49 protein-coding genes, 1 tRNA gene and 3 pseudogenes (1 of these 53 only partly in view) are annotated in these 56932 nt (G+C 61.9%); 8 read left to right on the forward strand and 45 right to left on the reverse strand.

Annotated elements, in window-relative coordinates; translation table 11 throughout:
- The 5 genes from AC1RCO_RS23255 to AC1RCO_RS23275 all read right to left on the reverse strand — a co-directional run.
- Positions 1-151, reverse strand: a 151-nt coding sequence (locus tag AC1RCO_RS23255; RefSeq protein WP_492589556.1) for a RebB family R body protein, incomplete at its 3' end; no start/stop codon positions are given.
- 113 nt (positions 152-264) lie between these two features.
- Positions 265-822 (reverse strand): hypothetical protein, encoded by a 558-nt coding sequence (locus tag AC1RCO_RS23260; RefSeq protein ID WP_041115110.1) that lies wholly within the window; start codon positions 820-822, stop codon positions 265-267.
- Positions 823-963: 141 nt separating this feature from the next.
- A complete protein-coding gene (locus AC1RCO_RS23265; RefSeq protein WP_065364756.1) occupies positions 964-1632 on the reverse strand; it encodes a hypothetical protein in 669 nt (222 codons plus the stop codon).
- Between the two features lie 24 nt (positions 1633-1656).
- Positions 1657-1884, reverse strand: coding sequence for a RebB family R body protein (locus AC1RCO_RS23270; RefSeq protein WP_011058560.1), 228 nt, complete (start codon positions 1882-1884; stop codon positions 1657-1659).
- A 119-nt stretch (positions 1885-2003) separates the two neighbouring features.
- Complete coding sequence (locus AC1RCO_RS23275; protein WP_072443737.1) at positions 2004-2546, reverse strand: RNA polymerase sigma factor; 543 nt, start codon at positions 2544-2546, stop codon at positions 2004-2006.
- Between the two features lie 188 nt (positions 2547-2734).
- Here AC1RCO_RS23275 and AC1RCO_RS23280 point away from each other — a divergent pair.
- The 3 genes from AC1RCO_RS23280 (at position 2735) to AC1RCO_RS23290 (ending at position 4274) form a co-directional block, all read left to right on the forward strand.
- Positions 2735-2811, forward strand: a tRNA-Arg gene (locus tag AC1RCO_RS23280).
- A gap of 163 nt (positions 2812-2974) precedes the next feature.
- The gene (locus AC1RCO_RS23285) at positions 2975-3826 is read left to right on the forward strand and encodes a hypothetical protein (protein ID WP_342403999.1); all 852 of its coding nucleotides are present in this window, start codon (positions 2975-2977) and stop codon (positions 3824-3826) included.
- Entirely contained in the window at positions 3810-4274 is a 465-nt protein-coding gene (locus tag AC1RCO_RS23290) for a hypothetical protein (RefSeq protein WP_011058557.1), read from the forward strand. Before AC1RCO_RS23285 ends, AC1RCO_RS23290 begins: the two co-directional genes overlap by 17 nt.
- Before the next feature lie 18 nt (positions 4275-4292).
- On the opposite strand, the gene AC1RCO_RS23295 is transcribed toward AC1RCO_RS23290, so the two are convergent.
- From AC1RCO_RS23295 to AC1RCO_RS23325, 7 genes and pseudogenes are all read right to left on the reverse strand, one after another.
- The gene (locus tag AC1RCO_RS23295) at positions 4293-4478 is read right to left on the reverse strand and encodes a hypothetical protein (RefSeq protein ID WP_011058556.1); all 186 of its coding nucleotides are present in this window, start codon (positions 4476-4478) and stop codon (positions 4293-4295) included.
- 72 nt (positions 4479-4550) lie between these two features.
- The gene (locus AC1RCO_RS23300; RefSeq protein ID WP_492618084.1) at positions 4551-5234 is read right to left on the reverse strand and encodes a hypothetical protein; all 684 of its coding nucleotides are present in this window, start codon (positions 5232-5234) and stop codon (positions 4551-4553) included.
- A complete protein-coding gene (locus AC1RCO_RS23305; RefSeq protein ID WP_011058554.1) occupies positions 5231-5812 on the reverse strand; it encodes an RNA polymerase sigma factor in 582 nt (193 codons plus the stop codon). Before AC1RCO_RS23305 ends, AC1RCO_RS23300 begins: the two co-directional genes overlap by 4 nt.
- 37 nt (positions 5813-5849) lie before the next feature.
- Positions 5850-7598, reverse strand: coding sequence for a vWA domain-containing protein (locus AC1RCO_RS23310; RefSeq protein WP_342404001.1), 1749 nt, complete (start codon positions 7596-7598; stop codon positions 5850-5852).
- A gap of 88 nt (positions 7599-7686) precedes the next feature.
- On the reverse strand, positions 7687-8247 hold the full coding sequence (locus tag AC1RCO_RS23315) for a YbhB/YbcL family Raf kinase inhibitor-like protein (protein WP_011058553.1): 561 nt from the start codon (positions 8245-8247) through the stop codon (positions 7687-7689).
- 223 nt (positions 8248-8470) lie between these two features.
- On the reverse strand, positions 8471-8719 hold the full coding sequence (locus tag AC1RCO_RS23320) for a BrnA antitoxin family protein (RefSeq protein WP_011058552.1): 249 nt from the start codon (positions 8717-8719) through the stop codon (positions 8471-8473).
- Positions 8697-8962: pseudogene (locus tag AC1RCO_RS23325) on the reverse strand (BrnT family toxin). The gene AC1RCO_RS23320 and the pseudogene AC1RCO_RS23325 overlap by 23 nt, the downstream one beginning before the upstream one ends.
- Positions 8963-9222: 260 nt before the next feature.
- On the opposite strand from AC1RCO_RS23325, the gene AC1RCO_RS23330 reads away from it, so the two are divergent.
- Positions 9223-9492, forward strand: coding sequence for a hypothetical protein (locus tag AC1RCO_RS23330; protein WP_072452194.1), 270 nt, complete (start codon positions 9223-9225; stop codon positions 9490-9492).
- A 48-nt stretch (positions 9493-9540) separates the two neighbouring features.
- Entirely contained in the window at positions 9541-10131 is a 591-nt protein-coding gene (locus AC1RCO_RS23335; RefSeq protein ID WP_492618085.1) for a DUF4291 domain-containing protein, read from the forward strand.
- A gap of 86 nt (positions 10132-10217) precedes the next feature.
- On the opposite strand, the gene AC1RCO_RS23340 is transcribed toward AC1RCO_RS23335, so the two are convergent.
- The 24 genes and pseudogenes from AC1RCO_RS23340 to AC1RCO_RS23455 all read right to left on the reverse strand — a co-directional run bounded on the left by AC1RCO_RS23340 (position 10218) and on the right by AC1RCO_RS23455 (position 42001).
- Positions 10218-10583, reverse strand: coding sequence for a hypothetical protein (locus AC1RCO_RS23340; RefSeq protein ID WP_183000615.1), 366 nt, complete (start codon positions 10581-10583; stop codon positions 10218-10220).
- A 53-nt stretch (positions 10584-10636) separates the two neighbouring features.
- Positions 10637-11089 (reverse strand): hypothetical protein, encoded by a 453-nt coding sequence (locus AC1RCO_RS23345; RefSeq protein ID WP_492618086.1) that lies wholly within the window; start codon positions 11087-11089, stop codon positions 10637-10639.
- Between the two features lie 279 nt (positions 11090-11368).
- Positions 11369-11713, reverse strand: coding sequence for a hypothetical protein (locus tag AC1RCO_RS23350; RefSeq protein WP_183000613.1), 345 nt, complete (start codon positions 11711-11713; stop codon positions 11369-11371).
- 794 nt (positions 11714-12507) lie between these two features.
- Positions 12508-13005, reverse strand: coding sequence for an SMI1/KNR4 family protein (locus AC1RCO_RS23355; RefSeq protein ID WP_492618087.1), 498 nt, complete (start codon positions 13003-13005; stop codon positions 12508-12510).
- Positions 13006-13285: 280 nt separating this feature from the next.
- Positions 13286-13779, reverse strand: a pseudogene (locus AC1RCO_RS23360) (transposase).
- 152 nt (positions 13780-13931) lie between these two features.
- Positions 13932-14291 carry a hypothetical protein gene (locus tag AC1RCO_RS23365; RefSeq protein ID WP_183000612.1) on the reverse strand — a complete coding sequence of 120 codons (360 nt, stop codon included), beginning with the start codon at positions 14289-14291 and terminating at the stop codon, positions 13932-13934.
- Complete coding sequence (locus AC1RCO_RS23370; RefSeq protein WP_492618088.1) at positions 14291-23848, reverse strand: two-partner secretion domain-containing protein; 9558 nt, start codon at positions 23846-23848, stop codon at positions 14291-14293. Before AC1RCO_RS23370 ends, AC1RCO_RS23365 begins: the two co-directional genes overlap by 1 nt.
- 27 nt (positions 23849-23875) lie before the next feature.
- Positions 23876-24085: pseudogene (locus AC1RCO_RS23375) on the reverse strand (ShlB/FhaC/HecB family hemolysin secretion/activation protein); the annotation flags it as partial.
- Positions 24086-24679: 594 nt separating this feature from the next.
- The gene (gene pgaD, locus AC1RCO_RS23380; protein ID WP_011058546.1) at positions 24680-25204 is read right to left on the reverse strand and encodes a poly-beta-1,6-N-acetyl-D-glucosamine biosynthesis protein PgaD; all 525 of its coding nucleotides are present in this window, start codon (positions 25202-25204) and stop codon (positions 24680-24682) included.
- Entirely contained in the window at positions 25204-26553 is a 1350-nt protein-coding gene (gene pgaC, locus AC1RCO_RS23385) for a poly-beta-1,6-N-acetyl-D-glucosamine synthase (protein WP_019093523.1), read from the reverse strand. The genes pgaD and pgaC overlap by 1 nt, the downstream gene beginning before the upstream one ends.
- Positions 26554-26556: 3 nt before the next feature.
- On the reverse strand, positions 26557-28554 hold the full coding sequence (gene pgaB, locus AC1RCO_RS23390) for a poly-beta-1,6-N-acetyl-D-glucosamine N-deacetylase PgaB (protein WP_492618089.1): 1998 nt from the start codon (positions 28552-28554) through the stop codon (positions 26557-26559).
- Positions 28555-28568: 14 nt separating this feature from the next.
- Positions 28569-31055 (reverse strand): poly-beta-1,6 N-acetyl-D-glucosamine export porin PgaA, encoded by a 2487-nt coding sequence (pgaA, locus tag AC1RCO_RS23395; protein ID WP_011058543.1) that lies wholly within the window; start codon positions 31053-31055, stop codon positions 28569-28571.
- 275 nt (positions 31056-31330) lie between these two features.
- Positions 31331-32833 (reverse strand): YdgA family protein, encoded by a 1503-nt coding sequence (locus tag AC1RCO_RS23400; protein ID WP_492618090.1) that lies wholly within the window; start codon positions 32831-32833, stop codon positions 31331-31333.
- Between the two features lie 223 nt (positions 32834-33056).
- Positions 33057-33692, reverse strand: a complete 636-nt coding sequence (locus tag AC1RCO_RS23405) for a hypothetical protein (protein ID WP_015633693.1) — start codon at positions 33690-33692, stop codon at positions 33057-33059.
- Positions 33693-33785: 93 nt separating this feature from the next.
- The gene (locus tag AC1RCO_RS23410) at positions 33786-35234 is read right to left on the reverse strand and encodes an efflux transporter outer membrane subunit (protein ID WP_011058540.1); all 1449 of its coding nucleotides are present in this window, start codon (positions 35232-35234) and stop codon (positions 33786-33788) included.
- Positions 35231-36121 carry an efflux RND transporter periplasmic adaptor subunit gene (locus AC1RCO_RS23415; RefSeq protein ID WP_011058539.1) on the reverse strand — a complete coding sequence of 297 codons (891 nt, stop codon included), beginning with the start codon at positions 36119-36121 and terminating at the stop codon, positions 35231-35233. Before AC1RCO_RS23415 ends, AC1RCO_RS23410 begins: the two co-directional genes overlap by 4 nt.
- Entirely contained in the window at positions 36118-36327 is a 210-nt protein-coding gene (locus tag AC1RCO_RS23420; RefSeq protein WP_011058538.1) for a DUF1656 domain-containing protein, read from the reverse strand. The genes AC1RCO_RS23415 and AC1RCO_RS23420 overlap by 4 nt, the downstream gene beginning before the upstream one ends.
- Positions 36324-38411 carry an FUSC family protein gene (locus tag AC1RCO_RS23425; RefSeq protein ID WP_011058537.1) on the reverse strand — a complete coding sequence of 696 codons (2088 nt, stop codon included), beginning with the start codon at positions 38409-38411 and terminating at the stop codon, positions 36324-36326. The genes AC1RCO_RS23420 and AC1RCO_RS23425 overlap by 4 nt, the downstream gene beginning before the upstream one ends.
- Complete coding sequence (locus AC1RCO_RS23430; protein ID WP_011058536.1) at positions 38408-38836, reverse strand: MarR family winged helix-turn-helix transcriptional regulator; 429 nt, start codon at positions 38834-38836, stop codon at positions 38408-38410. Before AC1RCO_RS23430 ends, AC1RCO_RS23425 begins: the two co-directional genes overlap by 4 nt.
- A 142-nt stretch (positions 38837-38978) precedes the next feature.
- Positions 38979-39260, reverse strand: a complete 282-nt coding sequence (locus tag AC1RCO_RS23435; protein ID WP_011058535.1) for a type II toxin-antitoxin system RelE family toxin — start codon at positions 39258-39260, stop codon at positions 38979-38981.
- A complete protein-coding gene (locus AC1RCO_RS23440) occupies positions 39250-39495 on the reverse strand; it encodes a type II toxin-antitoxin system Phd/YefM family antitoxin (protein WP_011058534.1) in 246 nt (81 codons plus the stop codon). Before AC1RCO_RS23440 ends, AC1RCO_RS23435 begins: the two co-directional genes overlap by 11 nt.
- A gap of 64 nt (positions 39496-39559) precedes the next feature.
- The gene (locus AC1RCO_RS23445; protein ID WP_011058533.1) at positions 39560-39805 is read right to left on the reverse strand and encodes a DUF2789 domain-containing protein; all 246 of its coding nucleotides are present in this window, start codon (positions 39803-39805) and stop codon (positions 39560-39562) included.
- Between the two features lie 14 nt (positions 39806-39819).
- Positions 39820-40281: an aminoacyl-tRNA deacylase gene (locus AC1RCO_RS23450; protein ID WP_011058532.1), complete on the reverse strand. Its 462-nt coding sequence runs from the start codon at positions 40279-40281 to the stop codon at positions 39820-39822.
- A 109-nt stretch (positions 40282-40390) separates the two neighbouring features.
- A complete protein-coding gene (locus tag AC1RCO_RS23455; protein WP_492618091.1) occupies positions 40391-42001 on the reverse strand; it encodes a glycosyltransferase family 39 protein in 1611 nt (536 codons plus the stop codon).
- Positions 42002-42332: 331 nt separating this feature from the next.
- On the opposite strand from AC1RCO_RS23455, the gene AC1RCO_RS23460 reads away from it, so the two are divergent.
- The 3 genes from AC1RCO_RS23460 to AC1RCO_RS23470 all read left to right on the forward strand — a co-directional run bounded on the left by AC1RCO_RS23460 (position 42333) and on the right by AC1RCO_RS23470 (position 46202).
- Positions 42333-44525 carry a PA5441 family protein gene (locus tag AC1RCO_RS23460; RefSeq protein WP_492618092.1) on the forward strand — a complete coding sequence of 731 codons (2193 nt, stop codon included), beginning with the start codon at positions 42333-42335 and terminating at the stop codon, positions 44523-44525.
- The gene (locus AC1RCO_RS23465) at positions 44495-45250 is read left to right on the forward strand and encodes a DUF3142 domain-containing protein (protein WP_103291455.1); all 756 of its coding nucleotides are present in this window, start codon (positions 44495-44497) and stop codon (positions 45248-45250) included. Before AC1RCO_RS23460 ends, AC1RCO_RS23465 begins: the two co-directional genes overlap by 31 nt.
- 262 nt (positions 45251-45512) lie before the next feature.
- A complete protein-coding gene (locus AC1RCO_RS23470) occupies positions 45513-46202 on the forward strand; it encodes an NYN domain-containing protein (RefSeq protein ID WP_492618093.1) in 690 nt (229 codons plus the stop codon).
- Positions 46203-46219: 17 nt separating this feature from the next.
- Here AC1RCO_RS23470 and AC1RCO_RS23475 read toward each other — a convergent pair whose 3' ends face one another.
- From AC1RCO_RS23475 to AC1RCO_RS23515, 9 genes are all read right to left on the reverse strand, one after another.
- The gene (locus AC1RCO_RS23475; RefSeq protein ID WP_015633684.1) at positions 46220-48685 is read right to left on the reverse strand and encodes a TonB-dependent siderophore receptor; all 2466 of its coding nucleotides are present in this window, start codon (positions 48683-48685) and stop codon (positions 46220-46222) included.
- A gap of 98 nt (positions 48686-48783) precedes the next feature.
- Positions 48784-49737 carry a FecR domain-containing protein gene (locus AC1RCO_RS23480; RefSeq protein ID WP_220223513.1) on the reverse strand — a complete coding sequence of 318 codons (954 nt, stop codon included), beginning with the start codon at positions 49735-49737 and terminating at the stop codon, positions 48784-48786.
- Positions 49734-50243 (reverse strand): sigma-70 family RNA polymerase sigma factor, encoded by a 510-nt coding sequence (locus AC1RCO_RS23485; RefSeq protein WP_011058526.1) that lies wholly within the window; start codon positions 50241-50243, stop codon positions 49734-49736. Before AC1RCO_RS23485 ends, AC1RCO_RS23480 begins: the two co-directional genes overlap by 4 nt.
- Before the next feature lie 70 nt (positions 50244-50313).
- The gene (locus AC1RCO_RS23490) at positions 50314-51795 is read right to left on the reverse strand and encodes an efflux transporter outer membrane subunit (protein ID WP_492618094.1); all 1482 of its coding nucleotides are present in this window, start codon (positions 51793-51795) and stop codon (positions 50314-50316) included.
- On the reverse strand, positions 51792-52862 hold the full coding sequence (locus AC1RCO_RS23495; RefSeq protein WP_011058524.1) for an HlyD family secretion protein: 1071 nt from the start codon (positions 52860-52862) through the stop codon (positions 51792-51794). The genes AC1RCO_RS23490 and AC1RCO_RS23495 overlap by 4 nt, the downstream gene beginning before the upstream one ends.
- Before the next feature lie 14 nt (positions 52863-52876).
- On the reverse strand, positions 52877-54421 hold the full coding sequence (locus AC1RCO_RS23500) for an MFS transporter (RefSeq protein WP_011058523.1): 1545 nt from the start codon (positions 54419-54421) through the stop codon (positions 52877-52879).
- 176 nt (positions 54422-54597) lie between these two features.
- Positions 54598-55524: a LysR family transcriptional regulator gene (locus AC1RCO_RS23505; protein WP_011058522.1), complete on the reverse strand. Its 927-nt coding sequence runs from the start codon at positions 55522-55524 to the stop codon at positions 54598-54600.
- Positions 55525-55739: 215 nt separating this feature from the next.
- On the reverse strand, positions 55740-56606 hold the full coding sequence (locus AC1RCO_RS23510; protein ID WP_492618095.1) for an ABC transporter permease: 867 nt from the start codon (positions 56604-56606) through the stop codon (positions 55740-55742).
- A gap of 33 nt (positions 56607-56639) precedes the next feature.
- Positions 56640-56932: the final stretch of an ABC transporter ATP-binding protein gene (locus AC1RCO_RS23515; protein ID WP_041115052.1), read on the reverse strand. Its footprint extends 568 nt past the window's final position; 293 of the gene's 861 nt are visible here — the last part of the coding sequence; the start codon falls outside the window, past its right edge — the gene reads right to left on this strand; it ends in the stop codon at positions 56640-56642.

Consider the following 56932-nt stretch of genomic DNA (forward strand, 5'->3'; position numbering starts at 1 on the left):
GCTGCGCCGAGACCGAGTTCTGGAACAGGATCGCGGTGGCCTGGGCCATGGATTGGTAGATGGTGCCCATCGCCATGGCCGGCGCTTCAGCGACGACCTTGACGTTGGTCTGGGTGACGGCATCGGTGATTTGTTCGTTTACAAGTGGCATGGCTCAACTTCCTTTGTTAGGCACACGGAGCATTCCGTGTCATTGAGTGAACGTGGCAGCCCTGATGCTGTGAAGCGGGGCTTGAACGGCCTTGCGGTTATTTCAGGGGGCCCTTATTGCCCACTGCCGGCGGTCAGTTGCTTGAGGGTGTCTTCGACTTTCTGCGACAGCCCGGCCATCCGCGCCTCGACCGCGGCTTTCACCTCCTGCTGGACCAGGGCGCTGATCATTGCCTTGAGCTGCGGATCGTCCGCCGGGAAGCTGGCCGGGGACAGTGCCGGCGCCAGCGCCGCCGCGGCGGCTGCAGCGGCGGCGGTCGTCACCAGGCCGGCCCCGGGGGGCGATACCGACAGCGGCTCCTCGGACTCGGCGGCCGCCAGCAGTTGCCGCAGCACCAGCTCCCGCGCCTGGGGATCGGCCTTGCCCGCGGCGGCGGAACCGGCCAGTTGATCGATGATCTGTCGGGTGCGCAGCCCATCGGACTGCATCAGCTCCGTGGCCCGCTGCCGCGCCTGATCGACGCTCTGTTGCGCGGCCCTGGACATGTCCAGCGGCTTGTCCTGGGCAAATGCCTCCAGTACCTGGCGCTCGACCTGGGTCAACGGGCGTTTCAGATACTTCTCGGCAAAGCCGAATATCGTCGCCATCGGGGTCTGCTCTTCATTCGCCATTGCATGCTCCTTACTCAATGAATGACGTTGAAGGGCTGGGCACCGGGTCCGTCGAACTTCAACGCCAGGGGGAAAGCCTGTGTCGCGGTCATGCTCCTGGCCGTGCAGGCCCCGGGCACCTGGCGCGCCCGGGGCGCTTGCTCAGGAGGACGGTGTGCGATTGGCCAGGGTGCTGCTGTACTTGGCGATGCTCTGGTCGATCTTGTCGATGGCCACGCCGGCCGCGTCGGCCTCCATGGCCCCGGCAGCCGCCGCCACCGCTGCCGCCGCGCCCACCAGCAGATCGGTGACCAACGCGCCCAGGGCATCCTCGGCAGCCCCCTTGACGTTCTCTTTGACGATGTTCTCGGTCATCTGCTTGAGCAGCACTGCCTGGGCCGCCAGGGCCAGCTTGCTGACCCCGTCGAAATACCCCGCCGCCGACTGCGCCACCAGGCCGGCGGCCTGGCTGATCATCATGTCCGGCGCTGCTGCGATCTGCGCCGGGGCATAGCTGAAGGTCTGGGCATTGCTGAACTGCACCGCCTGGACAATCTGGCTGTTCAGGGCATCAGTGCTGTCGCTGCTGGGCGTGCCGGCCTGCTTGAGCAGGTGCGCGTTCATCGTCTGCATCATCGAGGGCTGCGCCGGGCCTGCAGGCGATGGAGCAGGTTCGGGCGCCGGCGCGCTGGCTGTCGAGGCGGCGTCACCGGCCATCGCCGAGGGTGCCTCAGGCTCGGCGGCTACTGCAGCGGCGCCAGGGTCGGCCGCCGCGCCGGCGCTTTCATCGGCCGCGGCTGCGGGTGGGGTTTTCTTCTTGAACCAGGCCATGACGATTCTCCCGGGCGATCAGCCCTACTCGCCGATCGCCATGATCAGCGCCACGGCCTTGGACACCACCGCATTGGAGATCTGGTTGAGCGCCTGCTGGCTGTTGACCGCGTTCTGCAGCGACAGGCCGGCCGAGTGGCTGGCCACCTGGTACAGCGAGGCGATGGCCTGGGCCGGAGCCTCGGCCACGACCTTGACGTTGGTCTGGGTGACGGCATCGGTGATCTGCGAGTTGACCATTGGATCGGGCATACATCTCTCCTTAGATGGAATGGCCCACCGCAGAAGGCGGCGGCACCGGCTACAGCATCGAAAACAGGCTCACTGAACAGGAACGCCCGAGCGAGCCGGCTGTGAAACCTCAGGCCGTATCAACGCAACTGCGCCCGCAACAGCTGCACATACTTGCGCGCCAAGGGCTGGTTCATGCCCAGCTCGGCGGCGATGTGGGGATAGGGCAGGTCGTCGACAAACTTTAGTTCAAACAGGCGGCGCTTCTTCGGCGGCAGTTGCGCCACCCGTCGACTGAGCAGGGCCAGGGTCTCCAGCAATTCCACCTGGTCGAGCACCGACATCTGCGGGGCCTCCAGCTGCTGCAGCGGGTCATCCTCGAGCCCGGCGAAATCCACAAACAGGCGCTGCTCCCGGGCCTGCCGGCGGCAGCTGTCGACAAACACATGATCGAGCACCAGGAACAGAAAGCCCTGGGGGTCGCGAATCCGCTCCGGCGAGCGACGAAAGAACAGCAGCGCCTTGATCGCCGTGGCCGCCAGCCACTCTTGGGCACCATCGGCGTTGCCCCGCGCCAACTGCCGGGCGCGGCGCTGCAAACCGGGCAATACCGCCCTCCAGCTGGCTTCGAACAGTTGGTCCGGCAGGCCCGCTTGCAGGCCGCCCGGCATGGAACAGTTCATCTCCTGCACCTCCCTGTGCCCCGTGATTGCACGGTTCTGGCTGCAGGTTGCGCGCAGGTACGAGGAAGCTTCAGCAGGAAAAACTGCCACTACGGCCCGGGTTTCCGGGGGTTGCGACGGACAAGCACCAGCCGATGAAAACCGGCGTGGACGCCCCGAGTCGACATAGGTATGATGTCGCCCGCACTGCACTCGTAGCTCAGCTGGATAGAGTACTGCCCTCCGAAGGCAGGGGTCGTGGGTTCGAATCCCGCCGAGTGCGCCATCTTCAGCGAAAAAGCCCCAGGTCTTACGGCCTGGGGCTTTTTTGTTGATCCGCGATGCAAAACGGCGCAATGCCCGAACGGCACCCCGCACACATGACGGCCCCGGGCTGTCCTGGCGAGGCGCAACTTGCTACATTCGCCGCCCCCGGACAGGAGGTCCCGATGCTGCGCCATCCCCTGCACAATCAACCCTTCGAGCCCCAGATACGCGACTGGGTCACCTGGTTCATGGGCTATGACATGCCCCCGGCCCTGGATGCCGAACTGAACCGCTACAACCCCAATGACCCGGACGACCGCGAATACCTGGTCCGCCACTACGGCCTGATGCGCCACGGTTCCCGGGAGAATTTCCGGCATCGACAGCGGCTGGTGGAGGTGCTGCAAGCGGCACTGGATGACCCGGACTACGACTTCGAACAGATCTGGGAGCCCATCGAGGACGACTACGAATACGATCAGTGGCCCAGCAACTGGCCAGGGGTGATCGACAACAGCCGGGACCTTTTCCAGCGCCTGCTGAACGCGGCACGGGAGCGCTGGCAGGAAGACCTGGTCCGCGCGCAATTGCCTTCGCTGGCAGAGTGCCGGGCAATCCCGCACCGTGAGCGTTTCGGCAAGGACTGGCTGTTCGGCATCGACAACCCTGAAGCCTGGCGGGCCGAGTTCGATTTGACCGCCACGCCCTATGACCTGGAGACCCAGGGCCCGCAGTTCCAGGGCGAGCAACTGAGCCTGCACCTGAGCGGTGAACTGCCGCGCTTGTCTGTGCCTGCCAGCTGGCCGGTGATCGAGGCGGCGACCCACTGCAGTTTCGTGCTCAAGGTCCAGGGCATCAGCGAACTGGCGGTCAGCGGCACGCGCTTCGACGGGCGCATGCGCACCCAGCTCACTCGCCTGGACCCCGGTTATCACCTGCGCCTGGAAATCGGCTTCGATTGCGTGATCGAATGCGTGGCGTTATCTGTGAGCATCGCCGACGTCAAGGGAACACCCGATGAAAAGCAACTTTGAAGTGGCTCTGGAGCGCGAGGAAGTGCTGCAGTTCTTTCGCGGCCAGGGCCAATACCTGACCCGGGACGGCGATTGGGACGAGCACCTGTACTGCATCAATTGGCCGGGGATCTTCGCCTACCTGCGGGACAACGCCGACGGCGCACAGCAACTGAGCGCCAGCTTCGAGCGCTACGCGTACAGCGTCGAGGAAAGCATTGAGGACTGTTTCGGCCTGCGGGAAAACCTGTTCTGCTACTACTCGACCCGAGCCCGCTGGGCGCCCGAGAGTGTCGACCTGCTGGGGCAATTGCCGGAGCCCTGCCGGCGGCGGATCGTGCAGCGCCTGAGCTGGTATCGCTGGCAAGTGGAAAACCACGCCCGGCTGCTGCCGGAACGGGCTCGGCGCATGACCGCGGACGGTGCCTGCGCCGAGTTCATCGAGTTGCCCGCCACCCCCTACGCCTGAGCGCTGGGGCTGCCAGGGTCACTCCTCCTCGACGGCGTCGGAGTGCGGGGCCGCCTGATCGTCTTCGTCGTCGGCCTGCTGATCGAGGTCCTCGCCCTCTTCAAGGCCAAAGTCCTTGCGGCTTTCCTTGATGGCCTGGCGCAGCTCCGCGCCCTTGATCGGGCAGTTCAACATTGCAGCAATACGGTCGATGCGGGGTGCCATGACCGGCCTCTCACTTTCTGGAAACTGGGCAGATAGTGCGCGTTTTCCGCTGCGACAGCCAACCCCCGCACCTTATTGACGACGCAAGGCTTGCAGGCGCGCGTCCAGATCCTCCTGTGGATAAGTTTCCTGCAGTTGGAGCAGCAGCTCGGCCGCCGCGCGGTTCTGGCCCTCGTCCCATAGACGCAGCACTGTCTGCAGTTGCTCATTCAATCGCTTGATCGCCCGGGGCGCGACCGGCGCCGACATGCGCTTGGCCAGCTTGCTCGACTCGGCCCTGGGCTTGGCCATCGCAGGTGGCGCTGCATCAGCGGACGCTTCCATCTCCGGCGCCGCGGCAAAACTGCCGACAGGGGCCGCCGGAGCGATGGGCGAAGGGGCAGCCGGCTCAGGGACGCTCAAGGCCCCGGCCAGCTCGGCGGAACGTGGCGCCGCCTGGCGTGCGATGGGCGCAGCTGGGGCTGGAGCGGGCGCAGGGACAAAGGCCTGCTCTTGTGGATAGTGCTCCGGGGAAGGCCGCAGCAAACCGATGACCAGGGCCACGCCAAACAGACTGGCAAAAGCCAGTTGATAACGCGGCCGCAGGCAGGCCTGCATCCAGCGTTGCCAGAAGCCGGGCTTGGGCGCCGGGGCTTCGCGGCGGGCAGTGGCCAGGATCAGGGCGTCGAGATGGGCCGGTGGCTCCTGGGTACTGTGTTGGCGGATATGCGCCAGCATCTGCTCTTCGGGGGTTGGGGTCTGTCGGGCGTCAGTCATGTGAGTACCTCCTCGGCCAGGAGCCGACGCAACTTTTTCAACGCATAGCGGAAACGGCTTTTCACCGTTTCCAGGGGAGCCTGGGTCAGGCTGGCGATTTCCGGCAGTTCCAGGTCGCCGTGGGCCCGCAGCAGGAACACCTCGCGCTGGTCTTCGGGCAGGTCCTGCAGGGCGGCTTCGATACGCTGCTGGTCGCGGCACAGGCTCAGTTGCTGTTCGGGGCCGGGGGCTTGGTCGGCTTCACCGTGCAGTTGTTCGTCATAGCTGTCGTGCAACGGGTTGCGCTGGCCGTGCTTGCGCCAGTGGTCGATCAAGCGGTTGCGGGCAATCTGGTACAACCAGGTCCGGAAGCTGGCCCGGCCCTGGGGCTGGCTGGTGCTGCGGATCAGGCTGAGCCAGGTTTCCTGGTAGACCTCATCCGCCAGCTCGGCCTTGCCACACAGGCTCAGCACAAAGCGATACAAGCCCTGGCGATGGCGCTGGTAAAGCACCTCGAAGGCCGCGGGGTCTCCGGCACGGTAACGCGCCAGCAGCGTTTCATCGCTGCTGGCGTCGCTGGTGGATTGGGCAGCAGACATAGGGCGGTTGAACTCCTGTTCACTGCGGGTCTGAGGTCTACTCAAGGCGGCTCTGCACTTGGCTCAAGTCCACGGGCTGCGCCGCCTGGGCTTTCGGCGCCTGAGTTTGCAGGCTTTGCGCCAGCTCCACCAGCTGTACGAACTCGCCTCGCAGGCCGTAAGGGTCGGCACCCTTGGCGCCCTGGGCCAGCTTGACCGTGTCGGCCAGGCTGAAGTTGCCGGTGTAGCGGCCGTCCTTGAGCTGCTGGGAGAACGCCGCCACGGCTGCGGCGAAGCGCAGGTCGGGGCTGGCCGCCGCCAGGCTGCCGGGCTGCTGGGCACTGATGGGCCGTTCGATCAGGCGGCTGCTGCCGCCTTCCGGCGCCTTGTAGCGCAGCCGCAGCATGGCCAGCTCGCCCTGCTTGCCACTCTGTTGCGGCGCCTTGGCCTGGGCATAACGCAGCGGCTCCAGCCAACCCTTCTCGCCAGCCGGGACAATTTCATACAACGCGGTAACCGTATGCCCTGCACCGATTTCCCCGGCGTCGACCTTGTCGTTGCTGAAGTCTTCTCGCTTGAGTGCACGGTTCTCATAACCCAGCAGGCGGTATTCACTGACCTGGGCCGGGTTGAACTCCACTTGCAGCTTCACGTCCTTGGCCACCACCGCCAGGGTCGAGCTGAGCTGGTCCACCAGCACCTTGCGCGCTTCGCGCAGATTGTCGATGTAGGCGTAGTTGCCGTCACCGGCATCGGCCAGTTGCTCCATCAGGTGCTCGTTGTAGTTGTCCACACCGAACCCCAGGGTGGTCAGGGAGACACCACTCTTGCGCTTCTCGGCGGCCATGGCCTTGAGGCTGTCGAAGTCGCTGACGCCGACGTTGAAGTCGCCGTCGGTGGCCAGCAGGATGCGGTTGATGCCCTTGTCGATAAAACCCTGCTGGGCCATCTGGTAGGCCAGCTGGATACCCGAGGCGCCCGCCGTGGAACCACCCGCGGTGAGCTGGTCGATGGCAGTGCGGATCTTCGCCTTGTCACGACCGGACGTGGGCTCCAGCACCACCCGTGATTCACCGGCGTAGACCACCAGCGACACCCGATCCTGGTCCCGCAGTTGATCCACCAGCAGCTTGAGGGTGCTTTTCACCAGGGGCAGGCCTTCACGGCGATCCATGGAGCCGGAGACATCCACCAGGAACACCAGGTTGGCCGGGGCCAGCTCCGCCACCGCGCGATCCGATGCCTTGATGCCGATGCGCAGCAGGCGGGTATGGGGATTCCACGGCGACGGCGCCAGCTCGGTGGTCACGCCAAAGGGCGAGCCGTCCGTGGGCAGGGCGTAATCGTAGGGGAAGTAGTTGACCAGTTCCTCCAGGCGCACCGCGCCCTCCGGCGGCAGGCTGCCCTGGTTGAGCAAGCGGCGGACGTTGGCATAGGCACCCGTATCGACGTCGGCGCTGAAGGTCGAGACCGGTGCTTCGGCGACGCTGTGGATCGGGTTGTCCGGCAGTTTCTGGTACTGCTCCCGGGGCTCGTCGCGGTAACCGGCCACCAGCGACTCCCGTGAGCTAATGGGCGCCGGCATCGGCGCTGACAACCTCATCGGATGCACAGCGCGCTTGGCCATGGTGGCATCGGCATGCTGCACCTCGTACTGCGCTTGAGGCGCAGCCTGCAATGCTCCCTGGGTTGACGAGCCGGCAGCGGATTCGGGCTTGGACGACACACCACAGCCGGCAACTGCCAGCAACAGGCCGGCGGCAAAACCCTGGGCGGCCGGACGAAGGAAATGCACGGGAAGGGACATGGGGCTGACCTCGGAAAGAAATGATCCATTCCCCCCTTCAGACGAAGCCCCTGGGCGATTCGGGTTAAGCCTTCGAAAAAAATTTCACTCAGCGGGAATAGCGGCGCACCACACTGCTGTTGCGCAGTACGTGACCGTTGATCTTTTCCAGCAGTTGGGCGCGGGTCAGCCCGGCGGGCAGGGCTTCCGGCGGCAGGTCCAGGGCGTAGATCTGGATGATGTAGTGGTGCGCGCTGTCACCCACCGGCGGGCACGGGCCCATATAGGAAGTACCGTTGCGGCTGTTGAGGCCGGCCAGCCCTTCCAGGTTCGGCTTGTTGCCGGCACCGGCGGGAATCTGCCGGGTGGTGGGCTTGATGCCGTAGTGCACCCAGTGATCCACGCCCTGGCCCTTGGCCCCGTCCGGGTCGTGCATGACGATGGCGTAGCTCAAGGTCCCGGTCGGGCCGGCGGTCCAGTTCAAGGCCGGGGAATTATTGTGCCCGCCACAGCCCTTGGCATCGCTGGCATTGCCCGTGGTGAACAGCCGGTCATCCGAAACCCCGGGAATGTTCAGGGTAAAACGCTCCTGGGCCTGCACGGGCAAGTGCAGGCACAGCAACGCGGCACCAACGGCCAGCCAAGTATTGCGGGAGGCAAAGCGAGACATACGAAAGCACCTTATTTGCGGATGAGATCAGGGTGAGCACAAGACTATAGCCTGCACGAAAGAGCGCACTCCTTCGCACCAGGCAAGGGAGCAGATTGAGCTTGAGGACGGGGGTAGTTGTAAATGAATATTTCAGACAGGAATCGCAATGGCAACCACCCTCCACGGCCGGCCGGAAAGAGCGGCGGGCCATCCGCCCGCCTCCTGAAATGATGCACAGGCCTCAGTCCCGGTGGGCCTGCATGTACTGGCGCAGCAATTGGTTGATCCGCGTCTGGTAACCCGCGCCCTGGCCCTTGAACCACTCCAGCACATCGGCATCCAGGCGAATGGTCACGGCCTTCTTGCCCGGCAGGTGCACCTCGGCGCGGCGAAAGAAATCGTCATCCAGCTCGGGAATATCAGAAGTATCGATGCCCTGGTCATCGGTTTTCGCCAGGCGATCCCAATCAGTTTTCGATCCGTTGGACATAATATTTAGCCTCCCGCTTAGTGGCTTTTCGCGCCGAGATAATGCGCATCGCTTGGCCTCGCCGCTCGGTATGGACCACCACGCCCACCAGGGTCCTGATCCAACCGAGGCTGATCCAGCGCTCCTCGCCGTAGTCCAGGCGCTCATCGCGCAAGGACAGCACCGGGCCACCGCATCGTTGAAATCGATGCCGTGCTTGAGCATGTTGGCGTGGTTCTTGGCCTCGTCCCATGCAACGTACATAAGCAATTCCGTATTTACAAATGTACATACAGGCTAGCCGACCGTTCGCCAAAAGCGCCCTGGCTAAACACCTGGAAATACAGTCGCAAGCGGGATGGATGTGTACGGAAAAAGCCCTACAACGCTCTCGGAAAAGACGCCACCGAACTTGCCTTGCACCCTCGCAAGCCCGCGGCTTATAGTCCGGCCGTCGCCCATATGGCGACCTGGTTTGGCGACCGGAGTAACGAGTACATCGATCCATTAAGCGAGGTGTACTAATGAACCGTTATATATCCCTAACCGGCCACGACTGCCTGATTCCTTCCCTGCTGATCGACACCCAGGCGCCCATCGATGTATTGCACGACGCCGCAGCCTTTCGCATCCGCGCCGCGACCCAACTGCTGGAGAACTTCGCCGCCGAGACCCTGCGCAGCGAACCGGTGCTACTGCAGGAACTGACCCTGGTGTGCAGCATCCTGCTGCGCGATGGCTGTGATCTGCTGGATGTGACATCACGGCGCCTGCAACCGCAGGCCAAACTCTAAACACCCCAGGGCGGCTTCCCGGCCGCCCATTCTTCATAAGGAAATGCCATGCATAAACCCGCAACAGAAATCCCCGAGCGCCAGATCCGCGCGCTCTACGACGCCGACACCATCCGCGTCTACCAGGCCTACTCCGACAGCATCGCCGACGCCGCCCTGGCCCACGGCACCTTCGTCTCCCCACCCTTCAAGATGGAGCGCATGACCTGGATAAAGCCGTCCTTCCTCTGGATGATGTACCGCGCCGGCTGGGGTTTTAAGGACGCCGGACAGACCCGCATCCAGGCCATCGACATCAGCCGCGAAGGCTTTGAATGGGCCCTGGCCAACGGCTGCTTGAGCCATGCCGACGAGTCCATGAGCAAGGAAGAATGGTTGAAGTTGAAAGACCAGTCGCCGGTGCGGATTCAGTGGGACCCGGAACGGGATCTGTACTTGCGGCCACAGGAACATCGGGCCATTCAGATTGGCCTGAGCAAGGAGGCTGTGCAGTTGTATGTGAACCAGTGGATCAAGCGCATTACCGATGTCACGCCGTTGGCGCACGAGATTCATCGACTCATTCAGGAAGGGGACTTGGAGGGGGCCAGCAGACTGCTTCCGCAGGAGCGGGAGTATTCAAGGGAGGTTGATGTATAGCCTGTACTTTCGGAAGTTGCAGCTAAGTTACTGAAAGAACTAACTTATTCACCTTAGAGGCTTAGCAAACAACAATCGCCACCTGATCAACCCCACTTAAAATCAGGTGTGATGGTACATAAAACCCCTGCATGACCAAGCATTTTCCTGACCCGAGAAACCTCAACAGCCTGCCCGGAGAACAGAAGAAATTGGCCTTTCTGCAGTGCTTTTCTGGACATCAAAAAATTGTAACCTGCCACCTCGGATACAACTCGCACATGTGCTTCGCTTTTATAATTACCGCTACAAAAAATTTTATATTCTCGCTCATCGATTTTAATGTCTGAAATATGTGTAGTAACCAAGGACCAGCCACAACCGGAACACCTTAATCCTTGGGTAGAACCCTCGTTAAACACATCGAGCTGTTCTTCACACGATGTACATATTAGAGGAGATACTTCTTTCATCATGGCTTACCAGATTAAAACACTTTGAAAACCGTGGATTACTAGAAAATCATCTACTGCTCAACGGTCACCAGTTCCTTCAAAGAAACACAAAAGTCATCTACCGCTAAAAAATCAATACCAGCCTCGAATCCAAAATATACATTCGAAGATTCTTCGCAACTACTTCCAAGGTTAAATAAAAAACCTATGGAAAAGTATCCATCTTCCATGCTTTCAGCCTCCCCGGCCATGAACCTTATTTGAAAGTCGCTTTCCAAAGGCATATAAACCAGTGACTCATTAACCTGATTAGTAAGCACTGACAATTTATGCCTATAGAAATAATCAACAAGCCTATTTATATCATCGAAATTCAAACTACAAAAGAAATCAGCCGGTAAACAGCCAGAATATTTATCATACCAAACACTGACAATATCGAAGTCAAAAAAACTATCCTTAGCCTTCATATTTTTGACAATAAACTCTAACACTCCCGCCTCTGTCTTAAGTTTAATGCTCATGCTACATCTCACTTAAAAATGCAAAATACATGCATACATATCTCTGTACCACGCGCGATTACACCATAATATATTTTCTTCTTCACTCTAAAAACTCATCACTTACGTGACTCTTACTTAATATATAGCCCACTATGATCCGAAGGCTGACAAACTAGAAAAAACAAACTTGATGCAGGTCACAGCAGAGCTTCTTTTTCAAACCTTCTTTCAATCTTGAAAAAATCAAAGACTCAGGAATTAGTGAAAAATCATCTGATTCATCATGCAGCCCATGAGCTATCCTTCACCTACAATGACTTTTCGCAACCCAACTAAAGCAGTTCTTATCAACTTAACTTCATAGTCCGCATTCAAAGTTATCTTTACGCCTGCCAGCATCGAGTTCAATTTCTCTTTCGGATAAACATCCGCTATTGAATACAACTCTTGGATCACCCTATCAATCAAGCCTACAACTACATCAGCATACTCTTGGCTTTTCAGAAATTTATCTAGCTGCAGATCAATACAACCAGGGCCGCCATACGAAATCGAATCGACCCAAGAATCAAACATATCATCCAAAGCTTCCGAGCTTACATATTTTCCGGACTCTATTACTAGAAAGCAGGCAATACTCAAGTCCAGATCATGAATCCGCGTAAACTGCCCAGAAAACTCTAAATTCGAATAAGCCAAATCAAACTCTCACTCATTGTAAGTATGAAACAGAGCCCTGCCATCTTGGGATTCTTTATTCCGCTCTAATAAACCCAAGCCACCCTACACCAACAACCAGGTAGCTAGTCAGAAAAATTTCAACATCAGCCTCTTCGGAAAACTAGAAATCTCCGATACATAAAGGAAGTTTTACAAACTCTTGTCGATGCAACTTAAATATTAGACGATGCATATTTTTTGCTTCCCCAACGTTTCTATGCAGAATCTCCTGCAGACTTGATCCATATTCAGCATATAACACAGCGCCTTCACATACCCTCACTTCCCTCACAAGCTTCCGCGCACCATACTTCAAAAGAACCGAATAGACTCCTTTACTTTTCGCTTCGAAACCAACAACTATTAGTTTCACAAACTACTGCTCAAAAATTAAATGTGAATTCCCTGTTCCTTGAGGCCCTTTCATTTCCATTTTTTGCTAGTCCCTTTACACAGCCCATAATTCATCACACATCCGCAGCTATTCAAACCATCGACTAAAATTCAGCATCCAATTTCATTACCTCCTTCCCAAAGCTGAACAACCACGAGCCTGTTGAGCTCAGCGCATACCCCCATACTTTCCGTTTCAACATAAGAGCAAGTCCTCTTACAAGAGCCAGACAATCTAACTTCTAAAAAACAAAACAACTTATTTTGACCTCCGCCTCATAACGCCAAGACTTTATAATGCCCTCTTTTGAGATAAGTATTGATCAGATCTCTAACAAATCACCAACAACCCCAGCTTTAATATCGCCGCCGTTTGCACACATCAACATTTTCAACAAACCAAGCAAGTCCCACTCGGTTTTTACAACACATTCCACATTTGAATCGTAATGATAAACTGCATCATCGCCCATTAAAGTCTGAATAAAATAGTACTGAGTCTCAGAAACCCAGGCTAAGACAAATGGCTTATTCAGAAATTCATAATGCCCGGCTTCTTGCATCTGACTCAAGAAACCAACCTGAAAAAGCAAATGAGTACGTACTCGCCAAGACGGGCGATACAATTGGATAAATGAGTCCCCAATCAACCCTCCATCACTTCGCCCCATTTCAAGTAAAAATGACTGTAGTTGACCACTGATACGGATATCGTAAAGTCTCTTGATTTTCTCCAGCTCATCTAGGCTATAGCCACAAAAACCAATATCCCCCTTAAGAAGATCTTCACTTATAACAGATCTAACAAATTCACCAATCATGGCTTAATTCCCGAAGCCCCTGAAAAGTCCTCAAATCAAAAGTATGGTTGTTTTCCAAAAATTTCACCTACCACAAAACTTCCACTGCACATACCGGGCTTGACTACGGAGGTTTTCTATACGTAATCGGCTAGGGATGGTCTGAAGTAGTCCGATATTTTTGGCCGACTTCCGCACCTACCGTTTTTGAAAGCAGGGAGTCGATCTAAAATGACCAAATCACCCGCTCACTTCTGTGTTTTTAGCCGCCGCGAGCACCTCGCGACCGCTACTACCTGCATCACAGGCACACCTCTCCCGTATTCGTCAGTAAGTGCCGGCGCGCCATCCACAGATTTGAAAGAGCGAATAGCGTGACCAACTGCGCGGTATTCAGCCCACGGAAGCGCACCTTGGTGTAGCCGAACTGGCGCTTGATCACACGAAACGGATGCTCGACCTTGGCGCGTGTCTGCGCCTTGGCTCTCCCGATCTTGCGCTTCATTCGGTACAACAAGCTGCGTTTTCCGTGCTTCTTGTAGGTGCTGCGAACTGGCGCAGGATGGTGGTCTCGTACAATGCCTCTTCCATCGCCGGATCGCTGTAGCCAAACCAGTTCTGCATCAGATGGACGCGCAGCATCGCCATCAACGGATAGGCCGGGCGGCCGGGCTCGATGAGGGCAATCAAACCTTTCCACGGCACCACCTGATCCATCTCGATCAGGAACAGCTCCTTGCGGGCTTGCTTACGCTTGCCGGCGTACTCGGCATCGGCGAAAGTCATCTGCTTCATCGGGATACTCGGGCAACGGGATCGGCGTATTTCACCAGATTCGGGAAGTCTTCTTCAGGATTTCCCTAACAGCCTGAGATCGGAACTGAACTCCATTCCTTCGTCTTAAAGCTTCCTTGTTTGCATTAACACCATCTATAAAAACAAGAAACCTATCTATGCTCATCAAGCAAATAACCATTTTCAATCTTCAGTGTCCGCGAATCATCTAAGCCTTCAAAATCAACATAAAAAACCCCGTCAAAATCAGCATTTAGATTAGCGATATTACTCAAAACAAATTTAAAAAAGTCATATGCTTGCGAATTTACTACAGCGCCATAAAACACATAGCTTCTCCAATTTATAGGCGCATTTGGGAATGACCACCCCTTCCAATACAAATCTGCAGCTTTTCTACCCAAGCCATATTTATCACACACCCCCCATGACTCAATCGCAGAATTCTTTACAGTCGATACCTCATCAAAATCGCACTCAACCCAGCCTCTTATCGAAATATAACTAGACATTATTCCCCCAGTCCGACTTTAACAATACCGCCTTTCCCTTCAATGTAATTCCTTACTTTAGAAGAAACACCATATTTAAACCAAAACTCAGCTCGCTTACCCTGCTCCACTGCAGTTTCAATAGTAAACTTAATTTGGTTTCGCGTCGCTTTATTAAGAAAATTATTTGGCTTTTCAATAGCCGAATATGTCCTTTTAACTTGAATCAACGCAACATCTGTAACAACATCAATCTCTCTACCATTAATAACTTGAGATTCCCCTCCAACTTTACGCCTAACCAAGTCCTCATAATGAACATCTAGAGCTTCACGATATTTTCCTTTTGAGTATAACTCCCTGACGTTATCAGACATTTTAATAGGAGGTTCTTCAAGGAAAGCACCTCCTTTTCCGGCAAGTAACTTAGCCTCCTGCCGTTTGACCAACGCTGCCTCAATCGCCTTGAGAGTGAGTTTACCACCCGGCATCCCAACCGTGAGAATCACTTCATCGATTATGCCTACTGGCGCTGTATTCTTCACCGCCAAAGACATTAATCGATCAGCGGCGTCTTTGGTACTCAGATACGAGCTGGAGATATCTAAAATCTCCTTAGCATGCTCCGTCGTTTGCTGCTTACCATATTGATTCCATTTCTCAGCAAGAGACAACTCGCCATAGTAACCTTTACCTAGAACATTAAATAAGCTCGAGTCCTTAAACTGTGCGCCGGTCGAAGAAAATGCATAGACAGGAGCACCGTGTGCAACAATTGGACGTCCATCCGCCCAAGTTAAAGGGATTTTTTGATCAGCTAGCTTCCTAACTTCTTCTTTTGCAATATCCAGATCTAATCTGAACCAGTCGGCTGTAGGGTCGTTCCCCCATTTCTTATCCAGAGCATCTAAACGTGCCTTTTCTACTTCATCTAGTTTTGCACCACTTGCCAAAATCAGAAGATCTTCCCACAACGCATCTGACTTTGGTTTACCAAGTGTTTTCTCCAAGTCCTCTGCTTTCTTCTTCAACAGAGGAATTTCTTGTTCACGATGTATCTGACGATTATAAACCTCAACTCCGGACGCATTTTCTCCTGCAACAACAGCGCCAGAAACCCCTCCAATAGCTCCCAGGCTTCCACCCAAGCTAGTTGCAATTAGCGCTGCAATAGCATCCTGGTTATATTCCTCAATACCACTGCTCTTCAACGCCTCAGCAATAGCCGGCATGAGCGCTGCAGATGTCCCTGCCCCTAACGCACCACTTCCAGCGTTCCCGCTAGACAAGCCTATCGTTGCACCAGCCAATGCATGCAACAGAACCCTCGCCGCACCACCCTCAGCCCAAGCCGCCTTGGTAGCACTGTCCGCCTTGGGATTTTTGTGCTGGGCATCTGCGTAATCACCGATTTTCTTGAACACGTCAGCCGATGACGTGTAAGCAACAACACCAACAGCAGTCGAACCTCCTGCCCCTCCCAACCCGGCGGCAACCAAGCCAGAGGCGATATCGGCCATGATTCGCTTGTCGCCACCCACATTCCAACTAGCCGCATCCTGAGCAGCGGCATTGGCTGCCGCTATCTGCTCTGGGTTCTGCGACTTCTCTGCTTCTCGCTTCGCCTTATTGGCCGCATCCGCTTTAGCCTTCGCGACAGTATTGATAACGCTGCTCGCCAGTTGCGCTGAACTCTGGATAAGGTCAATACGCTCCTGCATGGCCTTCTCGTCAGGGCGGTCCAGGCGCTGATTGGCGTTGGCCGTATCCCGATTCAAGCCCACCAGATCATTGGCACCAGCCGGATCACGAACGGTGATGGTTCCCTCACTGATCGCACTGCGGGTGCTACTGTGATCCGACTCCTTGAGCGCGATCGGCAGAGTGCCCCCGGTCTCCGAATGTGCCCACTTCCTTTGATCATCAGGGGTCACTGGACCGCGCGGATTGTCCCATTTGGTACTGGTATAGGAGGCGCTCAAGCTCGCGGCTTGGCTTTTGATTTCACTCTTGTTCTTGATATCACTAACAAGCAGGCGTCCCGTATCCAAACGGTTCTGCTCAGCATTGGCATTGCTGGCGATGACCGCCCCCTGCAACTGGGTGGTCTCACCTACATGAATGTCATATCCGCCTTTACCCGCATACAGCCCGGTCTGGTCCGTTACCGCCTTGTAATCGCTGTTCATCTTGCTGCCAGCAATATTTCCCGAGGCGGTGACCATGGATCCGTAGCAAAAAGGTGGGATACAGAGACTGACTCCCGCACCAGCGCTCTTTTGCTGGTTCTTCTGGCTGGCCTCATCTTGCCGGGAGGCGATATTCAAGTTGCCGCCAATATCAGCCTTGATCGTGTCTGCTCTGACTTGCGCCCCAGCCAAGGTAGTGTCTTGGCCACTGGTCAGAAGTAGTAAGCCAGTGTCAATAGTGCTATTGACCTGAGTGACTGAATGCCCAGTCCCCATGCCTTTCGCAATCTGTGCTCCAAGATCCAGAGTGAAACCATTTTGATCGCCAATATTAAAACTGGCGCCAACACTTGTTTTACTGTTGGTGTTCTGGTTGTCCCATTGCGCACGATCTTGAGCGCTTTGCAGCACGATATCGCTCTTGGCTATCAAGACCGTGTTTTCAGCCTTTAGGCTGCTACCAATGACGTGGATATCACCCTTGGCCCCTGCCCCATCGCCGCCAGCACTAATAACCAACCCCGCACCACTGGTCAGGGTTGATTGTTTGGCGGTTTCACTGTCGTATTCGCTGGAACTTTTACTGCGTGTATTGGCAAGTTCGGTACCGATCTTGATCAACGAGCCACTGCTGTTGGCAGGCTTGCCCTCAGACTCTTGCGCGGAACCTGAGTCCTGATTACCCACAGCGTTGTAAGCAGAAAGCAGTGCCTGAGCCCCCTTGACTGCCTTGAGCCGGCTATCGTCAGCCTCCTTGGCGGCACGAATATCGTTGCGAATACTCTTGGCGGTATCAATCACCACCCCACCGACCACTCGCCCAACAGCCAGGCTCCTCGAGCTGTCAGAGCTGGTTTGCCTGGCGGTTTCAGTACCTGCCGCAATGGTGACATCCGCCCCGCTCAGGGACATGTCCTTAGTACTGACCAGATCACTGGCGACAATCTTGAGCTCTCGCCCCGCAGTCAACGTTACGTTGCCTGCACTGGAACCAATGGTGCTACCCGTAAGGGTCGTTTCCTGCGCATTGCTATCGTGCTTCTGACTGCTGATGGAAAGATGCTGGTTACCAGTAATGTCATCCAAGCCAAGGTTATTGGCAGTCAACACCCCCGTCAGATCACGATTTTTTTGCTTATGTATTTCTGTGCGCGAAAAAGTGTTCGTTGCAGCATCAATCGTGAGATCTCGAACAGCCTGTACGCTCAAGTCTCCCGTACTGACCAACGAAGACCCGGTAACAGTCGCATCCCTGCCGGCAGTCACACTGACGGTGTCACCCGACACCATGCTGCCAATAGCCGTGGTACGAGTTTCGCTGACTTTATCTTCAACTTTGCTCGACTTCAGTCCGCCCCAACTGCTCTTGCTCTGCTTACGCTCATGCCGATCACTCTCGGAGTCGGTAACAGCAAGGATCTGGACATTCTTGCCCGCTACCAGTTGTGCGTTGCCTTTTTCAGCGATCACCGCACTACCTTGCAATTGCAGGTTTTCTCCAGCTACCAGGACACTGTTAGTACCGGCACTGACCAAGCTACCCACATTGGAAATGCTTTCGGTCTCATCAAGGCGGAACTTCTTACCCGAAGAAGACTTCTTGGTTTTGCTGTAGAAGCTGTAGTCCTGATCTTCGGCAGCTTTGAGGGCGAGGTTTTTACCAGCGACCAAATAAGCCTCATCACCCGCCGTTACACGACTAGCGATCAGGGCCAATTCCTGTCCCGCACTCAAGGTCACATCACCACCACCTTTTAGGCTAGTGCCCACCTGCTGAACATGATCCTCCTGGCTGGTGACCTTCTTGGTCTTGCTATACGCATGCTGCTCATTGGCCGCTGAAACCAGGCTCAGGTTTTCCGTGGCGGTCATCGCCACATCGCGCTTGGCTTCGATCTGGCTGGCGATGGCGGTGATGTCGCGCCCGGCGCTGATGGCCAGGTCGCGACCGGCCTGCAGGCTGGAGCCGTTCTGGGTCACGCTGAGGTCGTTGTAGCGCACGCCGCGGTCGTTGCTGACCACCTGTTCCACAGCGCTCAGGTTGACGTCGCGACCGACCTTGAGGCTGGTGTCGGCTCCGCTCTTGAGTACGCCGCCGTTGTTGTTGATGTCGCGCCCGGCACTGATCACCAGGCTGTTCGCCGCTTCTACCCGGGCGGCGTTGTCGACGAAGTCGCGCTGCTGGGCGTAGCTGCCGTTGCTGCTCTGGTGCGAGGTCAGGGTGCGCTCGTTGATGACGTCGCCCCGGGTTGCGGCGAGGCTCACGTCACGCCCGGCGACAATGCCGCCGGCCTTGTTCACCAGGTCGTTGCCGGCCAGCAGGTCAAGGCGATTACCGGCTTCCACCAGGCCGCTGTTGATCAGGTTCTGCCCGGCCAGGGCCGACAGGTTGTTGGTCGCGCGCAGGGTGCCGACGTTGTTCAGGTCCTGGCCGGCGATCAGGTTGACGTCGTTACCCGCGATCAGGGCGCCGTTCGGGGCCAGTCGGTTCTTGGCCTGGGCCAGGTAGAGCACGGGCACCAGCACTTGTTCGCCGTTCACTTCATGGCTTTCCAGCCAGACGATGTCGTGGGTCAGGGCCGCCACCTGCTCGGAGGTCAGGGCCACGCCCACCGACAGGTTGAGCTGTTGCCGGCTTTGAATGGCGTTGTCCATCAGGTACTTGAACAGCTGTTCGTCGCTGTTCTGGCCGTCGATAAAACGCTGGCCGGTACGGGCTTGTACCGCTTGTTGAATCAGCTTCTGCTCGTAGAAGCCATCCCCCAGGCGTTTGGCGCTGTCGTCCGGGTTGTAACCGAGGCTGGACAGCAGGTAGTCCGAGCTCATGAACTGCTTGAGGTCGGTGAGTACCGGGTTGGTTTCTATCAGGTACTTGTGCGGCCGGGTAAGGTTCGCGGCATCCGGCAGGCCGGCGATCTGCGCCGGAGCTTGTGCGGCGCTGCTGCTCTGACCACTGAGGCGGAACAGACCGTTCTGCCCAGCGGGCAGACTAAAGCCAGGCAGGGCCAGGGGGTTGACCTGTTGCTGGGTCAGGTCTGGGGGCAGTTGCGGGCTGAGGCTGATGCGAGTGGCGAAGGCGGTACCCGGTACTTGGGTATCGGTACGCGCACCGCTGCCAACATAGGTGTAACCCGGACGGACCACGCTGCTGTCGAAGCCATTGCCGGCCTTGATGCTCACCGCTCCCCCGGCCTGGATCACTGCGGCATAGCTTTGATCACCACCGGCGAGTTTTTTCGTCGTCCCCAGGCCGACCCACTCACGTTCGGTCATGCCGATAAAACCGGCCAGCGCGCCTTCCAGACCACCCAGGTCATCAGGCGTATAACCCGCACTCTGGAACCAGTATCGGTTGGTGACAGCGTTAGCGACGTTGTACCAGGCACTGGCATTTTTGGTCCGCGCCGACATGAACACCCGGGTGGTTTCGGTCTCGCCGGTTTCCACGCCGCTGTGGGTCAGGTTGTTGACCGTGGCCACCAGGTTGCCGGCAGCGCTGATACTGCTGCTCTGGTTCAGCAGGTCGCCGGCGTTGATATTCAGGTTGACGCCCGCGGCAATGCTCGACGCCGCACTCGCTTCGGTGACTTCGAATTTGTCGCGCTGAACGATCTCCCACACGTGATTGCGTTTGCCGCCACAGTCACCGGCGTTGTAGCCCTCGATGCAGGCGACTTCACCAATTCTGGCGGTGTAGATGCCGCCGTTGTTGGTGGCCAGCACATCGCGCATGTTCTCAAGGGTGCTGGCTGCAAGCGTCATGGAACCATCGCTTTGCAGGGTGCCGGAACGGTTGGCGATGCGGCTGGCCAGAGCCCCCTGACCATCGCGATCGATCGTCAGATGACCGAGGCTGTAAACGTTGCCGTAGCTGTTGGTCAGGGTGTCGACCCGCAGCCCCATGTCGTCGCCACTGAACACCAGCCCGTGATCGTTGAGCAGGCCGCCGGTGGTCAAGGTCAGGTTCTGGGCAGCCCCAAGGGTGCCCTGATTGTTGATGCCACTCGCGTTGAGCGTGAGCCCGGCCGCAGCGCTCAGGCGCCCTGCGTTGTTCAACTGGCCGAACACCGAGACTGTGGTGTTGCCGCCGCCAGCAATACTGGCACTGTCTGCCAGGTCCACTTGGGCAGCTTTTAGGTCCAGTTGCCCAAAGCTGCTGAGTCGGCCCTTGCTGCTGTAATGACCACTGAGGTCGATATTGACGCCTGCATCACTGCCGATCAGGCCGTCATTGATCCAGTTCACGCCGCTGCCTATCAGGCCATTGCCGGCTAGGAGCTGGCCCGTACGGGCCTGGGTCAGGTGGTTGACGTTGACTGTCAGTTTCCCGGCCTGGATCGAGCTGCTGTTGGTCCAGCGTTCGCCTTCCAGGATCAGCTGGCCGGCGGTTTTCAGGCGCCCGCCCACATCCTCGAGGTTGGCCATGGACAGGCCGAACAGGCCGTTGCCGCTGTGCAGCACGCTGCCGCCACGGTTGTTGAAGCTGCCAGCGTCGAAGGCCAGGTTTTGGTTGGCGGTTTCCAGAGAGCCATCGCGGTTGTCGAACAATCCGCCGAGCTCCAGCCGTGTATCGCCACCGTCTCCCAGGGCGCGCAATTGGCCGGTCTGATTGTCGAGGCTGGCGGCCTTGATCGTCAGGCTGCTGTCGCTTTCGATGATGCCCTTGTGGTTATTCAGAGCTCCGCTGAGGTCGAAATTAATCTGCTGGCCGGCGATTTGCCCGTTGTTGCCGCTGTTGTCGAAATGGCCGCCGCTAACTTTGACAAGGCCCTTGGCGTAGAGGCCACCGTTGCGGTTATCGAAATCGCCGGTGGTGATCAGCGCATCGCCGCTTTGCGCGGAAATCCGCCCGCCGTCGTTGTCTATGCCAGCCAGGGCCTTGAGGGTCAGGCGCTGGGCCTGGGTCACGCCGCCCTGGCGGTTGTTGCTCGGGTCGTAGCCGTTTTTCAGCGCGCCGCGAAGATCGGCGATCATCGAGCCTTGCACGCTAGAAAGCACGCCCCCACGGTTATCCAAGTGGCCGGCGCCGATGTTCAGGTTACCGTTCCTGGCCAGGATGCGACCACTCTGGTTGTCGATGTCGCCGGTGCTCAGGTTCAGAGCGCCTTGGCTCTGCAGGGTGCCCTTGCCATTGGTGAGGCTCCCGGCCTGAACGTGCAGGCCGCCGGTCTGGCTGTAGATCAAGCCATCACCGCTGTTCTGCAGTGCGCCGTCCAGGGTCAGGGTCAGTGGGTCGTTGGCCATCAAGGTCCCACGGTTACGATTGTCCAGGCTGGCAGCGAACAGGCTCAGCAGGCCCTGGCTGGCCATCTGGCCACCCCGATTGTCGATCTGCCCAGCGCGTTCGATGCGCAGCGGGCCGCCGCTGGCCAGCTTGCCGTGGGTATTGTTCAACGCGCCCAACAGATTAAGGGTGACGGCGGTTTTGCCGGTGAAAGTGCCGGTGCCATTGTCCAGGTCGTTGCCGGTAAAGGTCAGGTCACCCGCGGCGTCAAGGGTGCCGCCGTTGTTGCCCAGGGTCATGGCCAGCAGGGTCAGGGTGGCGGCGCTGTCGATGGAGCCGCCCTGGCTGTTGTCCAGCAGGTCGCGCAGCTTGAGGCTTTGCTCGCCGGCGCTGGAGATCACCCCCTGGTGGCTGTTGTCGAGGCTCGCGGCCTTGACGTCCAAGGCCTGCTGGCTGACCAGGCCACCGCCCTGGCTGTTGTTCAAGGCGTCGCTGAGGGTGACCTCGACACCGCCCTTGAGGCTGGAGACGGTGCCCTTGTTGCTGTTGTTCAAGCCCGTGCCGTTGAGGGTCAGGCCCTGCCAGCCCGACAGCAGCCCGCCCTGGTTGTCCAGCTCAGCGCTGCCGGTGATGGTCAGGGTCTGCTGCGCCAGTACCACGCCGGTGAAGTTGTCCATCCCGGCCACCACCAGGTTGCTGCTGCCCTGGCTGGACAGCTCGCCGCCGCTGTTGCCCAGGTGGCCCAGGTTGGCATCGAGTGACTGCTGGCTCTTGATCAGGCCGCCCTGGCCGTTACGCACTTGCTCGGCATCGAGTTGCAGGCGCTCGGCGCTCAGCAGCTTGCCCTGATGGCTATTATCCAGAGCCCCGGCACTGACCTTCACCTGGCGCTGCCCGCTCAGGGTGCCGCCCCGGTTGTCCAGGGTCTGGGCCGTGTTCAGGGTCAGGTCGCGGCTGGCGACAATGCTCTTGCCGCGGTTGTCGAGATCCCGGGCGTTGAGGCTGATATCGCCGTTGGCGTTGCGAGAGTTATCGGCATTGACCCCGGCTTCGATGATGCCCTGGTTGCTCAGTTGGCCACCGCTGTCCAGCTGGATGCTGTCGCGGGCGGCGAGGGTTTTCTGGCTGCTCAGGTCGCCCCGGGTCTGTACCTTGAGTTCGCTACCGGCGTAGACCGCGCCCTGGGCCTCCAGGCTGCCGGCCTTGATCGCCACCGCGCCCTTCTCGGCAGTGGCGTCCGCCATGCGCAACTGGCCATCGGCGTCCAGTTGGATATCACCGCCACTGGCGATCAACTTGCCGTCGAGCTTCACCCCCACCCCGGCCTCGGTGCCCACCAGTTTGATGGCCCCGGCGTACATGCCGCCCAGGGCTGATGAGTCGATGGCCAGTTGCGGTGCATCCGCCGGGTTGGCGGTGCGGGCCGTGGCGTTCAAGGTCTTGGCGTCGACGTCGTTGGCCCCGGCGATCACCGCCAGGTGCCGGGCCTGGATCTCGGCGTTGATCTTGGCGCTGCGGGTGATGATTTCGAACTGGTCGATATTGCTCGCGTTGAGGCCCGCGCCTTCGATGGCGACGCTGCCCTGGTCCACCTGGTAACGCTGGACCTGGCCGTTCTCGATCACCGGCTTGCCGGTGGTCAGGGTGGCTTTCGGGGTGTTGATAAAGCCGCAGCCGTTGCAGCTCACGCCATAGGGGTTGGCGACGATGACATGGGCCGACTGCCCGGCCACTTCGGTGTAGCCCTTGAGCTGGCTGGGGCTGCCGCCGTTGACCTCGTTGAGGATCACATTGGCCGCGCGGCCGCCCAGGTTGGGGTTGCCGAGGATGATCCCGCCCAGTTGGGTTTCCTGGGTGCGGCCGGTGGCGTTGTTGAGGATCACCCCCTGCTGGCCGACGTTGTAGTCGCTGAACTTGTTATGCGACAGGCCGCCGCCATTGGGCGTGGCAATGTTGACGATGGGCACGCCATTGCCGGCCTGCCCCAGTGTTGTACCGCTGCCGTTGACCACGATGCCGTCGGCCATCGCCACCACGGGCTGCCAGAACATCACGTTGGCCAGGATGAACGCCAGACCGCGTTTGGACAGCCCCCAGAACGTATCCCGCGCTTGCAGGGTGGCGGAAGGCTGGCGGGCCAGAAAGGCGAGTTGGCGAACGTCCATGTCAAAAGCCTCAATGAATCAGTGCAATCAGAGATAGAAATCCAGGCGGAAATGGATCGGGGTTTCCCGTTCACTCAAGGCTTCGGGACGTTCGAGGGAATGGGCAAAGCTCACGCCGGTGACAAGGTGGTTGCCCATCGGGCGAGTCCAGCGCAGATCGTTGCGCCAGCAGTAGCCGCTGTCGCCGTTCAGGCTCGGGTCTTTGTAGCCGCGGATGAAGGACTGGGCGCCGAGGTTGAAGGTGGTACCAGGCATCGGCGCGACAGCGGCGCTATGCAGCGCGCTGAACAGCAGCAGGCAGGACAAGGCACAGCACAACCTCATCCCGAGCGTGGAGAGAGACATATCCGATCCTTCGAAAGCGTGACGACAAGAGCTACGAAGGGCGTGACGCTAATAAGCTATTACTGCATCGTCAAATGACTGCCGCAGAATCGCCAATAACAATCAAATCAAACTTTCAAACAACTTTACGAGATAAAAAACATGCAGCTCCATCATGGAGCCGCCCATTTTAAATTTTGAAATATTTAAAGGAAAAATCATCTGAAAGCCTTTTAAATCAAGGCTATAGAGTTTTAAAAAGTTTTAGCAAAAATTTGAGATTGCACACTTAGAAGAGCCAACGCCCGTACGCAAGAACCCTGGTTCTCACTCTCTCGCTACGATAAAGAACAACTCACCCACAACCACATCCGTAGCGACAAACCCATGCAGAAACCCCAAATAAATCAATAACGCATTGATTTATTTACTGAAAATAGAATCAGACAATTCCCTCTGCAAATTCAGAAGAGCCGTACCCCCCCAGGGCTCATCCCCCCTGGGCAATCAATCTTCTCCTGTCTTCTTGCCTTCATCCCCTTCCGAACGCAGATGGATCACCCGCGGTGGCGGTTCCACCCTCAGCGGCGGGTGCTGCTGGTCTTCGGGAAGAATGCGATAGAACTGCGTGGTGACGTGGCTGATACCGCCTTCCTCGTCGTTGTGCACGATCATGGTGCCGGGCTGGCGCATCTGGGCGAAGGTCGCGTCGTTGAGCTTGAAGGTTTCGCTCAGGCGCTTGTCGTCCACCACGGGTGCCGGCAGCCGGGGCGGGTAGCTCTTGTTGCGACGCTGACGGTAGCGGGCCCAGGAAATCAGCAGCACCGCATTGAGTACCGCCACCCAGGCATAGAACTGCAGGGTGGTCAGGGCATCGAGCATGCCCGCTTCGATCCGCGGCCCTTCATGGCTGTCCAGCAGCGGAATGAGCCCACGAACCAGCAAGTACAGCAGGCCTACCCAGGCCAGTACGGTGAGGACAACGTCGACGATCACCATGAACGGACGCTGGCGGGTTCGGATGATTTTCATCAGCGCACCTCCTCTTCGTCATCGATGGGTTTGATGCCGCGGTCCGGGCTGACCCAGCGCGCGCGTTTCTGGTGTTCGCCAAACAGCACCCGGGGAAAGCTCACCAGGGTGGTGAACAGGCTGATGAACCAGAACACCAGCGGGTACCAGACCACCCAGAACATGGTTTTCCACAGGTCTTTTTCATAACGGCGGTCGATCAGGATACTCACCGCGAACTGGGTCAGGCAGACCATCGCCAGCACCAGCCCGGTGAAGGCCGGCGGGACGATGGTGTGCACCGCGATGGCCTCGGGCATGACGATGAACTTGCCCAGGGCCCAGAAGATCACCGACAGCAGGAAGGTGAAGGCCCAGCCGGTGGACAGGCAGTAGTCGAACAGCAGGGTCCAGAGGTAGCGGTGGCGCCACTCCCAGATCCCGCGGATGTTCTTGAACAGCACCTCGGCGCCGCCCTGGGCCCAGCGCAGGCGTTGCTTCCACAGGCCGCGCAGGGTCTCCGGCATGAGGATCCAGCACAGCGCCCGCGGCTCGAAGAACACGTACCAGTGGTCCAGTTGCAGCTTCCAGCTGATGTCGATGTCTTCGGTGATCATGTCCGGGCTCCAGTAGCCCACCCGGTGCAGGGCGGTGCGACGGAAGGCGACGATCACCCCGGAGACGGTGAAGACTTTGCCGAACACCCGCTGGGTGCGCTTGATCAGGCCGATGATCGAGGAGAACTCGCCCACCTGGACCCGACCCACCAGGGTCGAACGGGTGCGGATCCGCGGGTTGCCGGTCACGGCGCCCAGGCGCGGGTTGTCCAGCATCGGCGCTACCAGGTAGGCCGCCGTGTTGGGCGCCAGCAGCGCATCGCCGTCGATGCACACCAGGTATTCGCTGTGTGCCGCCACCGCGCCCATGCGCAGGGCCACGGCCTTGCCCTGGTTCTGCGCCAGGTGCAACACCCGCAGGCGCGGGTCCTGGGCGGCAAGGCGGTCCAGCACCTCGGCGGTGTTGTCCTTGGAGCCATCGTTGATGGCGATCACTTCGATGTTCGGGTACTGCTGGGCCAGGGCCGCATGAATGGTGTCGGCGACGTTGTCGCCTTCGTTGTAGCAAGGAATGAGGATGCTGATCAGCGGCTCACCGGCCAGGGGCGGCGGCAGGGTGTCGTCGCTCCACGGCCAGTGGCGCTCCCAGTGCATCCAGTAATACAGGCCGCCGGCGATCCACAGCGCCGACATGAACAAGGGGTAGTAGAAGACGAAGTCCATGAGGAATTCGCCGGTCAGCACGAAGATCAGCCCCAGGGGCACGCCGAGAACGAGCGCCAGGACCACCAGCGCAAAGATACGATCCACCATGATTCAAGGGCTCCATTTGTTGGAGAGCGCGGGCCGCAGAGTCTTCAGGTCCGGTGAGTTCTCGAGGAAGTTGTCCGGGTAGTAGCCGAAATTGGTCGCGCCCTGGCGCTTGAGGCGGCCCATCCAGTCCGCCAGTTGCTGGGCGGAGAGGTCGCTGGCGGGCTTGCGGGCCCAGTCCCGGGCCTGCAGCTCGAACACCGTGCGCTGCAAGGCACCGGGGCGGGCGCGCACCTGGTCCACCAAGGCTTCGAGCCAGGGCCCGGAATGCCGCTGGCTCTGGCCTTCCATCAGCGGCATGGCCATGGGCGCGGTCCAGTCGTAGCTGACCAGGAAATCATCGAGGTTCTGGGCGAACCAGGTTTCACTCTGCGGGTTGATGATCGGCTCGGCGAACAGGTTGCGCGCGGTCTGCACCTGCGGCCCGCGAATCGCCCGGACCTTGGCGGCCAGCTCATGGGTGAAGTCGATCAGGTAGCGGCTCTTGAAGCGGGTCCAGCGCTGCAGGGTGGCCGGATCGTCGCGCAGGGCGGCCATGGAACCCGGCAGGCCCTGGGCCGCATAGGCGCGCAAGGCCCCGGGGCTGGCGTCTTCGAAATCCGAGAGCACGGCGTCGTCGTGGAACAGAATGCCGTCCACCGACGTCATGCGCGCCACGTCCTCGTAGAGGTCGCCGATCTGCCGGCGCACATTGGGGTCGAAGGGCGACAGCCGCTGGTACTGCTTAGGATCGATGGTGCTCTGGCCGGTGGCCGGATCCCAGCGCGTGACCCGGGGCAGCCGGGCGTCCAGGGCGAAGCTGAGCACCGGCATCCAGGCATAGACCTTGACGTGGGCCCGGGTGCGCAATTGCCAGGCGACCCGGTCGAACAGGTCGGCGCGCATCGGCAGGTGCCGGTTGGGGAAATACAGCGACTGCACCAGGCCGTCGCCCTTGGGGTCGGCGAAGGCCTGGAGGAATACGGTGTTGGCCCCCAGGTCGGCCATGCGCTGCACCAGCTTGCCGAGGTTGACCTCCTGCTGCTTGGGGTCCGGGTCGTAGACGTTGTCCAGGTCCACGTGCACCACGCGCATGGGCGCGGCGGTCTCGGCACCGACAATGCTGTTGGAGAAGTGCATGCCGTCCGGGTCCGACACCACCAGGAAACGCGGGCTGCTCATCAGGTTGTCGAGTGTGTCCAGGCCGTCGTCCAGGGTCAGGGCCAGCTTGAAGCCCTGGCTGTCCACCACTTGCAGGGTGGAGCCGTCAGCCGTGCCGTAGGGCCAGACCCAGATCCGCGGGCGATAGCCGGCCACGGCCAGGATCTTGTTCGAGATGGCGGTCACGTCCTGGCGCATCCGCGCCTGGAAATCCGCCTCGCTTTCATAGCGCCCGGAGGCGGCGTCAAAACGGCGGGTCGCCGCCGCCGGCTGCAGGTTGCCCTGAGGGTTGGCAAGAATGCCCAGGTGGCTGTGGTCGGTATGGGCGGCGATTTCCACCAGCCCGGAACGGGAGATTTCCCGGACCTGCTCCCAGGTCAGGAACTGAGAGCGGGGCCGCAGCTCGCCGGCGAAGTTCACCGGCTGGTCGGTTGGGGTGTCGATCCAGGTGCCCACCGGCGCCAGCACCGCAGGCCAGTGATAGCTGCGCAGCACCGGCAGCACCCGGGTGTAGAAGCTCGAATAGCCGTCATCGAAGGTCAGCAGGATGGCCTTGGCCGGCAGTTCGGGGCCGCCGTTGCGCGCCGCCAGGATCTGGTCCACGGTCACGGGCCGGTAGCCGTTTTCCCGCAACCAGGCCAGTTGCTCGATCATCCGCTCGGTGCGCACCGCCACCACCCGTTGGTCCGGGTCGCGATCCTCGATGTCGTGGTAGGCAATGCCCAGCACGTGGTTCTTCGGCCAGGGCGCCTCGGTGTTGGGCAACGGCCGTTGCGCCGGGGCGAGAAAGTCGGCGGCGGGCTGGGAACAGGCACTGAGAACCAGGGCTCCCAGCAGGAGGATGCAACGGTTGATCAGGCGCATCGTCACACTCTTCTCTAGAAGCGATAGGTAAGGTCGACAGCCAGGCGCAGGTCGGTTTCCCGATCACCGTCGTAAGGCCGGTTGATCACGCTCAGGACTCCGCCGATGTCGAACACGTCGTTCCAGCTGTAGCGCTGGCCGTAGCTGAGCAGCCCCACCGCTCCAGTGGAGTAGCCGCGTTCGCTGTAGGTACCGGCGCCGGCCTGGAACTGTTGGCTCCAGGAGGTCTGATAGCGGTGATAGAGCACGTGGTTGACGGTGACGGTGGGCAGGACGCTGAGGTCCGCCTCGGGGTTGTAGTAAGGGGTGTCTTCCAGGGTGTTGTGGCTGGCGCCCACTTCCAGGCCGAGGTCGACCTGCACTTTCGGCGAGCGGTAGACCCCTTCGCGGCCCGTGAGCAGGGCCTCGAACCTATTGTTGCCGTCGCTGAAGTGCGACGGGCTGAGGGACAGTTTCCACTCGCGGCTTTCATTGGCCCGCCAACGCAGGAAGGCGCTGCCGCCGTTGGCGCTGATATCGCTGTTGAGGGCCCGCAGCGGGGTGTTGGCAGAGAGGTAGTCGAGGCTGCCGCCGTATTGCCAGTGATCGTCGATGTCCCGCGCCAGCGACACCCGGGCACCGGTCTTGTCGCCGTAGCCATAGGAATGGTTGGAGACTTCCGCTTCCAGGGTCATGTCGCGGGTGCGCCGCTCCACCCCCAGGACCTGCCAGCGGTGATTGCCGATCCCTTCCGAGAAGTCCCCCATGGCATAGCCGATGCCGCCGAACAGGCGCCAGTCCTCGGCGATCGGCGGCGTGTAAAGCCGGCTTTCGATGCCGAAATCACGGCTGCCGGATACCGCGCCGGCACCATTGCTGCCACCGCCGTAACTCTTGCCGCCATAGGTCATGACCCGCAGTTCGGCCATGTCGTGCACTTCGCGCTCGCGGGCCAGGCGCTGCACCTGGCGGCTCTCCGGAAAGCGCTCCACCACGTCGTCGGTCAGCGCATCCAGTTGCCGCCATTCCTGCAGGTCCTGGGCCGTATGGCCCTGGGACACTTCCAGGCTGACATCGCGCGGGGCCACGCTCTCGGTTTCCTTGAGCAGGCTTTCCGAAAGCCGGGGCCAGTCGCGCACCCGGTACAGATCGGCCTGGGCCAGGCGCACGCTGATGTTGCCCGGAGCCTGCCCCGCCAGGGTCTCCAGGCGCTGCTCGGTGCCCGGCAGGTCAGCCCCGGCCGTGCCGTCGGCACCGGCCTGGGCCGCCAGCAGTTGGGCATCGACCCAGTCGTCATTGGGGTCGCCCACGGTTTGCCCGGTGAGCTGAATTCGCTGCGGCACACTGTCGGCCAGGTCATTGGCGAGTTTCAGCGCCTCTTCCGGGCGTTCACTTTCCAGCAGCGCGTAATACAGCGCGGTGGTGTCTTCCAGGCGGTGGTCGGCATCACCGTCCGGTGCCGAAAACACACGCCGATACAGGTCCGCGGCGATTTCCGGCTGGCGCTGGTCGAGGTAGGAGGCCGCCACCCAGCGCAGGGCATACGGGGGAATGGCCACGCCGGCAGCGGTGAGCTGCTCGTATTCGCTGATCACCTCTGCGGTGCGCGCCCGGGACTTGAGGGCGCCCAGGCGGTCGATGCGCCAGCGGGTCAGGTCGTCCTGGGCTTGAGGGTCCTTGCCCCAGGCGGCGAACAGGGTGTCGTAGTCGGCCAGGGCACGGTCGGCCACCACAAAGCGCTCTTTCTCACTGCGGCTGGCCAGCTCCGAGAGGCGCACCCGTTCGGCGGCGAGGTCAGCCTGGATGCGCCGCTGGATCACCGGGTCGATCAGCCCGGGGTGCTGCCGGGCCAGGCGCAGGGCCGGTTCCGGCAGGCGCGCCCGCTGCAGGGCGTAGATGTATTCGCGAATGACTTCGGGCTTGTCGCCAGCGCGGATAAACGCCTGGTCGTATGCAGCCAGGGCGTCATAAGGCTGGTTGGCGCGGGTCAGCGCGTAGCCCAGGGCCAGGCGCCGGTTCGGGTCATCGGGCTTGGCCGCCACCAGGGCCTTGGCCCGGGCCACGGCTTCGGCCGGCTGGCCGGCATCGGCCTGGGTCAGGGCCAGCCCCAGCTGCAGGTCGGCGTTCTGCGGGTCGCGCTGCAGGGCCAGGCGATAGACCTGGGTGGCGTTGTCCCACTGCTTGAGGTTGCGATAGGCACGGGCCGTGGCGGCCAGCGCCTGCGCCGGCAGCACCCGGTTGCGGCCCTGGGTCTCGTAGACCTTCACCACCTCGGCATCGAGGCCCGCCCAGCTGGCGATCTGCAGGTGGTCGCTGACCAGCCCGTTGTTCAACCGGTCCGCCGGCACTTGGCGCAAATGGTTCAGCGCCGGGGCGTAGCTGCCGGCCCGGGCCTGGATGATCAACTGGTCATAGGCCGCATCGGCGAACGCCAGGCCCGGCCATAACAGTTGGCTGCACAATGCCAGGCGAAACAGCGGACGAAGGCCGTAGCGGCGAGCGGGATGAACAGTGCGTTGCATTTCGTCAGCATCCTTACGTGGCTAGCCGGAGTTATGCGCCCCGCCCTTACGCCCCAGCCCGGACGATCAGAAGATCGACAGAGCGTCTGGGAGAATTCTTCCACGAAGGTTAGTTCAGAATTTGCAGCGCCATATTTATTCAGAATCAGATTCTGCGGGGCCTGCAGCCGCCCTCACCGCCTTGCTCCAGACAGCACAACGCCCGACCTGTGGGCTGCACAGGCCGGGCGTCAGGGGTTGCACAAGAAGGGCCGCGCAAAGCGGCCCGTGCACCTTTACTGCTGGGCGCCTACGCCCCCCAGCTTGCTCATGACCAAACCGATGAACTGCTCAACGGTCATTTTCTGGCCATTGAAGTTCACTTCGTTATTGGCATAGTGCAGGGCCGACACCACGTCATTGCCTTCCAGCTTGGCCAGTTGGGTGGACAGGGCCATGGCACTGAGCATTTCTGCAGTGGCCGCGCTTTGCTCGGCGATCAGCTTGGCATCGGTCTGGCCTTCGACCTGGGCCTGCAGGGCGGCGATGTCTGCCACCATCGGCTTGGACAGCGACAGCTTGGCATCCAGCTGGCTGACCAGTTGCTTGCCCAGCTCAGCCGGCGGCAGCTCCAGGCTCTGCGGCTTGGCCAGATCCAGGCTCAGGCTGAAACGGCTTTCACCACCGGCGGTCTTGAATGCCAGGCTTTCCAGGGCGATCTGCGGCTTGGCTTCCAGGACCTTGTTCACGGCAGCCCGTACCTTGACCTGCTCGGCGTCGGACATTTGCAGTTCCGGAGCCGGTTCACCCTCGGCAGAGGCCTCGGTGGCGGCCTTCTGATACGGCTGCAGCACGTTCTGGTAGACCTGGACCAGATCGAGCATGCCCTGGCTGTCGAGGCTCTTCATGCTCCAGAGCATCTCGGCCGAACCCACGGTCTTGCCGTCGAAGGCGATTTCGCCCACTCGGTAATCCGCACGGCCCGCCACTGTGCTGCCGGTTTCTTCGCTGAAGGTCTTCTGCTCGAAGTGCTTCAGGGTCAGCACCGACTGCTTGTCGCCGAAGGTGGCCTTCAGGCCGCTGAGCTCCAGGGTGTTCTGGCCCAGGAAGTAGTCGAAGCTGCTTTTCTGCAGGTTGCTGGCCAGGGTCAGGCCGTTGATTTCCAGTTTGAGCGGGGCCTTGTCCGGCGAGCTGAGGAACAGGCTCAGGCTGTCCATATAGCCATCGACCTTGGCCTTGCGGCGATTGTCGCCGACGCTGAAAGTGGCATTCAGGCCGGAGAACTTGAGGTTGTTCAGCTCATCCAGGGCCAGTTCCATCGGAGCGAAATCCAGGGTGCCCTCCGCGGACAGGTCATAGCCGACATTGACCACGCCCTTGAACGGTGCAGCACCTTTGGTGGCGGCAAACCACTTGTCGGTCTGCCCGTTGTTCTCCAGCTCGTAATGACTGGACGCCATGACTGGCAGCCACTTGAGGCGGATCAAGCGCGAGAAAGGCAGCGGGCCGTGTTCGATATGGTCGGCGATCATCAGTTCCAGCCCACCGTTGAACATCTCGCCCTGGGTCTTGAGGCGGTAGCGGGCATTGCTGCTGAACACGCCACGCTCCAGGGACACCAGCTCCAGAGTGGCGGTGGCGTCATAGCCGATCAGCGCCGCTTGCAGTTCCTTGTTGCTTTCGATCACCTGCTGCTGCAGGACCCCTTCCAGCTTGGTGCCGGTGTACCAGGCACCGCCGGCACTGATGGCACCTACTGCGACGACGATTCCTAACAGTACGCCTGCTGATTTATTCATGTCTGACCCGATCAATATCCGTTGTTTGAAGGTGTGGTCGTCTTCCCTGAACCCATGACGGGTTGCGGCTCGACTCCGCGTAAAACCGGCGCAGATTACCACTGGCGGCTAGGGCGAGCCCAATCTTTGAATGTGAAAAACCGTGGAGCGCGGGGAGATGGCCACGGCAGCGGCTGCCGCAAACCGGCAGCCGCCGCTGTTACAGGGCCAGGGGAAGGGGCTTTTAGGAGTATTCGATTTCCAAGGCATCGAGCTGATGATCGAAGCTCTTGAGCCGGGCGCTCCAGGTGTACACCAGGACCTCGAAATCCCGGTCGATCACCGCGCTGTTGCCCCGGGATTCGCCCCGTGGGTCGCAGAAATCCAGCTGGTAGCGCTCCCGCGCCATGGCGGTGGCGACATCCGACAGCTCCCGGGCATTGCTCAGCCAGTGGTGACCGTCCTCGGCTTGCTTGTCCAGCAGCATGCACTGCTTCTTCAGGGCCTCCAGGCTCTTTTCCAGCGGGGTGCCGGTGAGTTCGCCCATGACTTCGGCGAAGGTCCGCCCCGGTTGCCAGTAACTGCCCCAGAAGTAACGGTCGAATACGGTTTCGACCCGGCGCAAGGCCACCTTGGTGTCCCAGATGACCACCAGGGTCTTGCTCTGTTCGAGCTGTTTCTTCTTGATTTTCTGGCCCTGAAAGGAGGCCCAGGCCACCACACCGATGGCCATCACCGCGATCAACGCGCTGGCGCTGTCGAGGAACACCAGGGCCTTGTCGATCTGATGGGCCAGCATGATGCCGTAGAAGTAGGTGGCAGACAGCAGCACCAGGGCGCAGAGCGCGCACCAGAAGCCCGGAGCATAAGGGTTTTTCATTATTGGAATCCCCATGACCATCACATGCTTTGATCGGTTGGAAGGCACGTTGCACAAGGCACTTTTCCAACTGATCAAAGCATAGCAACCGCCTCAGGGTTTCGCGTGCTCCGGGCCTTGCGTTCGTCCGCTTTCCCAACCGCCGCCCAGGGCCAGGAACAGATCGATCTGGCTCATGGCTACCTGGGTGTTGGCCGCCGCCAGTTGCGCGCGCATATCGGTGTAGGTACGGGTGGCCTGCAGGTCGGCGAGGAAGGACGCGCGCCCGGCCTGGAAGAAGCGGTGGGTCTGGTCCGCCGCCAGTTGCGCCGACTGCTCGGCATCCGCCAGGGCATCGCGGCGCTGCAGTTGCGCGCTGTACTGGGCCAGGCCGGTCTGGGTTTCGCGGATGGCGTTGAGCACCACCCCATCGAAATGCGCCAGGGCGCCCTGGCTGGCGGCCTCGGCTTCATGAATGCGCTCGCGGGCGCCATTGGCCGGCACCGTCCAGCTGATCAGCGGGCCGAAGCCCCAGCGATTGGTGGAAGGCTTGCCGAGGTTGTCGAGGATGCCCACGGTGCCGACCGTCGCGCCGATGCTGATATCCGGATACAGGGCCCCGGTGGCCACGCCGATTCGCGCGGTGGCGGCGGCCAGCTGGCGCTCGGCCTGCCGTACGTCGGGGCGGCGCTTGAGCAGCGCCGCGCCATCGCCCACCGGCAACAGCTGGGTGATATGCGGCAACTGGGCGCAACTGTCGGTGCCGGCGGGCAATTGATCCAGCGGCTTGGCCAGCAGCATGGACAGGCGGAACAGGCCCGATTGGCGCGCCGCCTCATAGCGCGGCAGTTCGGCACGCAGGGATTTGAATTGGGTCTGGGAACGGGTGACCTGGGTTTCGTCGCCGCGCCCGGCATCGCGCAGGCGCTGGGTCAGCTCGGTGCTCTGGGCTTGCAGGCTCAGGGAGTGCTCGGCGATTTCCCGTTCTTCGTTGGCCGCGCAAACCTGGGTGTAGGCCCGCACCACGTCCGCCACCAGGGTAATGCGCGCGGTATCCGCCGCAGCCTGGGTCGCGTCGGCATTGGCCTGGGCCGCCTCGATGCCGCGCTGCAAGGTGCCGAACAGGTCGAACTGGTAGGAGGTGCTGATGGACAGGTTGCCGACGTTGGCCACTGGCACCTTTTCCGGCAGCAGGAAGGCTTCGCCGGATTCCTGCAGGCGCTCGACCCCGGCCTTGACCCCACCGCTCCAGCCACCGGCGGCCTGGGCTTCATCCACCTGGGCACGGGCCCGAGCCAGGTTGGCCGCCGCCACCCGCAGGTCGGTGTTGGAAGCCAGGGCCTGCTGCACCAGCTGGTCCAGGCGCGGGTCCTGGTACAGCCGCCACCAGTCGGCAGGCACCGGCGCCGACACCACGTTGGCGCCCTTGGCGCTCAACTGGCCCTGCAAATCCTTGCGCTGCACCGCAGCATCCCCGGGCACCTGGTAATCCGGCCCGACCATCTGGCAGGCCGAGAGCAGCAGGCCGAGCCCGGCCAGGGCCAAACGCGCGCCGTTGTTCATTGGCCGGGCTCCTGCTTGGCCTGGTCGTCGAGGATCGACACCGTGGCGGTGCGCCCGGCGATCATGCGAAAGTCCGCCGGCACATCGTCGAAGGCGATGCGCACCGGAATCCGTTGCGCCAGGCGCACCCAGCTGAAGGCCGGGTTGACGTTGGGCAACAGGTTGGAGCCGCTGCTGCGATCACGGTCCTCGATCCCGGCGACGATGCTTTCCACATGCCCGCGCAGCCGCGCACGGTCGCCGATCACACGGATATCCACGGCCTGGCCGACATGGATGCCATCGAGCTTGGTCTCTTCGAAATAGCCATCGATGTGGAAGGAGTTGCTGTCCACCACCGACAGCACCGGGCGCCCGGCGGTGACGAACTCCTGGGTGCGCGGCGCACGGTCGTTGACGTAGCCGTCCACCGGGCTGCGTACCACCGAGCGGTCGAGGTTGAGCTGGGCGCTGTCCACCGCCACCTGGGCCTCGGCCAGGGCCGATTGGGCGCGGGCCTCGCGGGACTGGCTTTCTTCCAGTTGCTCGCGCGGCACCAGGTTGCCCAGGCCACGGTTGCGCTTGGCCTCGCGTTGGGCCTGGGCCAGGGTTTCCTGGCGGTCGGCCAGGGCCGCCTTGGCCTGGCGCAGGGCCAGCTTGAAGCGGTCCTGGTCGATGCTGAACAGCACCTGGCCGCGCTGCACCAGTTGGTTGTCACGCACCTGCACTTGCTGGATCAGCCCGGACACGTCCGGAGCGATCTGCACGATATCGGCGCGGATATGCCCGTCCCGGGTCCAGGGCGCGAACATGTAGTACATCACCATGCGCCAGACCACCACGACCGCGAAGGTCACCACCAGTAACGTCAGGACCACACGGCCAATGGTCAATAAAGGTTTTTTCATGTCATCAGGTATCGACTGAGAGAGTCCACGGCGCCCAGTAGCAGAGCGTAGAGACCCACGTTGAACAGCGCCCGGTGCCAGACCAGACGATAAAAGTGCAAGCGCGTCAGCACCCCGTGCACCAGCAGGTACAAGCCATAAGTGATGCCCATCAGCACCAGCAGCGTGGGCAGGAACACCCCGCTGATATCCAGATCACCGATCATAGGGGCGCTCCATCGATGCCATGGGGAAGGGGTTCTTCAAGCTCGCCGGTGGCGACGAATTCCACCCCCGGCAACAGCGCCAGGCGCAGGCCGCTGAGGGCGTGCAGCAGGTGCAGGCGGGTTTCGTGGTCGCCTTGCAGGCCCTGGCTGCCGAGGGCGCGGCGGGTACGGTCGAGGGTCATCAGCAGCCCGCTAGGGGCCGGCAGGCGTTCGCCGGCCTTGAGGCAGGCCTTGAAGTACTCGCCCACCTCGGCCACCACCTGGCGCAGCAGGCTCTGGGCCACGCCCTGCACCCGCGGTGCGTAGGCCAGCAGGTCCAGCATATTGAGCGCCACGCGCAACTCCCGCAGGGCTATGCCGGTGTCCTGCCCGGTCATGGCCAGGCGCGGCAGGTGCTGCATCAGGCGGTCGAGCATCTGTGCACCCATGTGCCGGTGTTCGGCCAGGGTCGCCGGTTCGCTGAGGCTGACGATGTCGCGCCAGCTGAAGCGGGTCAGGCGCTTGGCCGCCAGTTCGGAGCCGAACGGCCGGGCGATCAGGGTCCAGACAAAGGCGAACAGCAGGCCCATGGGGCCGGCCAGGTTGGAGTTGGCAAAACTCAGGAAGTCCGCGTCGTAGGCGCCCTGGATGCTGATGAAGGACGAGGTGTTGACGATGGTCAGCAGCATGCCGAGGTAGAACCGCGGCTGCACCGTCAGGGTGCCGACGCAAATGAACGGCACGGCAAAGGCCAGCACCAGCATCGGGAAGTCGTGCAGGTTGGGCAGGATCAGGAACAGGTAGAGGCTGGCGAACAGCACCGACATCGCGGTCCAGAAAAAGAACCGGTAGATCTGCGGCGCCGGGTCGTCCATGGAAGCAAAGAAACTGCAGGCCACCGCCGCCAGGATCACGGCGCTGCCGCCGTCGGTCCAGCCCAGGAGAATCCACAGCACCGAGGCGACGATGATCGCCAGGACCGTCGAGCCCGCCGAGTACAGCATCAGCCCGCGATCGAGAAACGGCGTCAGCCGGCCCAGCCGCCAATGCCGGTAGACCGCGCGCCAGGGCGCCTGGCTTTCACTCTGGATGGCGTGCTGCAGGCTGCGGCAGTCCTGCCACAGGTCGATCCACTCGCCGAGGCGATACAGAGCGTTGGACATCAGCAGCTGGCGCCGGTCATCCAGGGCTTCGGGGCTTGGCTGCAAGGCTTCGAGTTCATCGCGCAGGGCCTGCCAGCGTTCCACCGAAGCATCCCGGGCGGTGCCTTGCAGCCATTCATCGGCCTTGGCCAGCAAGGGGGCGAACTGCGCCACCAGCTCCGGGGTACGCCGTTCCAGGGCATACAGGGCATCGTCCAGGGCATCCACCACCGGCAGCAGGTTGATCATCCGCCCGCGCAGCTCCTTGGTGTTGCGCACGGTCTGCGGCCGGGCGCCCTCGTGGGGCAACTGGCCGATCATCAGTTCCAGGGTGTTGAAGGTGCCCACCATGGAGGCGCGCAGGCCACTGACTTCCTCGGGCTGGACGTTGCGGGCCAGGAAGCGCTGGCTGTAGAGCGCGGCATCGGCGAACCACTTGGCGGCGGAATCGACGAACACCGGGGCCAGCCGCCGGGGCCAGAACATGCTGCCGATCACCGCGGCGCAAACGATGCCGAGGAAGATTTCCTCGGTCCGCGCCTCGGCGACGTCCCAGACCCCCAGGGGGTTGTCCACCACCGGCAGGGCGATCAGCGGCAAGGTGTAGCCGGCCAGCATCAGGGCGTAGTTGTTGGCAGTGCGCAGGTGCATGGACAGGAACAGCAGGATCCCGGTCCACAGGGCGATGATCACCACCAGCAGGTAGGGGCTCTGCACGAACATCGGCACGAACAGCACCGCGGCCGCCGCCCCGAGAAAGGTACCGATCGCCCGGTACAGGGCCTTGGAACTGGTGGGGCCGACGTAGGGGCTGGAGACGATGTACACCGTGGCCATCGCCCAATACGGACGGGGCATCTGCATCAGCATGGCGATGTACAGGGCGATCATCGACGCGGCGAAGGTACGTACGCCATAGAACCAGTCCCGCGCGGGAGGCATGCCGGTAAAGAAGCCTTTCAAGATGGCAGCACCGGTACATGACTGGCGGACTCGAACGCGCGGATCACCCGCAACGCCGCTTCCAGGTCGGCGCTGCCAATGCCTTCCAGCACTTCATGACGCAGGCGCACCAACTCGCTTTCCACCGCCTGCACCAGCTCGCGACCAGTGTCGGTCAGGCTCAGGCATTTGGCCCGGCGGTCGTGGGGGTCTTCACTGCGGCACACGTAGCCGGCGCTGCACAGTTGATCCAGCAGGCGCACCAGGGACGGGCTTTCCATCCCTGCGGCCTGGGCCACCGTGACCTGGCGCACGCCCTCGCCCAGGCGCCCGATCATCAACAGCGGCACCGCGCAGGCTTCGGAAATGCCGAAGTTGACCAGCGTGGTCTGGCAGATCCGCCGCCAATGCCGAGACGCGACCACCATGCCACTGCTGATATTCATGTGGAGTGATTCAAGGGAGCTGGACACAAGATTGTTCGCACACTGTTAGTTTGCTAACTATCAATATGTCATTGACGGATAAATCCAGTCAAGTTTTGTAACAATTGCTTGATAGTGAAGCAGCACTGCTTGCCAGCGAACCTCAGCGTTTCCTGGCCTGCTCGTAAACGGTTCCACGCTCGCGCTTGCCGACCGCAACCACGCAAACCACGACGCGCTCTTCGATCACTTGATAAACCAATCGGTAGCCCGAAGCCTTGAGTTTGATTTTGTAGCAATCGGGAAGCCCATGCAGGGCATCAGCAGGGATTCGCGGCACCTCAAGCCGTTCGGCGAGCTTTTTCTTGAATTGCTCTCGAAGCGTATGCCCCAACTTGTTCCATTCCTTGTGTGCCGAAGGCAGGAACTCAAGGCTATAAGTCATCCAGACTGACCGGAACGGGCGTCTCATGGCTGCGCTCGCGGATGATTTCGGCCAACTCCAGATCATCCAGGCGTTCCATCAACGCTTCGAAAACCTCGGCCGGAACCATGTAGCCCATGACACGATTGTGATTCAACACCGCCACTGGCCCGCCCTGGGCACCACTCAAGACGGCAGAAGGGTTTTTCTTCAACTCAGATACGCTGACGGCTTTGTCAGCCAGAATACTCTGCATAATCATGACCTCAATTCAGGTCGTGATTCTGGTCTAAATACTCCATATCAACAACTACAGCTCATCAGCCCCCGCGCCCCTTCCTCAACAACACATCCAACTGATCCACCACCTCGGCCCAATCCGCATCATCGAGCACTTCCGTGCGCAGAAAGTCGGCCTGGCTCTCGCTCCAGAAAAATGCGTCCGCCAGGTGCAGCTCCGGTTTGAGCGGCGAATGCGTGGCGATGAAACGCTCGATGCTCACCGGGTCGTCGGCCAGCCCCAACTGCTTGAACAACGCTGGCAGGCTGTGGGTCGGTGCTTCCATGGTCGGGCTCCTGATCAGTGCGAGACTTCGCAAACCTCGGCGTGGGGCACCAGCTTCAGGTACTGAGCCATGCTCATGTGCACCAGGTTGTGGTGGTTGCCGGCTTCCAGGTAGATGTCTTTCTGCCGGGTCAGCAGCGGGTCGATCACCACGTCCAGCCCATAGGACTCGCCCAGGGCCGGCACCGCGCCGCGCTCGCAGTCGTTGAACAGGTGGGCCAGGGTGCTTTCCCGGGTGACCTGCCATTCGCCGCTGCCGCGCACCTTGCCGAGGTCCAGGTGCCGACTGGCCGGCAACACCGCCATCAGGTAATGGCCGTGGTGATCGTCGAGGATCACCGACTTGGCCACTCGCTCCGCCGGTACCCCCGCCACCCGCGCCGTTTCCAGGCTGCTGGCGGAATGGGGATGGCTCACCAGATCAAACTCGCAAGCGGCTTGTTCCAGGCTGCGCTGCACGGTTCTTGCCATACGCATGATGCACCTCGGTGCCCCGCAAGCGGGGACAGGACTGTGACTCCTGATGCAAGTCTAGGTCGCGCTGCAAGACACAAGGCCTCGAACTTCCGAACGGCACCCTGCGCGTTCATTGCCCGGCACAGGAAGCGCCGGCTGCCGAGCCACAGAGGACAAACAAGCGGGCCCGAGTACCACCCGCGGCGAACTGACCGACTTTGTGCCACCCCTGGGGCAATGGCGCGAATTCCTCGGACTGATCGTCCGACCCCACCAGCCAATACCGCCCGCTGCCCACTGACAAGGCGCTCAATTGATCCAGGTAGACCTGATCCGGGTGGTCGATCAGGGTGCCGAAGCCGTACGCGTTCGGCCTGCTGGAGGTGCCTCCCGGCAGCGGCGGCGTATAGAGCATCGGCTGGGCATCGGTGCGGTTGTAGTAGACGTAGCTCAAGTACCAGAGCATGTCGCTGATAACGATGCGGTCGCCCGCGACGTAGTGCCGGTTGACGTAGTCGACCATCACGCTGATCTGGTCGTTGGCGTCGACATCGATGTTGTTTTTCAGCCCCACCGCTTCCAGCCCCACGAACCCCAGTAGCAACGCCAGCGCCACCAGCCGGGCAGTCTTAAGCCAGCGATCGATGAGCACCGCCATGATCATCGGCAAGCCCAAGGCATACGCGGTCAGGTAGCGTTCGATAAACACTGGCGAAGCGAACGACACCGCAAACACCAACAACAATGGCAGCAGGGTGAAACTCGCCAGCAGCCCGCCGAACCTGGCAGGTACACCATCACGCCAGGCCAGGACGCTACAGACCGCCAGCAACAGCAGCGGCATGCCCACGAACAGCGCACCTGGCAGGTTGTCGCCTTCGTCCTGGATCAGCAATTGCCAGACCATCGCCGGCAGCGAAGACCAGGTGACCACCGGCTCCCAGCCGACATCGCCATTGGCCTTCAACTCGTCCATGTGCCGCAGCAGGTCGAGCAACTCCGGGACCCAGGGCAGGAACAGCAGCACGATCGCCGCATTCGCCAGCCACCAGGCCGGGCGGGCGACCAGGCGCCCGCCACCCTCGGCGCGCACGCCCGAAACGGCCAGGTACAGCCAGTGCGCCAGCACGCAGAACACCGTGAAGTAATGGGTGTAGAAGGCCAGGGTCATCAGCAGTGCGTAGCTCAACAGATAGCCGGGACGCGAAGGCTGGCGCAGCCAGTACACCAGGGCCAGGGTCGCTCCCAACAGCAACAGGCCCAGCAGCGCATACATGCGCACTTCCTGGCTGTAGCGCACGGCCGTGGGCAGCAGGGCCAGCAGCACACCGGCGAGAATCGCCGCGCGACGGGTCGCCAGCAGCGCCACCAGCCACATGCCGAGCCCTACGGTGACTATCCCTGGCAGCGCGCTGAAGGTGCGAATGGAGAAAATCCCGTCGCCGAACAGTTCAATCCAACCACGCAAGAGCATGAAATACAGCGGCGGATGGACGTCGCGGGCCGCATGAAACCAGATTTCGCTCAGCGAATACTGGCTGAGCACCAGGCTGGAACCTTCGTCGCCCCAGATGGCCGCGGCGGTCAGGTCATAAAAGCGAACGGCCGCAGCCAACAGCAACACCGGCAGCAACCAATACTCCAGCGCCAAGCGCATCAGCCGCTGCACACCTTGCTCCCGAGGCACGACGGCCTGCTCTTGCAAACGCCCGATCAACTCCGGCGCTCTGCGAAAATCCATTCCTTGCTCCCCATAAACTCGCCTGATCTGGTCGCTCAAACCCCGATAGCATCGTCCTTTGCCTGGAAAACCGCAAAGCACAGACGCAAGGGTAAAAAGCCGCTCCTCGAATGCCATGTGCGACGCCTGCCGATTGCCCTCGGGTACCGCCTTCCGGGATCAGGCCCGGCCATCACCGGCAATGGATGAACATAGACCGGAGGGCAGCAAAGTCGCGTCACAGAACGGCGGATTTTCTAACCAGCGACGTAGGTGCCAGCCGGCGCCTTCTGTATGATTTTCGCCACACTCGGAACCTGCCCTCATGGCTTTTCTGAATTAAGGACAATTCATGCGCAAGCTTCTGCTCTCGGCATTGACCCTCACCGCCCTGTGCGCCGGCCAGGCGCAGGCCAGCTCGGATGACATCTGCTCGCCGACCTGGTCGCTCTACTCCAATCGCATGGACGATTGCAGCAACCTGCCCTTTCTCAACCCCGGCAACGACAGCCGGGTCAACTTGCGGCTGCTGCTGGCCGACCAGGGCAGCCTGCCCCTGGCACCCCGGGCCCTGACCCAGGATGAGCTGGGCATGGGCTACGGCCCTGTGCCCTTCATGCACTATCGCCTGCACCCGGCGCAGCCCGAACTCGATCCCGACACTGGCAACCCACCCAAGCCAGGCCCCTCGCCCGCCACCGAGCAGCTCGACAGCCTACTGCAGGCCGTAGGCCTGCGTCGCGATAGCAAGGAAGCCGCCGGGAACGGCTTTCTCTCCGGAGAAGGCAGCCGCTGCCGCAGCAACTCGGACGCCAGTGCCCTGGCTTTTGTCGAGCAGCTCGACCAGGCGCCACTGAGCCCGGAAGAACGCCAGGCCCTGGCCGAGGCCCGGGTGCAATTGCTGGCCAGCTGCGACTGGAACGCCAGCGAAATGAGCAAGCTGCTGCCGGCCAACCTGAACTCGGCGGCGGCCAAGGCGTTCGCCGGCTACCTGCAGGCCGCCGCCGACTTCTACAGCGGCCGCTTCAACGAAGCCGGCAACGGTTTTGCCGAGCTCAAGGACAATCCCCAGCCCTGGCTGGCCGAAACCGCGGCCTACATGAGCCCGCGCACCCTGCTCAACCTGGCCCAGCAGAACGCCTTCGATGAATGGAGCATGGTCAATCTGGAGCATGTGGACAAAGCCGTCCTGCAACAGGCCGGCGCCGGTTTCGAGGCCTACCTGAAGACTTATCCACAGGGCCGCTACGCCGTTTCCGCCAAGGGTCTGATCCGCCGTGTGCACTGGCTGACGGGCGACACCCAGGCCCTGGCCGAGGACTACGCCTGGCAACTGACCCAGGCTCCCGGCACCCCGCGCAACATGCCTCTGGACGACCTGGTGGAAGAAGTCGACTACAAACTGCTGAGCCTGCCCGAAGACCACTTCAAGGCTCCGCTGCTGCTGGCGGTCAAGGACCTGATGCGCATGCGCGACGCCCCATCGGCGCCCCTGACCCGGGACGCCCTGCAACAGCAGAAGGCCCTGTTCGCCAGCCAGCCGGCGCTGTTCGACTACCTCCAGGCCGCTTTCAGCCTGTATGTCGAAAAACAACCGGCGGCGGCGCTCAAACAATTGCCCAGCCAACTGCCTGCGCAACTGGACTACCTGAGCTTCAGCCAGCAGATCCTGCGTGGCCTGGCCCTGCAGGCCCAGCAGGACTGGAAAGGCGCCGAGGCGCTGTGGCTGCAATTGCTGCCCCTGGCCCAGCAACCGCTGCAACGTGAACAGTTGGAACTGGCCCTGGCCTACACCTACGAGCGCAGCGGGCAACTGGCCAAGGTGTTCGCCGACGACTCGCCGATCAAGACTGCCCAGGTGCGCGCCATTCTCCTGCGCCAGGTGGCCTCTCCCCAACTGCTGCGCCAGCAAGCGCAGAAGGCCGAGTCGCCAGCGGAACGCAACGCCGCGCGTTTTATCCTGCTGTACAAGGACCTGACCCGCGGCCAGTACGCGGCCTTCGGCAAAGACTTCGAGCAACTGCCGCCCACCCTGCCCGACGCTAGCCTTGCCGCCAGCCTGGGCTACATCTACCTCGTTACCCCGCCGTTGCAGGACTTCCACTGGAATGGCCCACAGCCCGAAGACGAAAAACCCGACTACCGCTGCCCAAGCCTGTTGGAGACGGTCGCCCTCCTGCAGCGTGACCCGAAAGCCCCGGCCGGGCTGCTCTGCCTCGGCGAGTTCATGCGTTTCAGCGGCTTCGACCGCATGCCCCTGGACACCCCGCCACCGGCCGAGAACCTGGGCGGCACCCAGGACACGTTCCCGGGCAAGCCGTTCTCGCGGCTCGACGGCTATCAGGTGGTGATCAACAACCCCAAGGCCAGCCGTGACGATCGCGCCTACGCGCTGTACCGAGCCATCAACTGCTACGCCTCCTCGGGCCATAACAACTGTGGCGGTGCCGGTGTCGAGCCCGCCGTGCGCAAGGCCTGGTTCCGCCAGTTGAAGACCAAGTTGGGGGATACCCAGTGGGCTCAGTCGCTGCGTTACTACTGGTAGGCAAGCGCCTGGGCTATGGCCTGCTGCTGTGGCTGTGCTGGGCAACACCGGCCAGCGCGGCAGTGGACGCCGCCGACTACGACGCCTTCTGGCTGTGGAGCGGGGTCAAGACCCAGCCGGTGCTGGGCCAGGCCAGGACCCTGTACCTCCTCCAGGGCCAGATCAGCCGTTCGCGACGCCATCCGGCCAGCGGCGTCCAGCTCATCGCCCAGGGCCTGCCGGTGTCGCGTCTGCGCCAGGAGCAGGTGTGGGTGGTCTACCGCGCCCACACCCTGGCCTGGCCCGAACCGCTGTATGACCAGTTGCTGGGCCAGGTCCGGCGTTGGCAGGCCACGGGCACCCAGGTGGTGGGCATCCAGATCGATTTCGACAGCAGCACCCACGACCTGGAGCGCTATGGCCACTTCCTGCGCGACCTGCGCCAGCGCCTGCCGGCGCACTACCGCCTGAGCATCACCGGGTTGATGGACTGGGGCAGCAACGCCGACCCGCAAGCCATCGGCCAGCTCAAGGGCGTGGTGGACGAAGTGGTGGTGCAGACCTACCAGGGGCGCCGCAGCATCCCCAACTACGCCAGCTACCTGCCGCGCCTGGACCGCATGGGCCTGCCCTACAAGGTCGGCCTGATCCAGGGCGGTGAATGGCAGGAACCCCAGGCCCTGCGCGACAGCCCCTGGTTCAAGGGCTACGTGGTGTTCTTGCAGAATCCTCAGCCCGGACCCTGAGAGCGGTGCAATAAGTGCTCACAGTAATGCCCATCAGTGCCCTTGATCCTCGAAGCCTGCTGAGGCAAAACGGTTCCCGCGGAGTTGATATGCCAAGCAGCCATTGGTGATACCTCTCTCGTCGGACAAGGATTGACCTCGACGAATACAGGCACTAGGCTCGACCTCACAACTCAACCCCGTACGCAGAGATTAAGTTCGCTGGCCGTTGGGGTGAAAAAACCGGCCCAGGCCGGTTTTTTCGTTTCCAGGGAATGGAATAGTGCGCGCGGCCTTCTTTGTCGATGGCTACAACCTGTTCTACGGGTTGCTGGCCGACACCCCATTCAAGTGGCTCGACCTGCCCGGGTTGCTGACCCATATCGTGCAGATCGAGAACCCCGCCAGCCGACTGGCCTCGGTGGACTACTTCACTTCTTCAGTCAAACCCCGGCTGGCCACCCGCGGCCGGGCCTCCAAGGAAGCGCAAGACACCTACTTGCGGGCCTTGAAGGCGTCCCAGGTCAATGTGCACCTGGGGCGCCATCAGCTTGAACCGGCCAAAGCCCCACGCTTCATCAATAAAGCCGTAGGGGCTTCACGCCAGGACACGGTGGACATCTGGAAACTTGAGGAAAAGGAAACCGACGTCCATCTGGCGAGCAGCATGTACCGCCTCGCAGCCAGGCAAACCCTGCATCCTCCAGATGAACGCATCGAGCAACTGGTGCTGGTCTCGGGAGACACCGATATGGCACCAGCGCTGCGGGCCATTCGCGAAGACTTCCCGGACTTGACCCTTGGCGTGATCCTGCCTCACCGCCCGCAGTATCAGCGCCCGCAACCCGGCTCACTGAAAGCCCAGGCCCACTGGATGCGCCGGGTCGTCAGCGCAGAGGAACTGTGCAAGCACCAGTTCCCCGAACGAGTGGCGACCCGCAAGGCGCCCGCGATCAAGCCGGACTACTGGTGAGCCCAGCTGCTGCGGCCTTACCAGTCATAAGTCAGGCTCGAGACCATGGTCCGGCCTTCGCCGTAGTAGCAGTCCCAGATGCTGGTGCATTTGGCGACGTAGGTCTTGTCGGTGAGGTTCTTCACGTTCAGCGCCAGCTTCACGCCCTTGAGCTGCAACGGCGACTTTTCAAGGTCGTAGGTCAGGCCGGCGTCGTACACGGTGTAGGAAGGGATCTGGAAGGCGCCGTCGTAGTCGGTGCCGTAGCTGCCCTTGACGTAGCGGGCGCCGACGCCCGCTCCCAGGCCTGCCAGGGGGGTGTCGCCCAGGATGGTGTAGTTGAGCCACAACGCAGCAGTCAGGGGTGGCATGCCCGCCGGGTGGCGACCCTCGCGGCCATCGTTGTCCTTGGTGTACTTGATGTCGTTGCGCGATGCCGAGGCAATCACGTCCAGCGATTCGTTGAGGCTGGCCTTGGCTTCAAGCTCGATACCCCGGGAGCGCACCGCGCCGCTCTGGATACTGAACCCGGGGTTGGCCAGGTCGGTGGTCAGAATGTTCTCCTGGTCCAGCTGATAGGCCGATACCTGGACGAAGCTCTCCTGGCCCGGAGGCTGGAATTTCACCCCCACTTCGTACTGCTTGCCGGTGGAAGGCTCGAACGCGCTGCGCTGGAAGCTGGTGCCGCTCAACGGCAGGAAGGATTCCGAGTAGCTGACAAAGGGCGCCAGCCCGTTGTCGAACAGGTACACCAGCCCCCCGCGCCCGGTGAAGGACTGGTTCTTGACGTTGGTATGGGCCCCACCCAGCGGCGCCTTGTTGTCGGTTTCCGCCCAATCGTTGCGACCGCCCAGCACCAGCACCCACTTCTCGTACTTGATCTGGTCCTGCACGTAGAGGCCGGTCTGGATGATGGTGTTGTCCCACTGGTAAGCGTTGCCGAAATTCAGCGACTGGCCGTAGGTGGGGGTGAACATGTCGAGAATCGGCGGGTTGTAGTCGTACTTGCCGTGGTATTTCGAATTGAAGTGGTAGTAATCCAGCCCCACCAACACCGTGTGGTTGAACGGCCCGGTGTCGAACTCGGCCTGGGCGATGTTATCCACGCCGAAGACCTTGTTGTGCTGCTTCCAGTCGACCCCGTAGCGGGTCATGTAGCGCTGGTCGTCGAGCCCGGTCTTGGGGTTGGTGACGAACTTGTAGCCGTGCAGCGGCGCACGGTAACGGTCGTCGACGTCGGCGTAGCGGGCATTCTGCTTCAGGGTCCAGACATCGTTCAGGCGATGGGAGAACTCGTAGCCCACGACGAACTGGTCACGGTCGTAGGCATTGACCCCGGGCTCGCCGAGAAACAGGTCGCGGTCGATCTTGCCGTTGGGGTTGGCGAACACCGTGCCCACGCTGGGCAGGCCCTGGGCCTCGGGCACGTCGTTGTCCTTCTGGAACTGGGCAAACACCGTCAGTTGGGTGTCGTCATCCGGCCGCCAGGTCAGGCTCGGGGCGATGAACTGACGCTGGCGCTGCACGTAATCGATGGCGTCCTGGCTGTCGCTGGCCAGGCCGGTCAGGCGATAGAGGAACTGCCCCTGCTCATCCAGCGGGCCGCCCAGGTCCAGGGCGATGCTCTTGTGGTCGTAGCTGCCGGCTTCCACTTTCAGCTGATGCACGGGGGTCTCGGTGGGCCGCTTGCTGACCATGTTGACGATCCCGCCCGGCTGGTTCTGCCCGTAGAGCACTGAGGCCGGGCCCTTGAGCACTTCGATGCGCTCCAGGGAATAGGGCTCGATCTGCAGGGCACCACCGGTACTGCCACCGCCATAGGGCAAGTGCAGGCCGTCGAGGTACAGCGGAGTCGGTGAAAAACCACGGGAGGTGGGTTCGTCGAAAATCTTCACCCGGTCGGAAAAGCCGCCGCCGGTCATGCCCGGGGTATAGAGCAGCGCCTCGGTCACGCTCTGGGCACCACGGGCGCTGATCTCCTTGGCGCCGATCACGTTGATGGTCTGCGGAATCTCCACCAGCGCCGAATCGGTCTTGCTGCCGGTGGCGCTGCGCTTGGCCACGATCCCCGGCACTGCGCCCCAGGCATTTTCATCCACTTGGGTGGCGCCGATGCGGGTTGGCCCCAGCTCCAGCGCAGCGCCCTGGGCCACTGGTTGCAGCCCCCAGCTGGCGCCACTCTGGGTGGCTTGCAGGCCGGTCCCCGCAAGGAGCTGGTGCAGCCCTTGCGCCACTTCGTAGCGGCCTTGCAGGCCCTGGCTGTGCTTGCCGGCCGTCATGCTCGCATCCACCGACAGGAGAATCCCCGCCGCACTGGCAAAGCGGTTCAGCACCTGGTCGAGGTTGCCGGGGGCGATCTGGTAGTCGCGGGCCTGGCTCTGGCTGCCCGGCTCGGCCTGGACAATGCCTGGCAGCACGGGTGCCACCGCCAGCAGCGCAACAAAGGCTCGGCGGCGCGCGGTAGCGCCCAGGGTCAAAATGGATGCAGCGGTCTGGTAAGGCATTCCTGAACTCCCCATGAGAATGCGTCTTGATCGGCTTTCATGGGGTATCCCGAACGGCGCGCCGGAATCGACAACCGCCTGACAAAATATTTTTGCATTCAGCCTCGCGGCTTGAGGGTTACCCAGTAGCGGGTCACCGCATGGGCCCGTACCGGTAGCGAGCGCTCCAGGGCGGCGAGCACCGCATCGCTGTCGGCCAGGGGAAAGACCCCGGTCAGCAGCAAGCCCGCCACCTGCTCATCGCAGCGCAGTACCCCTGGCCGATACCGTGACAGCTCAGCGACGAACTGCCCCAGGGGCTGGCGTTCGGCAATCAACCGGCCCTCGCTCCAACTGCTGGCATTGACCTGGGCCACTTGCCGGGCCGACACCCGGCCGGCGTCGAACCACAGGCGTTCGCCGGCATTCAGTTGCAGGGCCTGGGTGTGACGGGGGCTGATCCGCAGGGCCCCTTCGTAAAGATCGACCCGGGTGCCGCCGTCCAACTCGCGCACGGCGAAACGTGTGCCCAGGGCCTGGATATCGCCGGCGGGGGTTTCCACGATCAGCGGCCGCGACGGGTCATGCCCGCTGGTCAGCAGGATCTCGCCCTGGATCAGGCGGATGCGCCGTTCGCTGGCGCTGAACAGCAGGTCGACGGCGCTGGCGCTGTTGAGGTCCAGGCGGCTGCCGTCGCTCAGGGTCAGGTGGCGTACTTCCCCGGTGGCGCTGCGCTGCCCGGCGAAGGCCGCTCGCCAGGGCTGGCTGTCCTGCACCAGGTAGCCGCTGCCACCGGCCGCCAGCAGCAAGCCGAGCAGCTTCAGTGCGGCGCGGCGCTGCTGGTCCGGCGCCTTGGCCAACAGTACATGGGTGCTGTGTTCCGGCACGCCTTGCAGGGTCTGTTGCAGTTGCTGCAGGCGTTGCCAGGCTCGCTGATGCTCGGGATCGGCCTGCTGCCAGGCGTCGAAGGCGCTGCGCTGCTGCGCGCTCAATTCGCCGCCCCAATGCAGCATCAGCCACTCGCTGGCCTGCTCGACAACGCTGGGGGCAATGGGTGCCTGACGAGGTTTCATTCTGCGTAGAGCACCTGGTAACAGGCCTGGATCGCCCGGGTCATGTACTTCTGCACCGAGCTGACGGAAACCTCCAGGCGCTCGGCAATCTGCGCATAGCCCAGCCCCTCGAACTGCGACATGACAAAGGCCTGGCGCACTTTGTCCGGCATGCGGTCGAGCATGGCGTCGATCTGCATCAGGGTTTCGAGAATCAGCGCGCGGCTTTCCAGGGAGGGGGTCTGCGGCTCCGGCAAGTGGGCGATGCTTTCCAGGTAGGCGCGCTCGATGCGCGCGCGCCGCCATTGGTCGACCACCAGGTTGCGGGCGATCTGCGCCAGGTAGCTGCGGCTTTCCTGCTGCCCGGGAAAACGCCCCGAGAGCAAGAGGCGCAGGAAGGTGTCCTGCGCCACGTCCGCGGCATGCTCGCGATCGCCCAGGCGCTTGCGCAACCAGCCCTGCAACCAGCCGTGATGATCCTGATACAGACGATGGAGTTGAGCGTTGCCGTCAGTGGTGGCTTGCATGAATGAAACTGCGCACATGATTGAGAGCAATTATCATTACACTTTTTTCTCAATCCAGGCAAAACGCTTTTCAACCTGGCTGGCTGGCAGCCTGCAATGGGTAGACCGACTGCCAACCACCCCCCAGCGCCTTGTACAGGCCAACCATGGCCAGGGACACTCCGGCCGAGCTTTCCACCAACTGCTCCTGGGTTGCCAGCAAGGCCCCCTGCACCGTCAGCACGTTGACGAAATCCACCACCCCTTCGATGTACTGCTGCTGTGCCGTGCGCAGGGCGATCTGGTTCTGCCGCACCGCTTCGGCCAGGCTGTCGCGGCGCAACTGGCTGGCGTTGTAGCGGGTCAGTTGGTCGTCGATTTCGTGCCAGGCCCGCAGCACCGTCTGCTGGTAGGCCAGGGCTGCTTCCTGCTGCTGGGCCTCGCGCAACTGGAGCATGCCCCGCAGGCGGCCGCCATCGAACAGCGGCAGGCTGAACTGCGGGCCGATGCCGAACTGCCGCGAACTCCAGGAACCGAAGTCCGCCAGTTGCAGGGCCTGGGAGCCGAAGTTGCCGGACAGGGTAATGCGCGGATAGAAATCGCCCTTGGCCACACCGATGCTGGCCGTGGCTGCATGCAGGCGCGCCTCGGCCTGGCGGATATCCGGACGCCGCTCGGCCAGTTGCGAAGGCAGGCCGATAGCCACATGGGATGGCGGTTGCGGCACTGGCGCATCGCTGGCCAGTTCCTGGTGCAAGGCCTGGGGTGGCTCCCCCAGCAGCAGGCTGAGGGCATTGATCAACTGCGCCTGGCGCTGTTGCAGCTCCGGCAGTTGCGCCTCGATGGTGGCGACCTGGGCGGCGGCTTCGGCCACGTCCAGGTCGGTGGCCACGCCGTCGGCCAGGCGCAGTTGCGAGAGCTTCAGGCTGTGCCGGGCGACCTCGAGGTTCTGCTCGGTGACCGCCCGGGTGCTCTGCACGCCGCGCAGTTGGATGTAGTCCTGGGCGGTTTCCGCCAGTACCGACAGCAGCACCCCGCGCCGGTCGTTCTCCGCCACTTCCAGGGTCGCGTCGGCGGCCTCGGTTTCGCGCCGCACCCGGCCCCAGAAATCCAGCTCCCAGGAGGCGGAGAAGCCCGCTTCCCAGAGATTGAAGGCCGATTTTCCGTTGTTCCCCGAAGGGTCGTTCAGGCCCTCGGCGCTGTTGCGCTTGCGCCCGTAGCCGCCATTGGCCGAGGTGCTCGGATAGCGTTCGGCAGTAATGACCTGGCGCGCCGCCCGGCTCTGCTGCAAACGGCTGGTGGCCAGTTGCAGGTCGAGGTTATCGCTCAGGACGCGACGGCTCAGGGCCGACAGTTGCGGGTCGTTGAACACCTCCCACCAGCGCTCCTGCATGGCACTGTCCACCGCCTGGCTGGCAGCGGCCTGGGCCGGGGCGGACCAGGCCTGGACCTGGGTCGCCTGGGGCCTCTGGAAATCCGGGCCGACATTGCACGCGGCCAGGGACAGCAGGCTCAGCGCCAGCAGAGTGCGGAGCCCGTGGGAGCGTCTGTGACGGCTGCGTTCGCGGCTCATCGCTGGGTCACCTCGCGGGCGCTGGTGGCAGAGCTGTGGGTGTCCACGCTGGCTTCCACCGACATGCCCACCCGCAACCGCTCGGCCAACGGCTGGTTGGGTTCCAGAAGGATCTTCACCGGAATGCGCTGCACCACCTTGGTGAAGTTGCCGGTGGCGTTATCCGGCTTCACCGCGGCGAAGGTCACACCGGTGGCCGGGGCCAGGCTTTCCACCCGACCATGCAGGGTCTCGCCGCCCAGGCTGTCGACCCGCACCTCCACCACCTGCCCGGCATGCATGGCGGTGAGCTGGGTTTCCTGGAAGTTGGCCAGTACATAGGCCTGCTGCAGCGGCACCACGGCAAGGATCTTGCTGCCCGGGGTGACATAGGCACCGACCCGCACCGCGCGCTCGCCGACCATGCCGTCCACCGGCGCCACGATGCGCGTGTAGGACAACTCGTAGCTGGCCATTTCCAGGGCCGCCTGGGCACGTTTCAAGCCACCTTCCGCGGCGTCGCGCTGAGCGGTGAGGATCTCCACCTGCTTGCGCTCCGCCGCCAGGGCTGCGGTGGCGGTGGCCAGCCGGGCGCTGGCCTGGTCGATGCGGGTCCGGGCCTGCTGGGCGTTCTGCACCGTGCCGGCGCCGACCCCGGCCAGGTGGTTGTAGCGGTTCAGTTCATGCTCGGCAAAGGCTCGCTCGGCCTGGGCCGCGCTCAAGGCAGCCTGGGCCTGGGCGATCACCGAACTCTGCCGGTCCAGGGTCGCCCGGGCGTTCTGCAACTGCGCCTTGGCCACCAGGGTCTCGGCATCCGCCGCCTGGGCCGCGGCCCGCAGGTCACGGTCGTCGATCAGCGCCAGCAGTTGCCCGGCCTTGACCTGCTGGTTGTCCTCCACCAGCACTTCCTTGATGAACCCCGCCACGCGCGGGGCTACCAGGGTGTAGTCGGCGGCGATGAAGGCGTCGTTGGTGGTCTGCTCGCCGGCGCGGCCGAACAGCCCCGGCAGCGCCAGGTAGGCCAGCACGCCAAGGGCCGCCACTGCCGCTACCGCAATGGCGATTTTGTGTTTGTTCTGGGTCGTCATGACAAAGGTCTCGTTCAAGTCGGCGCCCGCGGTGGGTAGATCCGCGTCGGCAGCCAGAAAATCAGCAGGATCAGCACAGCGGCCAGCCCTGCCATGCAGTAGTAGAGGTCGGCGGAGGTCAGCACCACGGCCTGCTGGTGCAGGCGCCGGGCCAGGCCGGCGACGCCGTCGTCCACCAGAGGCGAGTTGCCCAGGCTGTCCACCAGCATGGTCGAATGAAAATGCAGGCGGCGGGTGGTCAGCACATCCAGCACACCGGTGGCAATCACCGCCGCCAGGCCTTTCACGGTGTTGAACCACGCCGAGGCAAAAGGCCCTTCCATCGGGGTGATACTGCCGGTGGAAAGCATCAGCAATGGCAGCACTGCCATGGGCTGGCCGAAGATCTGCAGCAGTTGCAGCACATAGAAGTCGTCACGGATCCAGGCCGAGGTCAGGTGCGTACCGCCCAGACAGGACAGCACCAGCATGCCCAGGCCGATCCCCAGCACCCAGCGGCAATCGACCCAGCGCAGGTTGCACAGTGCTGCCACCAGGGGCAGCGCAAGCAGTTGCGGCAGGGCCATCACCAGCATCACCGGCGCGGTCTGCAACGGCCGGTAGCCCTGGACCTGAGCCAGATAGGCGGACGGGATGATGATCACCGCCGTCAGTACCACCAGCACCCCGGCCAGGGTCAGCAGGGCGAAGGACAGGTTGCGGATGCCGAGCATCTGCAGCTTGAAGAAGGGTATCGGCTGCGACCATTCGTTGATCATGAACAGCACCAGCAGCACCAGGCCGCCGGCCAGCAGCACACAGATCAGCGGCGACTCGAACCAGTCCAGGCGGTTGCCCTGGAGGATACCGATCACCAGCATGCAGATCGCCGGAAAGCCCAGCAGCAGGCCGCGCCAGTTGAACTGCTTGAAACGCTCCAGGCGCAGCGGGTCCTGGGGCAGGCCGTAAGCCACCGCCGCCATCGCCAGCAGGCAAGGCAGCACCACCTGCCAGAACGCCCATTGCCAGCCCACGTACTCGGTCCAGAGTGCCGCCAGGGGCGTGCCCAGGCTAGGACCGAAGGTGGCGGTCAGGGCATAGCCGGCCAGGCCGTAGAGCTTGACGTTGGCCGGCAGGAACCGCAGGGCCACGGTCATCAGCATCGGTGGCAGCGCGCCGCCGGCCAGGCCTTGCAGGGTGCGCAACAGCAACAGGCTTTCGTAGTTCGGGGCGAAGGGGCACAGCACCCCCAGCAGGGTGAACAGGCCAATGGCACACAGGGTGAAGCGCCGCAGGGAAAAGGTCACCGAACACCAGGGCGCGAAGGCCATGGCCGCCACCGAGGTGGCGGTGTAGCAGGCCACCAGCCAGGTGCCTTCGTCGTAGCCGATGAACAGCGCACCACGAATGTCCGCCAGGGCGATCTTGGTCACCATCTCGTTGAGGCCCGAGACCAGCACCGCCAGCAGCACGCCCACCAGGCCGATGATGATCCGCGGCCCGAACACCGGCGGTGCAATGGCTGCCGGCTTGCTGGCGGCTTCAACCGAAGCAGGCGCAGCGACAGCGAGGGAACTCATGGAAATACTGCTCCAGACAAGAAAACCAGAGCAGTTTATGAACAGCCGATGCTGACGAAAACTGACTTATCGACAGTTTATAAGTGCGCCAGACGCAATGATTCACCCTGTTGACCGTAGGAACTGGCTTGCCAGCGAAGGGGCCCTCAAGACCGCTTTCGCCGGCAAGCCGGCTCCTACGAGGACGTCGGCTGGGCTTCTTGCCAGGTGGCCTGGCAGGAGGTGCGCAGGGTTTCGCGAAACCACTTGTGCGCCGGGTCCTTGTCGTAGCGCGGATGCCAGGCCTGGGTCAAAACCAGGGTCGGCAGGGAAATCGGCAGCACGAACGAACGCAAGCGCAGGCCCAGGCGCGAGACGCTGAGCAGGGTTTCCTGGGGCACCGGCAAAATCAGGTCCGAATCCGGCAGCATGAACATGGCGGCGTGGAAGCTCGGGGCAATCAGCGGCACACGGCGCTCCAGGCCCTGCTCGGCCAGGGCCGCATCGATAGGTCCACGGGCTATGCCCCGGCGAGACATGCTGATATGGGGAAACGCGGCAAAACGCTCGGCGGTGATGTCTTCGTCCAACAGCGGGTGGCCTTCGCGCACCAGGCCGACAAAAGCGGTGGTGAACAGGTTCTGCACCTTGACTTCCGGGGTCAGGGGCCGGGTGTTACTGATCCGCAGGTCGATCCTTCCCTCCCGCAGGGCCTCGTCATCGCCATCGCCTTCGGGCACGAAGCGCAGCTCGCACAAGGGCGCCTGACGCTCCAGGGTATCGATGAGGCGACCGCCATACACGCCGACGAAAAAATCGTTGGCGCGCACGTTGAAGCGCCGCTGCAGGGAACCCAGGTCGACCTTGTCCGCCGAGCGGAACACCAGCGCCGCCTGCTCCACTACATCGCGCACCTGGCTGCGCAGTTCCAGGGCCTTGGGGGTGGGCACCAGGCCCCGTCCGGCACGTACCAGCACCGGGTCGCCGAGGGCGTCGCGGATCCGCGTCAGGGTCCGGCTCATGGCCGCCGGGCTGAGGTTCATGCGTCGCGCCGCGCCCACCACGCTGCCCTCGTCGAGCAGGGCGTCGAGGGCCACCAGAAGGTTCATGTCCGGAAGTTGCATGCTGAGCACTCGTGACTGGTCAGGGATGATCCAGGCGCAATGCTAGCAGGCTTGGCGCCTAGGAAAATGAGGGAGATCAATCCATACCCGTGAACCCACTGGCCGCGTAGGAGCCGGCTTGCCGGCGAATGGGCCCTCGAACCTTGCATAGCCCTTGAGGACGCTTTCGCCGGCAAGCCAGCTCCTACGGTCGGGGGACTGGCGGACGAGGTAGCTCAGCGCTGCATGTCCCAGCGTTTTACCGTGATCCGCTCCAGGGTGTCGAAGATCAGGTTTTCCACCAGCAGGCCGATGAGGATCACCACTGCCAGCCCGGCAAACACCTTGTCGGTGTACAACTCATTGCGGTTCTGGAAGATGTACCAGCCCAGGCCACCCTTGCCGCTGGTGGCGCCGAACACCAGCTCGGCAGCGATCAGGGTGCGCCAGGCGAAAGCCCAGCCGATCTTCAACCCGGCGAGAATCGACGGCAGCGCCGCCGGGATCAGGATGAACAGCACCAGGCGCAGGCCCTTGAGGCCGTAGTTGCGCCCGGCCATGCGCAGGGTTTCGGAAACCCCGAGAAACCCGGCATAGGTGTTCAAGGCCAAAGCCCAGAGCACCGAATGCACCAGCACGAAGATCAGGCTGTTCTGCCCCAGGCCGAACCACAGCAGCGCCAGGGGCAGCAGGGCAATGGCCGGCAGCGGATTGAACATCGAGGTCAGGGTGCTCAGCAGGTCACGGCCAAGCCGGGTCGAGACCGCCAGGGTGGTCAAGGCAAACGCCAGGACGATGCCGATCAGGTAGCCCTTGAGCAGCACCACCAGGGAAATGCCCACCTTGCCCAGCAATTCGCCGCTGAGCAGGCCCTGGTAAAGAGCGCTGGCAGTTTGCAGAAAACTCGGTAGCAGCAGGTCGTTGTTCTGGTAACGGGCCACGGCTTCCCAGAGCAGCGCCAGCAGGACCAGGATCAGGCTCTTGCGCAACCAGCCTTGTTGCCAGAGGCGCTGCCCCAGGGGCAGCTCGCGCTCCAGGGGCACTTGCAGCAAGGGCTGCAGGACAACTTCGTATTCCTCGCGCGCAGGGGATGAGTGGCTCATCGGGCATTCCTCGTTCAACGGTGGCCTGACGGCTCAATAAGCGATACGGATATCGGCGAAATCCAGCTCGGTTTCAGTTTCCGGCGATTGGCCTTCATCGAACAGCAAGCGGTGGATGCGCCGCGCGGTCTGCTGAAAGGCCACACCACCGAGGCTCTGCAGGTCGTACTGGTGGCTGTGGACTTCTGCCCGCACGCGCCCCGGATGAGGCGACAACAGGAGGATGCGATTGCCCACCACCAGCGCTTCCTCGATGGAGTGAGTGACGAACAGCAAGGTGAAGCGCACCTCCTCCCAGAGCCGCAGCAACTCCTCCTGCATCTTGC

Source organism: Pseudomonas sp. GW823-FHT03E05, assembly GCF_058796855.1.

What these genes read in the sequence shown, in the direction of transcription:
- AC1RCO_RS23305 (WP_011058554.1), bottom strand. Translation starts at nt 5,812, where the DNA reads ATGTCTGCTGCCCAATCCACCAGCGACGCCAGCAGCGATGAAACGCTG.
- pgaA (WP_011058543.1), bottom strand. Translation starts at nt 31,055, where the DNA reads ATGCAACGCACTGTTCATCCCGCTCGCCGCTACGGCCTTCGTCCGCTG.
- pgaB (WP_492618089.1), bottom strand. Translation starts at nt 28,554, where the DNA reads ATGCGCCTGATCAACCGTTGCATCCTCCTGCTGGGAGCCCTGGTTCTC.
- AC1RCO_RS23510 (WP_492618095.1), bottom strand. Translation starts at nt 56,606, where the DNA reads ATGAGCCACTCATCCCCTGCGCGCGAGGAATACGAAGTTGTCCTGCAG.
- AC1RCO_RS23400 (WP_492618090.1), bottom strand. Translation starts at nt 32,833, where the DNA reads ATGAATAAATCAGCAGGCGTACTGTTAGGAATCGTCGTCGCAGTAGGT.
- AC1RCO_RS23365 (WP_183000612.1), bottom strand. Translation starts at nt 14,291, where the DNA reads ATGTCTAGTTATATTTCGATAAGAGGCTGGGTTGAGTGCGATTTTGAT.
- AC1RCO_RS23290 (WP_011058557.1), top strand. Translation starts at nt 3,810, where the DNA reads ATGAAAAGCAACTTTGAAGTGGCTCTGGAGCGCGAGGAAGTGCTGCAG.
- AC1RCO_RS23495 (WP_011058524.1), bottom strand. Translation starts at nt 52,862, where the DNA reads ATGACGACCCAGAACAAACACAAAATCGCCATTGCGGTAGCGGCAGTG.
- AC1RCO_RS23310 (WP_342404001.1), bottom strand. Translation starts at nt 7,598, where the DNA reads ATGTCCCTTCCCGTGCATTTCCTTCGTCCGGCCGCCCAGGGTTTTGCC.
- AC1RCO_RS23500 (WP_011058523.1), bottom strand. Translation starts at nt 54,421, where the DNA reads ATGAGTTCCCTCGCTGTCGCTGCGCCTGCTTCGGTTGAAGCCGCCAGC.
- AC1RCO_RS23475 (WP_015633684.1), bottom strand. Translation starts at nt 48,685, where the DNA reads ATGCCTTACCAGACCGCTGCATCCATTTTGACCCTGGGCGCTACCGCG.
- AC1RCO_RS23270 (WP_011058560.1), bottom strand. Translation starts at nt 1,884, where the DNA reads ATGCCCGATCCAATGGTCAACTCGCAGATCACCGATGCCGTCACCCAG.
- AC1RCO_RS23285 (WP_342403999.1), top strand. Translation starts at nt 2,975, where the DNA reads ATGCTGCGCCATCCCCTGCACAATCAACCCTTCGAGCCCCAGATACGC.
- AC1RCO_RS23260 (WP_041115110.1), bottom strand. Translation starts at nt 822, where the DNA reads ATGGCGAATGAAGAGCAGACCCCGATGGCGACGATATTCGGCTTTGCC.
- AC1RCO_RS23480 (WP_220223513.1), bottom strand. Translation starts at nt 49,737, where the DNA reads ATGAAACCTCGTCAGGCACCCATTGCCCCCAGCGTTGTCGAGCAGGCC.
- AC1RCO_RS23445 (WP_011058533.1), bottom strand. Translation starts at nt 39,805, where the DNA reads ATGGAAGCACCGACCCACAGCCTGCCAGCGTTGTTCAAGCAGTTGGGG.
- AC1RCO_RS23455 (WP_492618091.1), bottom strand. Translation starts at nt 42,001, where the DNA reads ATGGATTTTCGCAGAGCGCCGGAGTTGATCGGGCGTTTGCAAGAGCAG.
- AC1RCO_RS23490 (WP_492618094.1), bottom strand. Translation starts at nt 51,795, where the DNA reads ATGAGCCGCGAACGCAGCCGTCACAGACGCTCCCACGGGCTCCGCACT.
- pgaC (WP_019093523.1), bottom strand. Translation starts at nt 26,553, where the DNA reads ATGGTGGATCGTATCTTTGCGCTGGTGGTCCTGGCGCTCGTTCTCGGC.
- AC1RCO_RS23330 (WP_072452194.1), top strand. Translation starts at nt 9,223, where the DNA reads ATGAACCGTTATATATCCCTAACCGGCCACGACTGCCTGATTCCTTCC.
- AC1RCO_RS23430 (WP_011058536.1), bottom strand. Translation starts at nt 38,836, where the DNA reads ATGAATATCAGCAGTGGCATGGTGGTCGCGTCTCGGCATTGGCGGCGG.
- AC1RCO_RS23440 (WP_011058534.1), bottom strand. Translation starts at nt 39,495, where the DNA reads ATGCAGAGTATTCTGGCTGACAAAGCCGTCAGCGTATCTGAGTTGAAG.
- AC1RCO_RS23265 (WP_065364756.1), bottom strand. Translation starts at nt 1,632, where the DNA reads ATGGCCTGGTTCAAGAAGAAAACCCCACCCGCAGCCGCGGCCGATGAA.
- AC1RCO_RS23345 (WP_492618086.1), bottom strand. Translation starts at nt 11,089, where the DNA reads ATGAGCATTAAACTTAAGACAGAGGCGGGAGTGTTAGAGTTTATTGTC.
- AC1RCO_RS23295 (WP_011058556.1), bottom strand. Translation starts at nt 4,478, where the DNA reads ATGGCACCCCGCATCGACCGTATTGCTGCAATGTTGAACTGCCCGATC.
- AC1RCO_RS23435 (WP_011058535.1), bottom strand. Translation starts at nt 39,260, where the DNA reads ATGACTTATAGCCTTGAGTTCCTGCCTTCGGCACACAAGGAATGGAAC.
- AC1RCO_RS23460 (WP_492618092.1), top strand. Translation starts at nt 42,333, where the DNA reads ATGCGCAAGCTTCTGCTCTCGGCATTGACCCTCACCGCCCTGTGCGCC.
- AC1RCO_RS23410 (WP_011058540.1), bottom strand. Translation starts at nt 35,234, where the DNA reads ATGAACAACGGCGCGCGTTTGGCCCTGGCCGGGCTCGGCCTGCTGCTC.
- pgaD (WP_011058546.1), bottom strand. Translation starts at nt 25,204, where the DNA reads ATGAAAATCATCCGAACCCGCCAGCGTCCGTTCATGGTGATCGTCGAC.
- AC1RCO_RS23420 (WP_011058538.1), bottom strand. Translation starts at nt 36,327, where the DNA reads ATGATCGGTGATCTGGATATCAGCGGGGTGTTCCTGCCCACGCTGCTG.
- AC1RCO_RS23340 (WP_183000615.1), bottom strand. Translation starts at nt 10,583, where the DNA reads ATGAAAGAAGTATCTCCTCTAATATGTACATCGTGTGAAGAACAGCTC.
- AC1RCO_RS23335 (WP_492618085.1), top strand. Translation starts at nt 9,541, where the DNA reads ATGCATAAACCCGCAACAGAAATCCCCGAGCGCCAGATCCGCGCGCTC.
- AC1RCO_RS23370 (WP_492618088.1), bottom strand. Translation starts at nt 23,848, where the DNA reads ATGGACGTTCGCCAACTCGCCTTTCTGGCCCGCCAGCCTTCCGCCACC.
- AC1RCO_RS23485 (WP_011058526.1), bottom strand. Translation starts at nt 50,243, where the DNA reads ATGCAAGCCACCACTGACGGCAACGCTCAACTCCATCGTCTGTATCAG.
- AC1RCO_RS23405 (WP_015633693.1), bottom strand. Translation starts at nt 33,692, where the DNA reads ATGAAAAACCCTTATGCTCCGGGCTTCTGGTGCGCGCTCTGCGCCCTG.
- AC1RCO_RS23315 (WP_011058553.1), bottom strand. Translation starts at nt 8,247, where the DNA reads ATGTCTCGCTTTGCCTCCCGCAATACTTGGCTGGCCGTTGGTGCCGCG.
- AC1RCO_RS23275 (WP_072443737.1), bottom strand. Translation starts at nt 2,546, where the DNA reads ATGAACTGTTCCATGCCGGGCGGCCTGCAAGCGGGCCTGCCGGACCAA.
- AC1RCO_RS23415 (WP_011058539.1), bottom strand. Translation starts at nt 36,121, where the DNA reads ATGAAAAAACCTTTATTGACCATTGGCCGTGTGGTCCTGACGTTACTG.
- AC1RCO_RS23300 (WP_492618084.1), bottom strand. Translation starts at nt 5,234, where the DNA reads ATGACTGACGCCCGACAGACCCCAACCCCCGAAGAGCAGATGCTGGCG.
- AC1RCO_RS23320 (WP_011058552.1), bottom strand. Translation starts at nt 8,719, where the DNA reads ATGTCCAACGGATCGAAAACTGATTGGGATCGCCTGGCGAAAACCGAT.
- AC1RCO_RS23355 (WP_492618087.1), bottom strand. Translation starts at nt 13,005, where the DNA reads ATGATTGGTGAATTTGTTAGATCTGTTATAAGTGAAGATCTTCTTAAG.
- AC1RCO_RS23505 (WP_011058522.1), bottom strand. Translation starts at nt 55,524, where the DNA reads ATGCAACTTCCGGACATGAACCTTCTGGTGGCCCTCGACGCCCTGCTC.
- AC1RCO_RS23450 (WP_011058532.1), bottom strand. Translation starts at nt 40,281, where the DNA reads ATGCGTATGGCAAGAACCGTGCAGCGCAGCCTGGAACAAGCCGCTTGC.